At 37.4% G+C, this 57,671-nt stretch carries 51 protein-coding genes and 1 other RNA gene (1 of these 52 running past the window's edge); 32 read left to right on the top strand and 20 right to left on the bottom strand.

Going from position 1 to position 57,671, the window contains the following annotated elements:
• A protein-coding gene (proS, locus tag ACO1O5_RS15385; protein ID WP_486271732.1) for a proline--tRNA ligase crosses the window boundary here: on the top strand, positions 1 to 277 show its 3' portion. 1,199 nt of this gene lie to the left of the window's left edge; only the last 277 of its 1,476 coding nucleotides appear in the window; its start codon lies off the left edge, out of view; the stop codon is at positions 275 to 277.
• 62 nt (positions 278 to 339) lie between these two features.
• Positions 340 to 798 carry a hypothetical protein gene (locus ACO1O5_RS15380; protein ID WP_486271730.1) on the top strand — a complete coding sequence of 153 codons (459 nt, stop codon included), beginning with the start codon at positions 340 to 342 and terminating at the stop codon, positions 796 to 798.
• Positions 799 to 812: 14 nt separating this feature from the next.
• Here the strand turns inward: ACO1O5_RS15380 and ACO1O5_RS15375 are convergent, their stop codons facing one another.
• On the bottom strand, positions 813 to 1,607 hold the full coding sequence (locus ACO1O5_RS15375) for an RDD family protein (protein ID WP_486271728.1): 795 nt from the start codon (positions 1,605 to 1,607) through the stop codon (positions 813 to 815).
• A gap of 111 nt (positions 1,608 to 1,718) precedes the next feature.
• Here ACO1O5_RS15375 and ACO1O5_RS15370 point away from each other — a divergent pair, with 111 nt between their 5' ends.
• From ACO1O5_RS15370 to ACO1O5_RS15330, 9 genes are all read left to right on the top strand, one after another.
• Entirely contained in the window at positions 1,719 to 2,756 is a 1,038-nt protein-coding gene (locus ACO1O5_RS15370) for a stage II sporulation protein M (RefSeq protein WP_486271726.1), read from the top strand.
• Entirely contained in the window at positions 2,746 to 3,570 is an 825-nt protein-coding gene (locus tag ACO1O5_RS15365; protein WP_486271724.1) for a hypothetical protein, read from the top strand. The genes ACO1O5_RS15370 and ACO1O5_RS15365 overlap by 11 nt, the downstream gene beginning before the upstream one ends.
• Before the next feature lie 6 nt (positions 3,571 to 3,576).
• Entirely contained in the window at positions 3,577 to 4,824 is a 1,248-nt protein-coding gene (locus tag ACO1O5_RS15360) for a DUF4350 domain-containing protein (protein ID WP_486271722.1), read from the top strand.
• A complete protein-coding gene (locus tag ACO1O5_RS15355) occupies positions 4,824 to 5,801 on the top strand; it encodes an AAA family ATPase (RefSeq protein ID WP_486271720.1) in 978 nt (325 codons plus the stop codon). Before ACO1O5_RS15360 ends, ACO1O5_RS15355 begins: the two co-directional genes overlap by 1 nt.
• Before the next feature lie 63 nt (positions 5,802 to 5,864).
• Complete coding sequence (locus ACO1O5_RS15350) at positions 5,865 to 7,208, top strand: DUF58 domain-containing protein (RefSeq protein WP_486271718.1); 1,344 nt, start codon at positions 5,865 to 5,867, stop codon at positions 7,206 to 7,208.
• A 9-nt stretch (positions 7,209 to 7,217) separates the two neighbouring features.
• Positions 7,218 to 7,898 carry a tRNA pseudouridine(55) synthase TruB gene (truB, locus tag ACO1O5_RS15345; protein ID WP_486271716.1) on the top strand — a complete coding sequence of 227 codons (681 nt, stop codon included), beginning with the start codon at positions 7,218 to 7,220 and terminating at the stop codon, positions 7,896 to 7,898.
• Between the two features lie 61 nt (positions 7,899 to 7,959).
• Positions 7,960 to 8,331, top strand: coding sequence for a DMT family protein (locus ACO1O5_RS15340; protein WP_486271714.1), 372 nt, complete (start codon positions 7,960 to 7,962; stop codon positions 8,329 to 8,331).
• 106 nt (positions 8,332 to 8,437) lie between these two features.
• Positions 8,438 to 8,854: a DUF1801 domain-containing protein gene (locus ACO1O5_RS15335; RefSeq protein ID WP_486271712.1), complete on the top strand. Its 417-nt coding sequence runs from the start codon at positions 8,438 to 8,440 to the stop codon at positions 8,852 to 8,854.
• Between the two features lie 131 nt (positions 8,855 to 8,985).
• Entirely contained in the window at positions 8,986 to 11,034 is a 2,049-nt protein-coding gene (locus ACO1O5_RS15330; RefSeq protein ID WP_486271710.1) for a T9SS type B sorting domain-containing protein, read from the top strand.
• Between the two features lie 151 nt (positions 11,035 to 11,185).
• Here the strand turns inward: ACO1O5_RS15330 and ACO1O5_RS15325 are convergent, their stop codons facing one another.
• Both ACO1O5_RS15325 and tamL read right to left on the bottom strand, forming a co-directional pair.
• A complete protein-coding gene (locus tag ACO1O5_RS15325) occupies positions 11,186 to 11,413 on the bottom strand; it encodes a hypothetical protein (protein WP_486271708.1) in 228 nt (75 codons plus the stop codon).
• Positions 11,414 to 12,038: 625 nt separating this feature from the next.
• Entirely contained in the window at positions 12,039 to 14,486 is a 2,448-nt protein-coding gene (gene tamL, locus ACO1O5_RS15320) for a translocation and assembly module lipoprotein TamL (RefSeq protein ID WP_486271706.1), read from the bottom strand.
• Between the two features lie 9 nt (positions 14,487 to 14,495).
• Here tamL and ACO1O5_RS15315 point away from each other — a divergent pair, with 9 nt between their 5' ends.
• Entirely contained in the window at positions 14,496 to 15,254 is a 759-nt protein-coding gene (locus tag ACO1O5_RS15315) for a TrmH family RNA methyltransferase (protein ID WP_486271704.1), read from the top strand.
• 28 nt (positions 15,255 to 15,282) lie between these two features.
• Here ACO1O5_RS15315 and ACO1O5_RS15310 read toward each other — a convergent pair whose 3' ends face one another.
• A complete protein-coding gene (locus ACO1O5_RS15310) occupies positions 15,283 to 16,518 on the bottom strand; it encodes an ABC transporter permease (protein WP_486271702.1) in 1,236 nt (411 codons plus the stop codon).
• A gap of 50 nt (positions 16,519 to 16,568) precedes the next feature.
• On the opposite strand from ACO1O5_RS15310, the gene ACO1O5_RS15305 reads away from it, so the two are divergent.
• The 11 genes from ACO1O5_RS15305 to ACO1O5_RS15255 all read left to right on the top strand — a co-directional run bounded on the left by ACO1O5_RS15305 (position 16,569) and on the right by ACO1O5_RS15255 (position 26,782).
• The gene (locus ACO1O5_RS15305) at positions 16,569 to 17,864 is read left to right on the top strand and encodes a type IX secretion system plug protein (protein ID WP_486271700.1); all 1,296 of its coding nucleotides are present in this window, start codon (positions 16,569 to 16,571) and stop codon (positions 17,862 to 17,864) included.
• Positions 17,865 to 17,990: 126 nt separating this feature from the next.
• An RNA gene (ffs, locus tag ACO1O5_RS15300) (signal recognition particle sRNA small type) lies at positions 17,991 to 18,089 on the top strand.
• 136 nt (positions 18,090 to 18,225) lie between these two features.
• Positions 18,226 to 18,879: a fructose-6-phosphate aldolase gene (gene fsa / locus ACO1O5_RS15295; protein ID WP_486271698.1), complete on the top strand. Its 654-nt coding sequence runs from the start codon at positions 18,226 to 18,228 to the stop codon at positions 18,877 to 18,879.
• A gap of 215 nt (positions 18,880 to 19,094) precedes the next feature.
• Complete coding sequence (locus ACO1O5_RS15290; RefSeq protein ID WP_486271696.1) at positions 19,095 to 20,513, top strand: anthranilate synthase component I family protein; 1,419 nt, start codon at positions 19,095 to 19,097, stop codon at positions 20,511 to 20,513.
• Between the two features lie 3 nt (positions 20,514 to 20,516).
• A complete protein-coding gene (locus ACO1O5_RS15285; RefSeq protein WP_486271694.1) occupies positions 20,517 to 21,095 on the top strand; it encodes an anthranilate synthase component II in 579 nt (192 codons plus the stop codon).
• A gap of 89 nt (positions 21,096 to 21,184) precedes the next feature.
• On the top strand, positions 21,185 to 22,177 hold the full coding sequence (trpD, locus tag ACO1O5_RS15280) for an anthranilate phosphoribosyltransferase (protein ID WP_486271692.1): 993 nt from the start codon (positions 21,185 to 21,187) through the stop codon (positions 22,175 to 22,177).
• Complete coding sequence (trpC, locus tag ACO1O5_RS15275) at positions 22,178 to 22,963, top strand: indole-3-glycerol phosphate synthase TrpC (RefSeq protein WP_486271690.1); 786 nt, start codon at positions 22,178 to 22,180, stop codon at positions 22,961 to 22,963.
• Positions 22,963 to 23,610, top strand: a complete 648-nt coding sequence (locus tag ACO1O5_RS15270) for a phosphoribosylanthranilate isomerase (RefSeq protein ID WP_486271688.1) — start codon at positions 22,963 to 22,965, stop codon at positions 23,608 to 23,610. The genes trpC and ACO1O5_RS15270 overlap by 1 nt, the downstream gene beginning before the upstream one ends.
• Position 23,611: 1 nt before the next feature.
• The gene (gene trpB / locus ACO1O5_RS15265; protein WP_486271686.1) at positions 23,612 to 24,811 is read left to right on the top strand and encodes a tryptophan synthase subunit beta; all 1,200 of its coding nucleotides are present in this window, start codon (positions 23,612 to 23,614) and stop codon (positions 24,809 to 24,811) included.
• A 63-nt stretch (positions 24,812 to 24,874) separates the two neighbouring features.
• Complete coding sequence (gene trpA / locus ACO1O5_RS15260) at positions 24,875 to 25,675, top strand: tryptophan synthase subunit alpha (protein WP_486271684.1); 801 nt, start codon at positions 24,875 to 24,877, stop codon at positions 25,673 to 25,675.
• Between the two features lie 48 nt (positions 25,676 to 25,723).
• The gene (locus tag ACO1O5_RS15255; protein WP_486271682.1) at positions 25,724 to 26,782 is read left to right on the top strand and encodes a redoxin domain-containing protein; all 1,059 of its coding nucleotides are present in this window, start codon (positions 25,724 to 25,726) and stop codon (positions 26,780 to 26,782) included.
• Positions 26,783 to 26,814: 32 nt separating this feature from the next.
• On the opposite strand, the gene ACO1O5_RS15250 is transcribed toward ACO1O5_RS15255, so the two are convergent.
• Entirely contained in the window at positions 26,815 to 27,546 is a 732-nt protein-coding gene (locus ACO1O5_RS15250; RefSeq protein ID WP_486271680.1) for a pyridoxine 5'-phosphate synthase, read from the bottom strand.
• Between the two features lie 94 nt (positions 27,547 to 27,640).
• On the opposite strand from ACO1O5_RS15250, the gene ACO1O5_RS15245 reads away from it, so the two are divergent.
• From ACO1O5_RS15245 to ACO1O5_RS15235, 3 genes are all read left to right on the top strand, one after another.
• Entirely contained in the window at positions 27,641 to 28,153 is a 513-nt protein-coding gene (locus ACO1O5_RS15245; protein ID WP_486271678.1) for a YdeI/OmpD-associated family protein, read from the top strand.
• 121 nt (positions 28,154 to 28,274) lie between these two features.
• On the top strand, positions 28,275 to 29,066 hold the full coding sequence (locus tag ACO1O5_RS15240; RefSeq protein ID WP_486271676.1) for a hypothetical protein: 792 nt from the start codon (positions 28,275 to 28,277) through the stop codon (positions 29,064 to 29,066).
• A 124-nt stretch (positions 29,067 to 29,190) separates the two neighbouring features.
• Positions 29,191 to 30,537, top strand: a complete 1,347-nt coding sequence (locus ACO1O5_RS15235; protein WP_486271674.1) for an APC family permease — start codon at positions 29,191 to 29,193, stop codon at positions 30,535 to 30,537.
• 5 nt (positions 30,538 to 30,542) lie between these two features.
• On the opposite strand, the gene ACO1O5_RS15230 is transcribed toward ACO1O5_RS15235, so the two are convergent.
• Both ACO1O5_RS15230 and ACO1O5_RS15225 read right to left on the bottom strand, forming a co-directional pair.
• On the bottom strand, positions 30,543 to 30,821 hold the full coding sequence (locus ACO1O5_RS15230) for a chaperone modulator CbpM (protein ID WP_486271672.1): 279 nt from the start codon (positions 30,819 to 30,821) through the stop codon (positions 30,543 to 30,545).
• A 10-nt stretch (positions 30,822 to 30,831) separates the two neighbouring features.
• The gene (locus ACO1O5_RS15225) at positions 30,832 to 31,749 is read right to left on the bottom strand and encodes a DnaJ C-terminal domain-containing protein (protein WP_486271670.1); all 918 of its coding nucleotides are present in this window, start codon (positions 31,747 to 31,749) and stop codon (positions 30,832 to 30,834) included.
• Positions 31,750 to 31,882: 133 nt separating this feature from the next.
• Here ACO1O5_RS15225 and ACO1O5_RS15220 point away from each other — a divergent pair, with 133 nt between their 5' ends.
• The gene (locus ACO1O5_RS15220; RefSeq protein WP_486271668.1) at positions 31,883 to 32,689 is read left to right on the top strand and encodes a 5'-nucleotidase, lipoprotein e(P4) family; all 807 of its coding nucleotides are present in this window, start codon (positions 31,883 to 31,885) and stop codon (positions 32,687 to 32,689) included.
• Between the two features lie 5 nt (positions 32,690 to 32,694).
• On the opposite strand, the gene ACO1O5_RS15215 is transcribed toward ACO1O5_RS15220, so the two are convergent.
• The gene (locus ACO1O5_RS15215) at positions 32,695 to 33,060 is read right to left on the bottom strand and encodes a SpoIIAA family protein (protein ID WP_486271666.1); all 366 of its coding nucleotides are present in this window, start codon (positions 33,058 to 33,060) and stop codon (positions 32,695 to 32,697) included.
• Between the two features lie 189 nt (positions 33,061 to 33,249).
• Here ACO1O5_RS15215 and ACO1O5_RS15210 point away from each other — a divergent pair, with 189 nt between their 5' ends.
• A complete protein-coding gene (locus ACO1O5_RS15210; protein WP_486271664.1) occupies positions 33,250 to 33,720 on the top strand; it encodes a ferritin-like domain-containing protein in 471 nt (156 codons plus the stop codon).
• A gap of 96 nt (positions 33,721 to 33,816) precedes the next feature.
• Here the strand turns inward: ACO1O5_RS15210 and ACO1O5_RS15205 are convergent, their stop codons facing one another.
• Positions 33,817 to 36,741, bottom strand: a complete 2,925-nt coding sequence (locus tag ACO1O5_RS15205; RefSeq protein ID WP_486271662.1) for an FAD-binding and (Fe-S)-binding domain-containing protein — start codon at positions 36,739 to 36,741, stop codon at positions 33,817 to 33,819.
• A 100-nt stretch (positions 36,742 to 36,841) separates the two neighbouring features.
• Complete coding sequence (locus ACO1O5_RS15200) at positions 36,842 to 41,926, bottom strand: adenylate/guanylate cyclase domain-containing protein (RefSeq protein WP_486271660.1); 5,085 nt, start codon at positions 41,924 to 41,926, stop codon at positions 36,842 to 36,844.
• A 229-nt stretch (positions 41,927 to 42,155) separates the two neighbouring features.
• Here ACO1O5_RS15200 and ACO1O5_RS15195 point away from each other — a divergent pair, with 229 nt between their 5' ends.
• Together ACO1O5_RS15195 and ACO1O5_RS15190 are read left to right on the top strand one after the other, a co-directional pair.
• Positions 42,156 to 43,418, top strand: a complete 1,263-nt coding sequence (locus tag ACO1O5_RS15195) for a hypothetical protein (protein WP_486271658.1) — start codon at positions 42,156 to 42,158, stop codon at positions 43,416 to 43,418.
• Between the two features lie 11 nt (positions 43,419 to 43,429).
• Positions 43,430 to 44,839, top strand: a complete 1,410-nt coding sequence (locus ACO1O5_RS15190) for a Dyp-type peroxidase (protein WP_486271656.1) — start codon at positions 43,430 to 43,432, stop codon at positions 44,837 to 44,839.
• A gap of 23 nt (positions 44,840 to 44,862) precedes the next feature.
• Here ACO1O5_RS15190 and ACO1O5_RS15185 read toward each other — a convergent pair whose 3' ends face one another.
• From ACO1O5_RS15185 to ACO1O5_RS15165, 5 genes are all read right to left on the bottom strand, one after another.
• Positions 44,863 to 45,990 (bottom strand): flavin-containing monooxygenase, encoded by a 1,128-nt coding sequence (locus ACO1O5_RS15185; RefSeq protein ID WP_486271654.1) that lies wholly within the window; start codon positions 45,988 to 45,990, stop codon positions 44,863 to 44,865.
• 138 nt (positions 45,991 to 46,128) lie between these two features.
• Positions 46,129 to 47,802 carry a LuxR C-terminal-related transcriptional regulator gene (locus ACO1O5_RS15180; protein WP_486271652.1) on the bottom strand — a complete coding sequence of 558 codons (1,674 nt, stop codon included), beginning with the start codon at positions 47,800 to 47,802 and terminating at the stop codon, positions 46,129 to 46,131.
• 322 nt (positions 47,803 to 48,124) lie between these two features.
• On the bottom strand, positions 48,125 to 49,315 hold the full coding sequence (locus ACO1O5_RS15175; RefSeq protein WP_486271650.1) for an acetyltransferase domain-containing protein: 1,191 nt from the start codon (positions 49,313 to 49,315) through the stop codon (positions 48,125 to 48,127).
• A gap of 102 nt (positions 49,316 to 49,417) precedes the next feature.
• Positions 49,418 to 49,813, bottom strand: coding sequence for a nuclear transport factor 2 family protein (locus ACO1O5_RS15170; protein WP_486271648.1), 396 nt, complete (start codon positions 49,811 to 49,813; stop codon positions 49,418 to 49,420).
• A gap of 5 nt (positions 49,814 to 49,818) precedes the next feature.
• A complete protein-coding gene (locus ACO1O5_RS15165; protein ID WP_486271646.1) occupies positions 49,819 to 50,886 on the bottom strand; it encodes a catalase family protein in 1,068 nt (355 codons plus the stop codon).
• A gap of 290 nt (positions 50,887 to 51,176) precedes the next feature.
• On the opposite strand from ACO1O5_RS15165, the gene ACO1O5_RS15160 reads away from it, so the two are divergent.
• Positions 51,177 to 52,478, top strand: a complete 1,302-nt coding sequence (locus ACO1O5_RS15160; RefSeq protein WP_486271644.1) for a toll/interleukin-1 receptor domain-containing protein — start codon at positions 51,177 to 51,179, stop codon at positions 52,476 to 52,478.
• A 9-nt stretch (positions 52,479 to 52,487) separates the two neighbouring features.
• Entirely contained in the window at positions 52,488 to 54,767 is a 2,280-nt protein-coding gene (locus ACO1O5_RS15155) for an nSTAND1 domain-containing NTPase (RefSeq protein WP_486271642.1), read from the top strand.
• A gap of 47 nt (positions 54,768 to 54,814) precedes the next feature.
• On the opposite strand, the gene ACO1O5_RS15150 is transcribed toward ACO1O5_RS15155, so the two are convergent.
• From ACO1O5_RS15150 to ACO1O5_RS15130, 5 genes are all read right to left on the bottom strand, one after another.
• On the bottom strand, positions 54,815 to 55,954 hold the full coding sequence (locus tag ACO1O5_RS15150) for a patatin-like phospholipase family protein (protein WP_486271640.1): 1,140 nt from the start codon (positions 55,952 to 55,954) through the stop codon (positions 54,815 to 54,817).
• A gap of 11 nt (positions 55,955 to 55,965) precedes the next feature.
• Positions 55,966 to 56,358: a nucleoside 2-deoxyribosyltransferase domain-containing protein gene (locus ACO1O5_RS15145; protein ID WP_486271638.1), complete on the bottom strand. Its 393-nt coding sequence runs from the start codon at positions 56,356 to 56,358 to the stop codon at positions 55,966 to 55,968.
• A gap of 31 nt (positions 56,359 to 56,389) precedes the next feature.
• Complete coding sequence (locus tag ACO1O5_RS15140) at positions 56,390 to 56,674, bottom strand: type II toxin-antitoxin system RelE/ParE family toxin (protein ID WP_486271636.1); 285 nt, start codon at positions 56,672 to 56,674, stop codon at positions 56,390 to 56,392.
• Complete coding sequence (locus tag ACO1O5_RS15135) at positions 56,664 to 56,921, bottom strand: hypothetical protein (RefSeq protein ID WP_486271635.1); 258 nt, start codon at positions 56,919 to 56,921, stop codon at positions 56,664 to 56,666. Before ACO1O5_RS15135 ends, ACO1O5_RS15140 begins: the two co-directional genes overlap by 11 nt.
• A gap of 177 nt (positions 56,922 to 57,098) precedes the next feature.
• Positions 57,099 to 57,671 (bottom strand): lysoplasmalogenase (locus ACO1O5_RS15130; RefSeq protein ID WP_486271633.1); only part of this gene is annotated, 573 nt, incomplete at its 5' end.

Genomic DNA, 57,671 nt, shown 5'->3' with positions numbered 1-57,671 from the left:
CGATATCCAGGAAAATATTTATAATAAAGCAAAAATATTCCGCGATACTAATATTACCAGGGCCGATACCTGGGAAGATTTTGAAAAACTGCTGGATACCAAAGGTGGTTTTGTTTCGGCCCATTGGGACGGCACAGCAGAGACAGAAGAAAAAATAAAAGAACTAACGAAGGCGACTATACGCTGTATTCCGTTAAATAATACAAAGGAAGAAGGTAAATGCATTCTCACCGGAAACCCAAGCAATGAACGAGTCTTATTTGCAAGAGCGTATTAAAAATTGTAAGTTTAAAATAATTTATTCCAAATAAAATATTTAAATATTCAAAACTAAGTACGATGGAAAATCTTGACTTGCTCAATAATGATCTTCAGGTAACTCCCCAGGCACAGAGCTATTTAACGGAATCAGCAAAATGGGGTAAATTTCTTGCTATAATAGGATTTATATTTTGTGGATTTATGGTTGTGCTGGCTTTTTTGATACCTGCATTACTGTCGCAATTTACTCAGAATAATGTCTCAGAAGCATCATTAAGTTTTTCATCTTCAACAAAAACTATAATGACCGTGATTTATTTGATCCTGGCAGTATTTTTATTTTTTCCTTGCTTATATCTTTATAGATTTTCTGTAAAAATGCAGGTAGCAACAAAAAATATCAGCCAGGAAAATTTTGATGACGCATTGATGAACCTAAAATCAATGTTCAAATTTTATGGAATTTTCACCATAGCAATTCTTTCGTTTTATGCATTGATAATTATAGTAAGTATCATCGGAGCTGCCATGCGTTAAGAAATCCCCAAAAATTATTTCAAGGCCAGGTAATTATAATCAGCCAATAATTTTTCTAAAAAATCAATCGCATACATATCAGTTTGTATATTTAAAACTTCCTGAACTTTAATTGCTACCCTTGCACATGTTTCGGTATTGTGATTCCTGTAAAACATGTTGATTACATTCTTAATGGTATTAATATCACGGTCTGATAATTTTAGAACCGTAGGAAATTTCACAACGTAATCGGTTTGCTGTATTTCCATAAAAACGGTATCCTCCACAGTAAAAACTGATTTAGTATTGACAACAACTGTGTTGGCTGCCAGGTCGCCAAGTCGTTGATTCTTTTTTGAAACTGCAATAATAATAACTACAATAATTCCAAAGAACCCGGTAATGATTATGTAGACGATAAGGCTTACCCTTGTAAGAACGGTGTATCCAAAAAAGAAAGGCCATTCATATGCCTTAAACATCCATCGTACAAGGTATTGGCTTAATTCAGGTTCTCCGCCATCAAGGCTTATTACCCTGATATTCATCAACTTTTTTCCAATCGTTTGTCCATGCATCATTACTTCAGTAACGAGCGAATATAATAGCATTGGCAGAGAAATCGTAAGGATATCAATTCCCATGTGGCTTTTTAATACGTCTTCACTGGCTTCGTCAAATCCGCCATAGTAAAGAAATTTCATACCAATGAAATATAAAATGAGCAAGGTGAAATCTATGAGGTAAGCAAAAAGCCTCTTATGAAACTCCGCAATTTCAAATTCGAGATCAATATTAAATGGTGTAGCAATCTGGATCAGGCTCATAAGGCAAATTATTATATTAAACAGAAATTGCCGGTTATTTATTTTTTAATTGGGTAAATTAGTTCAATTTGTAAACACTATATTTATATGTTTACGTCTTAATTTTATGCAATGCGTGAGGCAAGGTTTATAAAAAAAAATGTTGATAAATGGAATCAATATCAGCATGAAGAATCTAAGGATCCTGATGAAATGGCGGACAGGTTTGTAACCCTGCTCGACGACCTCTCTTATGCAAAAACTTTCTATCCGCATAGCAAAGTAACCCGATGGATCAACGGAATAGCCGCCGGAATATATCAAAGCATTTATAAAAACAGGAAACATAAATATTCGAGAATATTATTGTTCTGGAAATATGAGTTGCCTTTATTGTTTCGAAAATATCATAAAACTTTTCTTTTTACATTAATCCTTTTTGTTTTGTTTGTCACGGTTGGTATCATTTCTTCCACCACTGATCCCAACTATGCAGAAAATTATTTTAATCATAACGTGCAGTCTGGCTATTATGATCAAACCATTTCACGAATTCAAAAAGGTGATCCGTTCGGAGTTTATAAAGACGCTAATCCTTTCTCAATGTTTGTGCATATTGCTTATAATAATATTAAAGTGGCGTTTTATAGTGTTGTATTTGGTGTTCTATTTGGAATAGGAACTATATTTTTCATGTGGACCAATGGCCTTATGTTAGGTTGTTTTCAATACATATTTTTTTCGCAGGGGCTCGGCTGGCAATCGGTGTTGGTTATATGGATACATGGAACTATTGAAATATCATCCATTGTAATTGCTAGCTGTGCGGGACTTATACTTGGTTTTGGCTGGTTGTTCCCGGGCACGTATACACGCAAACAATCATTCTTAAAATCGGCAAAAGATGCGATGAAGATTTGTATAAGCCTTATCCCGTTTTTTATTATAGCCGCCTTTTTTGAAAGCTATGTTACGCACCTGATGAGTAATACTTTTCAAAAAGATTCTCACGATATTGGCCTCCCCGTTCCTGTAAGTGTCTTAATCCTGGCAGGTTCATTCTTTTTAATATTGTGGTATTTTGTGCTTTATCCAATTCGGTTGCATAAAAGCGGTATTGCCTGGGAAAAGGGAAAAATTATAAAGAATGGAATAGCCTATGAACAATAATCGTATAAGATTTTCCGGAATTTTTATTGTGCTGTTTTTTTTTAATAGCTTCTGCTACGCCCAGGATAGCAGTGACGTCAGTTCGGATACTGCCACGGCAGTTATTTCTCCCGATTCAGGGTATAATGACGCTGAGGATATAGGTGATACCGTTGTTACTAAAATTTTAATTGCCAGTTCGGGTGATTCTTTATTAAAATGGAAACGAAGCCCTGAATTTGGCTATATGGCCTATCTCGATAGCTTACTCAAAAAGAAAAAGAACGACTTAAGAATAGATACTATAAGTATCGACGAAAACTCCGGAAGAAGCAAAAGCAAAACAACTTCAAATTCTTCATCTTCTTCTCCCGGAATTTTAAATAGCATTCCTGTAAAGATTTTTTTCTGGCTAATTGCTATCTTCTTTATTGGATTTATTTTGTACAGATTATTTTTTAGAGGAGGTATGTTTACACGGGCAAGCAGGGAAAGCTATGTAGAAGAGTCTGTTGAGGAACCAGAAAAGCTGAATGAATATTCGGCCTATAATAATCTTATTATTGAAGCTGAATCAAAAAATGATTTCAACCTTGCAGTAAGATATTTGTTTTTGCAGTCGCTTAAAAAACTTTCCGACGCGGAATTAATTCGTTTTTCTCCTGATAAAACGAATAAGATGTATGTACAGGAACTGGACGACAAATCTTATCAATTTGATTTTGCGTCGTTAACGTTAAATTATGAATATATATGGTATGGAAAATTCGCGATTAAGCAGGACCGTTATCAAAAATTAAAAGATGACTTTATTTCATTTAATACAAAAATATAATCTTGTTTGAAAAATAAGATGCGATATATTTTGTTTTTTGTTTGTGTTGCAATATCAATGGGTAGCTGCATACAGTCAGGCCGTGTGCTGCCGCCGTTGAACGAGGACTATCGCAAAACAGATAAGCGGCCATTTGGGTCATTTATTGCCTACAAGGAATTTAAAGATCTTTTTAATGATCGTTATGTAGAAACGGTAACCGATCCATTTGACGAGGAATGGAATGTTATAAAAGACTATTCCAGTAGTAAGAAGTATTCATTGTATTTCCTGGTTACTAAAAACCTGGTACTTAATTATACTGAAGTAAATGCTTTTATGGATTATGTAAAAGCAGGGAATGATCTTTTTATTTCTGCAGATTATATTGATACCCGCCTGCTCGAAAATATAAATTGCAACAATGAAAGAATGGCTGAAATTGTTGATGAAACAAAGGGCCTGATGAATCAGACCAACGTTAGCATGTACGAAGGCGATGATATTAAATCACCTTCCTATAGCTATTATTATTATCCCTTTTTAAATTCACTTTCAGGCTACGATACCGCATTTACAAAGGTTTTGGGACTAAACGAAAAAAAAGAACCTGATTATATACTACTGTTTTGGGGCAAAGGGCGAATTTATCTTCACGTGGCACCGCGGGTTTTCAGTAATTACTTTTTGTTGTCTGGCAACAATCATGAATACCTGGAAAATGTACTTTCTTATTTGCGTAGCGATCCTAAAAATATTTACTGGGATGAGTATTATAAAAACACAAACCCTAACCGCAGGAAAGGCAACAATGACAGCAATGAAGATAACTTTTCATCTCTGAGTGTTATAAGACAACATCCGCCTTTGCTCTGGGCATTCTGGCTTGGAATTATTGGTTTACTTCTATTCATATTATTTAATGCAAAAAGGAAGCAGAGAATTATTAACGTGGTAAAACCCAATATAAATACAACCGTTAATTTTACTGAAACAGTAGGACGATTGTACCTGCAGAAAAAAGATAATAACCATATCTCGGAGAAGATGATCACCTATTTTTTTGAACACATTCGCAACAAATACTTCATTAATACTTCAAAGATTGATGATGAATTTATAAATTCTCTTTCAGGCAAAAGCGGCGTGCCAAAAGATACAACGCAACAGTTATTTTCATTAATAGAAAGGGTGCATAGTGGAGAAAGGGTTGATGATAAAATGTTAGTGCAATTAAATATTGAAATTGAAAACTTTTATAAAAACCAAAGCTAATGGAAGAAAATATTTTTGAACAAAGAATTGATCTTAGTGGTTTAAGTGCTGCTGTTGCCGGTATAAGAAATGAAATAGGCAAAGTAATTGTTGGTCAGCATGAGATGGTTGATATGCTAATGATTGGCTTGCTTTGCGATGGACACATCTTAATTGAAGGCGTTCCCGGAGTTGCCAAAACGCTAACCGCAAAGCTGATGGCAAAAATTATTAACGCAGAATTTTCGCGTATTCAGTTTACACCAGATTTAATGCCAAGCGATGTGTTGGGCACTTCAGTTTTTAATCCTAAAGCAGCGGATTTTCAATTTAAAAGAGGCCCGATCTTCAGTAATATTATTTTGATAGATGAAATAAACAGGGCTCCCGCAAAAACACAGGCCGCTTTGTTTGAAGTAATGGAAGAAAGACAAGTTACCATTGATGGAACAACGCACATCATGGATTTTCCGTTTCTCGTTTTAGCAACGCAAAACCCTATTGAGCAGGAAGGAACGTACCGGCTGCCCGAAGCGCAATTAGACAGGTTTTTGTTTAAGATAAATGTCAATTATCCAACGCTTGAGGAAGAAATTAATATTCTGCTTAATCAACAAACGCTTAGTCAAAATGCATTGTTGCAGGATGTAAATAAAATACTGTCAACAGCGCAAATTGCAGAATACAGGCAAATCATTACCGGGATTTTGATTGATCCGAAGCTGGTAGAGTTTATTGCAAAAATTGTAAACCAAACGAGAAACAATCCATCCTTATTTTTAGGTGCATCCCCAAGGGCATCGCTGGCTATATTGAAAGCATCTAAAGCAAATGCAGCCATTAAAGGACGAGATTTTGTAAAGCCTGAGGATGTACTCGAAATGGCTGCGCCGGTTATGCGGCACAGAATAATCTTAACACCAGAAAAAGAGATGGAAGGAATTACACCCGACGAATTAGTGGAAAATATCATCACCAGTATTGAAGTGCCGAGATAAAAATGAAGTCATTGAGTCAGCAGGTCACTGATGAATTGTTATCTATTCGCAATTGAAAAATAAATGAGTTTTACAAAAAGATATTTTGGCGACTTATTCCTTACTACCCGTTTTTACGGAGGGCTTCTGGTATGTATTTTATTATTTATAGCATCATTTTATTTCCGTTGGTTCGAAGTAATTGCTTCTGTTACCTTTTTTGCCTTTATTATTCTTTCCTTAGCCGACTACAGCTTTTTATTCTTTACTAAAAAGTATCCATTCGCAACAAGAATTACAGCCGGCCGGTTGAGTAATGGTGATGAAAACAAAATTGAGTTGATCATCAAAAATGAATTTTCTTTTCCAGTTCATGTAAATATTATTGATGAGCTGCCGGAACAATTCCAGGACATAAAATGGAAGAGGCAATTAAATTTGAAAGAAAAGCAGCAACAAAAAATTCAATATTATTTGCGGCCTCAGCAAAGAGGAGAATATCATTTTGGAAATGTTCACCTGTTTGTTACATCACCGTTAGGATTGGTTAGCCACAGGTTTACTTCTGAGGTTGCAGAAACGGTAAAAGTGTATCCTTCATTTATGCAGTTGTATAAATATGAATTGCTTTCCAATGCAATAATTCAAAATGAAGGCGGAAGCCGGCGAATGCGTAAGATTGGCCAGAGCATGGAGTTTGAGCAAATAAAAGAGTACGTAACCGGCGATGACATCCGTACCCTTAACTGGAAGGCTTCTGCACGCAAAGGCGGTTTAATGGTAAACAATTTTATGGATGAAAGGTCGCAGCAGGTGTATTGCATAATTGATAAGGGCCGCCTGATGAAAATGCCATTTGGAGGGTTAACGCTGTTAGATCATGCTATTAATAGTTGCCTCGTGTTAAGCAATATTTGTCTTAAGAAACAGGATCGCGTTGGCGTAATTACTTTTTCGAATACGATCGGAACCATATTGGCAGCAGATCGTAAGCCGGTTCAAAAAGATAATATTCTGCAATTATTATATAATCAAACAACGGGTTTCCTCGAAAGTGATTTTGAGATGCTGTATATGCAAATAAGGAACCGGATTAAAAACCGGAGCCTGCTTATTTTGTTTACGAATTTTGAATCGTTGTCCGGTTTGAATAGACAGATTGATTATTTACGATCTCTGGCAAGCCATCATTTATTATTGGTTGTTTTCTTTGAAAATACAGAGTTGGAAAAACTTACTACATCGCACGCCACAAAAGTTGAAGATGTGTATATAAAAACTATAGCCGAAAAATTTACATTTGAAAAACGGCTGATCGCAAAAGAATTATTGAAATATGGAATTTTATCCTTGCTTACTTCACCACAAAGATTAACAGTAAATACCATTAATAAATATTTGGAATTAAAAACGCGGCAGGCCATTTAATGCTTTATGATGAATGAAAATACTTTTGAAGAAGGAAGGGTTCTCCTTATTAATAAACCATTGCACTGGACATCTTTCGACGTGGTCAGAAAAATTCGCAACACAGTCAAAATAAAAAAAGTTGGCCATGCCGGCACGCTGGATCCCTTAGCCACAGGGCTTTTAATAGTTTGTACCGGAAAATTTACCAAGAGCATAAACGAATACATGGCGCAGGAAAAGGAATATACCGGCACCATTACTTTAGGTGCTACAACACCAACATTTGACCTGGAAAGTGAACCTGTAAATTTTAAATCAATTGAAGGAGTAAGTGAACAAACAATCATTGAAACATCGAAAAGATTCACAGGTGAACTAATGCAATTTCCGCCGATACATTCTGCAATAAAACAAAAAGGAAAGCCTGTTTATTTATTGGCAAGAAAAGGAGTTGAGGTAATTATGGAGCCAAGAAAAATTACCATTAGGCAATTTGAAATAACCAATGTAAATCTTCCAGTGGTTACGTTTAAGGTGGTATGTACAACAGGAACGTATATACGAAGTTTGGCAAATGATTTTGGTGCTGCGCTTAGCTGCGGCGCTTACCTTAGCAGTTTATGCCGCACACGGATAGGAAATTTCACTTTAGCAGAGTCTGTAACCATGGACGATTTCGTCGCGAATTCAAAAAAAGGCGAAAGCTAAAAATTTAAAACTCTTTTTTGGAATTGTATTTGTAGCCAAAATCAAAACCTCAATCTTTTTTATGAAGAAAGCTGTGATAACAATACTGCTGCTCATTTGCTCCAACACGTTTATGACATTCGCATGGTATGGTCATTTGAAAATGAAACAGATGAATTGGCTCCCTGGTGCAAGTTTGTTTCTTATTATCGTCATCAGTTGGGGAATTGCTTTTTTTGAATATCTTTTCCAGGTTCCTGCCAACCGAATTGGTTTTGTGGATGACGGTGGTCCCTTTACTTTATGGCAACTGAAAGTTGTTCAGGAAGTAATTACGCTTACGGTGTTTACAGCATTCACATTAATTTTTTTTAAAGGCCAGCCTTTCAAAATAAATCACCTAGTAGGTTTTGGATTTTTGATTTTGGCCGTTTACTTTCTCTTCAAGAAATAAGCCGGCGCACTTCTCTTTATATGCAAACAGTATTATTTTCGTTGAACCATTTAAGTAAAATTTTGACAAAAGATTTTTTAGACTCAATTCAAAATAATTATGCATTATGGCCGAAATCAAGACAAAAAAGACCGATGAGAATTTTGCCGGGTTTCTGAATGCGATTCAGGATGAGGGCAAACGAAAAGATTGTTTTGCAATAGCAGAAATGATGAAAGATATTTCAAAGCATGAGGCGAAAATGTGGGGCCCTGCTATTATTGGATTTGGGTCTTATCATTACAAATATGAAAGTGGCCATGAAGGCGATATGTGTATGATTGGGTTTTCACCCAGGAAACAAAATATCACTTTGTATATTTCAGGAGGCATCAATAATCGCCCGGAATTAATGGAAAAACTTGGAAAATATAAAACAGGCAAGGGCTGTCTCCACATTAACAAGTTGAGTGATGTAAATATCGACGTTCTCAATAATCTTATAAAAGCTGCTTATACTCACATGAAGAATAAATATGGGTAATCCTTTCGCGATTTCAACTCACACATTCCGAAGCAGAAGGCAAGATGTTTAAGAATGAAATATTTGTATTGTTGAATTAACAATTCTTTCGAACATTTGTACTATTTCGTAATCAAATAATTCTTTCATATTTGCAGCGAAAGGTTACTATAACTGGTCATTCCAATATGTTTCTAAAATTTATTTCAGTATTATTTATTATTTCGTTTGTTGATTTGCGTGTAAACTCCCAAACCTGTACCACGCTTGGACAAAATCCGTCTACTGCATTCCCTGTTTGTGGGATCGATACATTCAGCCAGAGCACTGTACCATATTGCGGTGGAAAATTAATACCTGGCACCTGCAGCCGCGATGGTGTTGCAGACACGAATCCGTTCTGGTATAAATTTACCTGCTTCAGCCCGGGAACTTTAGGCTTTTTAATAACTCCGAATGATTTAAATGATGACTACGACTGGGAACTGTTTGATATTACCGGCCACAATCCTGACGAAGTATATACCAACACTTCGTTGTTTGTAGCATGTAACTGGTCCGGTAATGTAGGACTTACCGGAGCATCTGCCGCCGGACATTCTTTGCAAAACTGTGCTGGCACAGGCTATCCAACTTTCAGTTCGATGCCTATATTAAAAATCGGGCATAATTATCTCTTGTTGTTAAGCCATTTTACAAGGTATACGCCATCACAAAATGGTTATAAATTATCATTTGGCGGCGGCACTGCAAGTATAACGGACACGCTTATCCCAAATATCGTTAGTACGTCTGCTTCATGCGATGCGACACAAATTACAGTGAGGCTTAATAAAAAATTAAAATGCAGCAGCCTTGCGGCAAATGGAAGCGATTTTGCCATTTCGCCTGCGGTGACAGCAATAGCAGGAGCGGCCAGCTTAGACTGTTCTAATGGCTTTGATATGGATTCGCTCACATTAACTTTAAATAATCCTTTGCCACCGGGAAACTATACAATCACTATTCAAAATGGAAATGATGGGAACTCATTATTGGATATTTGCGATAAAAATATTGCACCCGGTAATAATATTCCACTGGTAATTCCCATATTAAAACCCACTCCAATGGATAGTTTGACGAAAGTTGGTTGCGCTCCTCAATCTTTGGAATTGGTATTTAAGAAAAAAATTCAGTGTACTACTATTGCTCCTGATGGAAGTGATTTTATTGTTACTGGCCCATCATTGGTTTCGGTACTAAGTGCAAAGGGAAACTGTGCCAATGGATTAAGTAATGTGATTGATGTTGTTTTATCAGCACCAATTGTCAGTCAGGGGAATTATCAAATAAAACTCTTGCGGGGAACAGATGGCAATACAATTATAGATGAATGTGGCCAGGAAACTCCGGCGGGATCTGCCTTAAATTTTGCAGCGAAAGATACTGTGTCTGCAGATTTTAGTTACAAAATATTCCAGAGTTGTTTGCTGGATTCTGTTGCCTTTTCGCATGATGGACGAAATGGGATAAACCAGTGGCTATGGAAATTTGATTATTCGGGAACAAGTACACTGCAGAATCCCGTTGCTTACTTTGCGACTTTTGGCAATAAACAAATTGTGCTGGCTGTATCGAATGGTGTGTGTAGTGATACCGTTACTAAAACTATTAATCTTGATAATACCTTAAACGCAGCCTTTGAAACCAGTAATCTTTTGTGCCCTGAAGACACCGCAATATTTGTCAACAATAGTATTGGGACAATTACTAATTATGATTGGGAATTTGGTAATGGCAATACCAGTAATGCCCAAATCCCCCCTCCGCTGCACTATCCAATTTTAAGCGCTGAAAGAATATACACCGTTCGCCTCATTGTGAAAAATATCGCTGGTTGTTATGATACTGCCTACCAAAATATAAGAGTGCTTAAGAGCTGTTACATTGCTGTTCCTAACGCCTTTACACCTAACGGAGACGGCATAAACGATTTTTTGTATCCTGTTAATGCATACAAGGCGGATAATCTTGAATTTAGTGTTTACAATCGCGATGGCCAGCGAGTATTTCATACCACAGACTGGACAAAAAAATGGGATGGAACTATAAACGGAAATCCACAGGATACTGGTGTGTACGTATGGATTTTAAAATATACCAATCGTGATACAGGAAAAAAAGTCTTTCAGAAAGGATCTACTGTATTGATACGGTAGATTATTATTCAGTTAAATCATGACTTTTCAGAACACGGCACACTTTGGAAGTTATTTTTGACATTGCTACCATTCCCCAGATAATAATTTTTCTTTCAAACAAGATCTTTGCCGTACCAACATTTTATGATTTTCCATCCCATTTTAGCATTTATTTTTTAACAATAACTGCCCCGTCTGCCGGATTGGTGAATGATTGGGCTGAGTTGTTGACCTGTTCGGTTTCAGTTCCGGTTGATTTTGTTTGATTGGCGTTTGAAATTCCAATAATAAATAGAACGGGAATTGCTATTCCAACAATAAGTACCTGGAAAGAATAAATTGTACGTTTTACAGTTTCACTAATTGAAGCTATGCTGTTGCTAATTATCGTTTTCATTTTCTTAATTTTTTAATTGTTAATGGTTAATTACATAACAAAGATATAGTTTAAGCTATGTACTATGCAATACATAGTATATGAAATGACATAATACCTTGTTTAATGGTATAATTTCGTTACGAGTGGTTCTATAGAAAATCTGGGGAAATAGAAAACAAAGAGTTTGAAATCAGTTAAGAAAGGAACCTGCAAGACCCAATAAATAAAAAGTGCTGTTAGAAACAGCACTTAGGATGTGGTTTTTCGAAATCAGGACTAAATAGGAGTAGTTTATTTGTTATATTACTACAAATTATAATTTACTTTATGAGATAAAAAACCTTAGAAGGCCAAAATAAAGTGACAATAACGTTACAATCGGAACTTAAGAAGAATTATTGCAATTTATCAACAATGCCTTGAAAAATTTTAGTGCATCACGCGATTAATGTCGATTTCTAACGGGGAATTATGGCGCTTATAATAGCGTACGAATATTAATGTATAAAAGTATTGACTCCTTTTGAATTTAAAAAATATAAAATCGGATTATAATAACAAGTTTTGCACTTACGATACACCGTTAGGTATTGTAAAACAAAAGCCTGGTTTACTCAGACAGAACGATGACAAAATCAATTTCTCAAAATGGATAGTCAATTCCAATGGTAGCGTTAAAATTTTCATATCGCCATTGACGATCTGCCGCAGTGCCGCGAAAAAGATGGTTAAAAGTAATGTCCGGAATTTGCCATCCATCATTTCTTGCAATGTCCGGTCGTTTAAATCGAAATCCCACATCAAATCTTATAAGAAAATAAGTAAAATCAAACCTGAAACCTACTCCAGATGCGACTCCCAATTGTTTATACAAATTTTGAAATTTAAATTGGGTGGTATCAATAGTGCCGTCAGATTTTGTGTTTTTAAAATTCCATATATTGCCAATATCTGTAAATAAGGCCATTTTGAAAAGGACTGCATTAGAAAAAAGTGGCGCTACATTGAATCTGTATTCTATATTTCCTTCCAACTGAATATCTCCTGTACGGTCGTTGAATAGACCACTTGTATCAGGAGCCAGTTTCTGACCGCCGACTCCAATACCTCGTACAGGCCATGCACGCATACTATTCGGTCCTCCGCCAAAATATTGTTTGAAGAAAGGCAACGTGGTGTCACTTTTTGTGAGGGGAATTCCAACTCCTGCAAAAGTCCTGAAAACTATTGCCGATTTAGGATGATTAATAGTATAAGTGTAGTCAACATCGGTTTTTATAAAATCTTTCAGGTAATTATTGAAGAAATTGCCGGTTTGAGAATTTTTATTGCCCTTTTTTAATAATCTCCATATTAAACCAGATTCTTCAAGATTGGCTTTAAAATTACTAACGAGGTTTGGCTTTTTCGTATTTGTATGGGTTGACGAATAACTAAGGCTTTGCCCCATCACCAGGGCGGTATTAAAGGAATATTTTAGAAAAGGGTACAATGTTAAGGTGCTATCGAAGGTGTGTGATCTGTTGTAAATTCTGCGATAATCAAAATTAAATGGCTTGTAGCTCCAGAGATGATTTTCTTTATTAGTCCAATTATAGCCCAGGGCGATATTAAATATCTGCTGATCAAAAAAATCGATCCTGTTAATTAAGGAGAGGTTGGTGTTAATAAAGGTCTGTTTTGTCAGAAGCTTTTTGCGGTTGAGTTTTTTAAAAGGAGTTACAAATGTTGGAAAAAGAATGCTGTTGGTATATCCAATTTCAGTTGAGTAAATAAAAGTGCCATTACTATTTTGATAAGCCGTATTAAATTCTGCCCCCGCTCTTATGGCGTTAGTCATTCTAGCTGCCTGTTTCCAGAGATTTCGGTTGGTTATTGAAAGATTTCCGGCTACACCAAGGAGATTTCCGGAGTTTGATGCGGCAATTGAGGTTGTCGTATTTGCTGAATAGCTTAGTTCAACGCTTCCCTCAAAGGCGTATTTTTTTATAGGATTAAGTTTAATCACCATGTCCAGCAGGTTGGTATCTTTTTCTTCTGTAATTTCGATGGTAGGACTTTCCCAGGCGCCAAGTTTGTACAAGCCATTGATCGTTTTTAAGTAATCTGCCTGGCTGAAAACATCGCCTTTTTTCATATACAGGTAAGTGCCTGGTATATAAAATTTATATAGTTTTCGATGATACCTTGTAATGTAATTGCTTGAAATATGCTCATGCAAAGTGCTGTCAGTGTATTGCTCTCCGGGAGTGTAATCGGGTAAAACAAAAATATTATTGACATAATATTTTTGCAGTTTCGAACTATCGGGTAAATTATTTAACTGAACACCCAGTCGTATCGTTGGCTTATCTCTTTTTTCATTCGCTTCTTCCAACAAGCGTAGTTGTTCAAACGGGTCCTCGGCCACAGAAGTGAGTGCTTCAATTGATGTATCACCGGTTATTCTTACCTCATCACCGGTAAATTTAAAATAGCCATGATTTCTGTAAAGATCAACAAGACGACTTGTTTCAAACTGCACAGCATTTTTAGTAACTGGTTTATTTTTTTGCAAAAGCGATTCTTTCTTTGTGGAAATTGCCAGCGATTCCAACTCAGGATTTGTGAAAAGATAAGCAAGTGTGTCTACCAGCGTGCGGGGGCCTGCTACAACGTTGTAATTGGTAATTATTCTTTCCTGCTTCTTTGAGTGAAAAACAGTGTCGAACGAATAAGAAATGACGGGATGATAATAGCCAAGGTTTCCCATGGCTGTTCTCATATTATTTGCTGATTGAATAACTGCTATGGTATCAAAAACAGGAGGTTTCATTATAGAATGGAAAATAAAAGCCACATCCTTTATTTTCACTTTGGCGCTATCATCCAGTTGCGTATTTAATTTGGATTTAACGGTTGCTTTTTCATCTTTATTTAAATCAGGCGCGGTTAGCGTAATATTGTTTTTGAAAAAAAAAGGTTTATTTTTTTGATATTTACGTACCGTTGTAAATCCGGAATAATTTTTTTTAGAAGTTACGCAGCCAGATAAAAATATAAGGGCAATACATAGAACAAAAAACGCAGGAAATATTTTAATACGGATCATTCCTTTCATATGCATGCACTATTGAGCAAAAAGATTGTCAAATATATTCAAAGTTTAAGCCATAAAAAATTACGCGATGAGGAGAATGCTTTTATTGCCGAAGGGCCGAAACTTGTTGCGGAGTTTTTATCGGTTGAAAATTTTAATTGTAAAATTTTATGTGCACATAAAGATTGGCTGCTGGAGAGTAAGAATTTATTAGAAAGGATATCTCCCGAAAATGTTTATGAAATCGATGATAATTCTCTGCAAAAAATATCACTTTTAAAAACACCCAATAAAGTACTGGCGGTCTTTGAAAAAAGATTGTATCCAAGCGGGCCGCAGATCGAAGGCAAATTATCCATAATGCTCGATGATATTCAAGATCCCGGGAACATGGGAACTATTATTCGTATTGCTGATTGGTTTAATATCGAAAATATTATTTGTAGCTATCACTGCGTCGATTGTTACAATCCTAAAGTGGTGCAGGCTACTATGGGAAGCCTTACGCGTGTAAATACCTGGTATACTTCTTTATTTTCGTTTTTAGATACACATAGTAACGTAGGCGTTTATGCGGCTGCGTTATCCGGAACTCCCTTGCCAGAACTTCCTGCAATAAAAGAAGGCATACTTTTAATTGGAAATGAATCAATAGGAATTGACGAAGACTTATTAAAAAAAGCTACTCAAAAAATTACCATCCCAAAATATGGGAAAGCAGAATCGTTGAATGCTGCCGTGGCGACAGGTATTATTTTATCGCACCTAAAAGCCCGTTAGTCTTCCCGAAGAATTGAATAATGTTGCTTTACCTGAACTCAATTGCCTTAACCGGTTGTATTTTTCTTACCAGCAATGACGGTATAATCAACATCAGAAAGCAAATTACTAATGTAGCGCCGTCAACAGCTGTAACCTGCCACCACACTACATCTGCATGGGCAACTTTCATGTAATAAGCTTCTTCATCAAGCTTGATAAAACCAGTTGCTTCCTGAAGATAACAGATTCCTAAACCAAATAGCGTACCCGCAACAATGCCTGTAATTGCTATAATTGAAGTATTGTATAAAAATATTTTTTGAATGGTGATGTTGGGAGCGCCCAATGCTTTTAATATCCCCGTCATTTTTGTTCGTTCCAAAACAAGTATTATAAGGCATGTAATTAAATTAACAACGGCAACCACCATCATAATGCCCAGCAAAATACTCTTAATTCTTCCCTGCAAATTGAGCCAGTCGAAAATATTGGGATAAATTTCCTGTATGGTTTTGCTATACCATTTGCCCGGTAACAGATCAGCGTCGAATAAATAATTATTTACAGAATCCGTTTGCTTGTAATTTTTCAAAAATATTTCGTATCCACCGATTTCGCTTGAGTCCCAATCGTTGAGCCGTTGAATTAGTTTTAGGTCTCCCAGGCAAAAGTTTTGATCATACTCTTCAATTCCGGTTTTGAATATTCCTGCAATTTTTAATTTCCTGGCCCGCTGGCTGCCATCACTCTGTATAAAAAGAATAATTACGCTATCATTTACATTTGCTTCGAGCTGGTTGGCGGTATATTCGGAAATGTCAATGTCCTTACTATAACCGCTATCGTTAAATGACAACCATTTCCCTTTTTCCAGAAAAGAATTGATTCTGCTGAAATGAAAACTGCTATCAACGCCTTTCATTAGTACACTTTCAATATTATCCTTGTAGCGTATAATAGAAGATTTTGTCGCATAACGCTCTACGCTTTTTACCTGTGGTAAAGTGCGTAATAAATTTTCAAGTGTATCGTTTTTTTCAATCGGGTATTCTTCGGCAATATTTGCCTGGCTCATTACATTCTGCTGCACCCTTATGTGGCCCCAGAAGCTAAATACTTTATTGCTTATTACATTTTGGAAACCGTTAACAAAACTCAATGCAACTATCATAACGGCAACACTTATCGTTGTAGCGGTAATTGCCAGGCCAATAATAAATCGTGAAAAAGTTTTTTGCCTGTTGAAGGCAATGCGCTTTGCTATAAAAGAAGAAACATTCAAACGTGTTAAATTTGCTATCTTGTAAAACTAATTTTTTTTAAAACATTTCAATGAAATCAATCAGGAATGCTGCATTTATTTTAACCAATATTGTAATATTAATTTCTTCAAATTTAACATTTGCACAGGTCCCCGATAGCATTTATGTTAATAATATAAAAACCGTTAGGTTGTATAATTATGGAGACCAGCTAAGCTTGCCTGTAATTAAACTCAACAGCGGCGACCAGGTTGAACTTCATTTTGACGATTTGGATGGTGATGTAAAATATTACTACTATACCTTTCAACTTTGTAATAACGACTGGACGCCTGTTGATATAAACCAGTTTGACTATATAAAAGGTTTTACCCAGCTAAGGATTTCCACTTATCGCCTTTCATCGCTTGCGCTTACCCGTTATACACATTACCAGGCGGTTATCCCTGATAAAAGTGGTTATCCTACACGTTCGGGAAATTATATACTAAAAGTATATTTGAATGGTGATACCTCCCAAATCGCCTTTACCAAAAGGTTGATGGTGGTCGATAACAAAGCAACCATTTTAGCAAGGGTTATTCAACCATATGCGCCTGATATTTCCCGGACTCATCAGCGCATTCAATTTACCGTTGGCATAAAAGGACTTGATGCATTTAATGCGGGGCAGCAGGTTAAAGTTGTAATACTTCAAAATTACCGGTGGGACAACGCCCTGAAAAATTTTCCGCCAACGTTTATCCGCGGTACTACATTGGAATATAATTCCGAAAGCATTGGTATTTTCCCTGGTGGGAAAGAATGGCGCTGGCTTGATATTACTGATTTTCATTTACAGAGTGATAGGGTGCGCACGGCGGATTACAACAAAACTTCTACGGAAATTTATCTAAATCCCGACGGACCGAGAGATGCACAGCCGTATGTTTATTACCGTGACTACAATGGCATGTTCATTTCGTCGGCTATACGGGGATATAATCCATTATGGGAAACCGATTATGCTACGGTTCATTTTTCATTTGTACCTCCTAACGGAGTCTTATATCCGAATAAGGATGTCTACCTGTTTGGCCAGTTAACTAACTACAATTATGCTGATAGCCTCAAAATGGTATTTAATCATGAAAAAAATCTTTACGAGACACACCTTTTATTAAAACAAGGCTATTACGATTATACTTATGTGGGCGTCGACAAAGATAATCCGGCAATACGAAATGAATTGGATGGAAATTATTTTGAAACAGAAAACCTTTATACCATTTTAGTGTACTTCAAATCATTCACTGATCGTTCAGATCAATTAATTGGTGTGGCTACTTTTGATTCAAGAACTGCCCAGCCGGGATTGAGTTTCTAAGTCGCAGCCTGAACTATGATCTTTTCATTTTCGGAGACTTATTTTAGGCTCGTTTGATTAAATTCTCTTTTTGGCCATAATGCGTTTTACAATTTTTCAATACAACATTTTATATATATTTGCAGCCGGCAAGTCTTATACGGCCAGCTCCTGCAGAACTCCCCCAGGATCGGAAGATAGCAAGGGTATGTGGTTGAGCGGTGCGATGTAAGTAACTTGCCGATTTTTTTTTAGCCGTGAATGATCCTTGATTACACGAATTTCCTTTCTAACCTATCTTAACAATTGTCAACTTGCTTAAACTTCTTTAATAAACAAATATCTTTGCACAATACATTTAATTTTTAAACAGATAATTTTTATGAAATTTTTTATTGACACCGCCAATCTTGACGAAATAAAAGAGGCCAACGATCTTGGCATTTTAGATGGCGTTACTACCAATCCTTCTTTAATGGCAAAAGTGGGAATTAAAGGGAGCGATGCCGTAATGAATCATTACAAAACTATTTGCGAAATGGTCGACGGAGATATCAGTGCAGAAGTGGTAACGACAGAATTTAAAACCATTATTGAAGAAGGCAAAAAACTTGCTGCCATTCATAAAAATATAGTAGTAAAAGTTCCCATGATTCCGGATGGCGTAAAAGCGATCAAATGGTTCACCGATAATGGCATTCGTACCAATTGCACGTTGATTTTTAGTGCAGGCCAGGCCATGCTGGCAGCAAAAGCCGGTGCAGCCTATGTTTCGCCGTTTATCGGCCGCATTGATGACAGTGGTTGGGATGGCATTGAACTGATACAGCAGATTGCCCATATCTTCCAGGTACAGGGTTTTGAATCAGAAATCCTTGCCGCATCCATACGCAGTTCACTCCACATAATTAAATGTGCCGAGGCCGGCGCTGACGTTTGTACTTGCCCGTTAGAGTCAATTATTGGGTTAACAAAACATCCTTTAACGGATATTGGGCTTGCAAAATTTGTTGCTGATGCAAAAAAGTTTGCGTAGGGATGAAATAGCTCAGTACAGATTGAGGTATGTTACGATAATAAAATAAAATTTGTTATTTAAAATTTTTCATTACATCTTTGTTTTGCAAATGAAAATTAAAAATACATATAATAGCTGGTGGCAAACAATCTGCTGATTGTGCCGCATAGCTATATTTGTATCTCAAAAAATAAATAGTACACCCCGGCACAAAGCCGGGGTTTTTTTATGTTATGAAGAAAATAGAATTAACAACAACCTTCAAAAAATTATTGGCGGATGTATATACTCCTGTTGGAATATACCTGCGTCTCCGCGACCGTTTTCGCGACACAGTTTTATTGGAAAGTACCGATTTTCACGTTGGTGAAAATAGCTTTTCCATTATTGGGATCAATGCAATTGCCGGTATTGAAATAAGCAATTACCAGGAAATTGAATTCAAATTGCCATCGCAAAATATTCAAAAGATCCAGATTACAAAATCTATGAAAGTCGCTGAACAACTCTGGAAGTTTATGCAACACTTCGATATTGTGGAGCAGGTGACGGTTCCTGTAAGTAAAGCCCAGGGCTTGTTTGGCTACACTACTTTTGACGCTATACAATTTTTTGAAGATATACAATTTAAGTCTTTAAGGGGTAACGAAAAACCTCAAATACCGCTGGTTCGGTATCGTTTATACCAGTACGTTATCGTTATCAATCATTTTAAAGATGAATTATTTCTTTGCGAAAATCATATCCGGGGAATTGAAAGCGAAATAGATATTGTGGAGAGCATTATTAAAAGCAAAGATGTTCCAACTTACCCTTTTGCTGTGGTAGAGACGGAATCGTCGCCGTTAGTTGATGAAGAATATGTAAATATGGTAAAAAGAGGAATTACCAGTTGCGCCAGGGGCGATGTTTTCCAGGTAGTGCTCAGCCGTAGATTCCAACAGAAATTTTCGGGGGATGAATTTAACGTGTACCGGGCACTCAGAAATATTAATCCCAGCCCGTACCTCTTTTACTTTGACTATGGCGATTATCGCCTGTTTGGAAGCAGTCCGGAGAGCCAGTTGATTGTTCAGAATAATACTGCGGTTGTACACCCTATAGCCGGAACTTTTAGGAGGACTGGTAATGATGCCGTAGATGAAAGCCTTGCTGAGCAACTATCAAAGGATAGAAAAGAAAATGCCGAGCATGTAATGTTGGTGGACCTTGCACGGAACGATTTAAGCCGCTTGTGTAATGAAGTAAAAGTTACCCGCTTTTGCGAGGTTCAATATTTTTCACATGTTATACATCTTGTTAGCGAAGTAAAAGGAAAGGTTCCGGAAGATAGCAATCCGTTCGATTTATTAGGAGTTACTTTCCCGGCAGGTACTTTAAGCGGTGCACCAAAGTATAAGGCTATGCAGCTTATTGATGAATTTGAAAAGGAGGCAAGAAGCTACTACGGTGGATGCATCGGGTTCATTGGGTTTAACGGAAGTATAAACCATGCTATTATGATACGGACTTTTTTAAGTAAGGAAAACAGCCTTATTTACCAGGCCGGGGCAGGTATTGTTGCTGCGTCTAACCCAGAGAGTGAGTTACAGGAAGTAACCAATAAACTAAATGCGCTTACCTCAGCCATTAAATCCGCTGAAAAAATATAAAGAATGAAAATTTTAATTTTTGATAATTACGATTCGTTTACTTACAACCTGGTACACGTGGTTGAAAAAATAATCAATGATAAGGTAGATGTTTATCGCAATGATAAAATACCATTGGAAAAGGTAAAGGACTACGATAAAATAATTTTATCGCCCGGCCCGGGAATTCCTGTTGAATCGGGATTGTTGCTGCCACTCATAAAGGAATACGCCTCTTCCAAATCTATACTGGGCGTATGCCTTGGGCAGCAGGCAATTGGCGAGGCATTTGGAGGAAGTTTAATAAATTTAAGCACAGTATATCACGGAGTAGCTACAAAAATTAAGGTTGATCCTGGCAGGACAAAATCAAAAAATGATGTTTTTAATTCATTGGATAACGAGCTGGAAGTCGGTCGCTATCATTCATGGATCGTAAGTAAAGAAGGCTTTCCCAAAGAACTTGAGATTACTGCCGAAGATGAAAATGGGTACATAATGGCGTTACGGCATAAAACTTTCGATGTGCAGGGCGTTCAGTTTCATCCTGAAAGTGTATTAACGCCTATGGGAGAAATGATGATGAGGAATTGGTTAGTTTGATTTTGGGTAATAATGGCCCTTTCCTCTATTCAACCTGGAGTCGTGAGACGGCGACATAACGTATATGTAATATTATTGAAAATTAGATCATGAAAGAAATCCTTAAATATTTATTCGAACATAAAACTTTATCGAGAGACAAAGCGAAGGAAATATTATTGAATATTTCGAAAGGAATATATTCAGATGCAGAAATTGCATCGTTTGTAACGGTATACCTTATGCGCAGTATTACGATACCTGAGTTACTTGGTTTTCGCGACGCATTAATTGAGTTGTGCGTTCCTGTTGACTTAAAACCATTCAGTGTATTGGATATAGTAGGTACAGGCGGCGATGGAAAAAATACGTTTAATATCTCTACACTCAGCTGTTTCATTGTAGCGGGTACCGGCCAAAAAGTTGCAAAACATGGTAACTACGGCGCTTCATCCATTAGCGGCGCCAGTAATGTGATGGAAGCACATGGATATAAATTTTCGTCAGACAACAAAAAATTGTTAGCAGAAGTTGATAAAGCTAATATTTGTTTTATGCATGCGCCTTTGTTCCACCCCGCGTTAAAGGTTGTTGGCCCCATTAGAAAAAATTTAGGAGTACGTACCTTTTTTAATATGCTTGGCCCGATGGTAAATCCTGCATTGCCAGATGTACAGGTTGTGGGCGTATATAACCTTGAAATGGCACGCATTTATTCGTATTTGCTTCAGCAATCAAATGCTAAATTTACCATTGTCCACAGCCTCGATGGATATGATGAAATTTCTTTGACAGGGGAAACAAAAATTATAACCAATAAAGGAGAAAAAATTTGCAGCGCCGAAGCTCTTGGAAAAAGAATGGTAAGCCCCCAGGATATTTACGGCGGTAATTCAACAGCAGAAGCTGCGAAAATATTTTTAAAAATTTTGAAAGGGGAGGGAAGCTGGGCGCAGAATGCAGTAGTAATTGCAAATGCAGCAATAGCCTTATCTTCAACCGGAAATTATCCGGACTATGAACACTGTTATTCACTGGCTGTTGAGAGCCTGGAAAGCGGAAAAGCGTACCAGTCATTTGAAAAATTAATAAGCCTTCAGTAGATGAATATATTGGATACTATAGTTGCCAGCAAGAAAATTGAAGTGGCAGAAAGAAAAAAAAATAAAGATATTTCTGAAATTAAGAAAGGCCCTTTCTTTCAAAATGAAACCTTATCTTTTAGAGAGTTTTTATCGAGAGAAGATAAAACCGGCATCATTGCAGAATTTAAACGAAAATCGCCGTCAAAAGGGGTCATCAACGATCGGTCAACTGTTAAGGAAGTAACAGGGGCTTATGCAAAATATGGAGCCAGTGGCATTTCGGTGCTTACAGATGAAAATTTTTTTGGAGGTTCGTTGGATGATTTATTAGCAGCAACTGTAAATGAAGTTCCATTATTAAGAAAGGATTTTATTATTGATGAATACCAACTGTTAGAATCAAAAGCATACGGCGCTGAAGTGATATTATTAATAGCGGCATGTCTTACAAAAGATGAAGTAAAAACTTTAGCTGGTTTGGCGAAAAATATCGGCCTGAATGTATTACTTGAAATTCATAATGAACAGGAGCTGGCACATATTTGTAAAGATGTAGATGTGGTGGGAGTTAACAACCGCGATCTTAAAACTTTTAAGGTTGATATTAATCGCTCCATAGAATTGAGTAAACAAATTCCTTCTGATAAAATAAAAATTTCGGAAAGTGGTATTGATAGTATTGCTTCAATAAAGCTTTTAAAAGAATTTGGTTTTAAAGGATTTTTGATTGGAGAGAAATTTATGAAAGAAGAAGATCCAGGGCTCGCATTTCAAAATTTTACACATGAATTAAAAATGCAATGATGAAATTAAAAGTTTGTGGTATTAATCAATTGGAACAATTAAAACAACTGGATGAAATAGGAGTAGATTATGCGGGAATGATATTTTATACACATTCATCAAGAAATGTTTACAACAAATTATTTGCATGGGGTGTTAAGCCATTGTCTTTATCTCTGAAAAAGGTTGGGGTCTTTGTAAATGCAGATGAAGAATATATTATGAGCCAGGTGGATGCTTATGGTCTTGACCTGGTTCAGTTACATGGCGACGAAACGCCGGCTTTTTGTAAGGTAATCAGCGAACATATAGCGGTTACAAAAGCTTTCAGAATAACGCAAACTAACGAGCAAAATATTGATTGGATGGTAAAGCCTTATGAAGAATATTGTGATTATTATCTTTTCGACACGAACCGTAAAAATGCTTACGGAGGTACCGGTGAAAAATTTAACTGGAACCTTTTGCAACAGAATAAAATTAATAAACCATTTTTTTTAAGTGGGGGAATCGGGTTAAAAGATGTAAAAAGACTAAAAGCTTTTGACCATCCTTTTTTTTACTGCGTCGATGTAAACAGCCGGGTTGAAATTGCAGATGGAATAAAAGATATGGTGGCCATTAAAACGATGGTTGCTGAATTGCTTGATAAAAATATAGTTGAATAAAATGATGATGAAGAACAAAGAGATTTTTAAAGTTAATAAAAACGGTTACTACGGTGAGTTTGGCGGAGCTTATGTTCCTGAAATGTTGCATAATAATGTGCAACGACTCAGGGAAAATTATTTAAAAATTATTGGGGACAAAAAATTCAAAAAAGAATTTAATGCTTTGTTGAAAGATTATGTAGGTCGACCAACTCCATTATACCTGGCTGAAAGATTAAGTGAAAAATATAAGGCCAACATTTATTTAAAACGTGAAGATCTTTGCCATACAGGCGCTCATAAAATCAACAATACCATCGGGCAAATTTTACTGGCAGAGCGGCTTGGAAAAAAAAGAATTATTGCTGAGACGGGCGCAGGCCAGCATGGCGTGGCAACAGCAACAGTTTGTGCTTTAAAAGGATTGGAGTGCATTGTTTACATGGGCGAAAAAGATATTGCCCGGCAGGCGCCAAATGTTGCAAGAATGAAGATGCTCGGGGCCAAAGTTATCCCTGCATTAAGTGGTAGCAAAACGCTGAAAGATGCTACGAACGAGGCTATTCGCGATTGGATCAATAATCCTGACAATACGCATTATATAATTGGAAGTGTTGTTGGCCCACATCCTTACCCCGATATGGTCGCCCGTTTTCAGAGCGTTATCAGTAAAGAAATTAAGAAACAGTTAAAAGAAAAAACCGGGAATGAATTGCCGGCTTATGTAATTGCGTGTGTGGGTGGTGGTAGTAATGCTGCGGGCGCTTTTTATCATTTTTTAAATCATCACTCTGTAGAACTTATTGCCGTAGAAGCTGCCGGCGAAGGCATCGACAGTGGTATGAGCGCCGCAACAACTCAATTAGGCACCCACGGCATTTTACATGGAAGCAAGAGCCTCGTAATGCAAACGCTGGACGGACAGGTTATAGAACCACACAGTATTTCAGCGGGCCTCGACTATCCCGGCATTGGACCCATGCATGCACATTTATTCACAAGCAAGCGGGCGACATTTATGAGCGCTACTGATGAAGAAGCGCTAGCATCAGCTTTTGAACTTGCGAGACTGGAAGGTATCATACCTGCACTTGAATCTGCTCATGCATTACACGTTTTGAATATAATCAATTTCAAAAAAGGTGACGTTGTGGTGGTTAACCTGAGTGGAAGAGGAGACAAGGATATGGACACTTATATGAAACATATTACATCTTGATAACTTTTGAAAATATTAAACTTTCCAAAAGTTTACATGATTGACAGAAGCCATTTAATTCTCATGAACAGAATAAAAAAATTATTTTCTGATAAGAAAAAAAACCTAGTAAGCATTTATTTTACTGCAGGCTTTCCTCAATTAAATGATACGAACATAATTCTTGATGCCTTACAAAATCATGGCGCTGATCTTATTGAAATTGGCATGCCTTATAGTGATCCCTTGGCCGATGGTCCCGTAATCCAGCAAAGCAGTATGAAGGCTTTACAAAATGGCATGTCTATTAAATTATTGTTTGAACAACTAAACAAGTTGCCCGGTAATTCTCCTTCAGGAGTCAGGCGTGTGCCGTTAATTTTAATGGGCTATCTCAACCCTGTTTTACAATACGGCATAGAAAAATTTTTCAGCGATGCCCACAATGCCGGAATTGATGGAATAATTTTACCCGATCTTCCTTTGCATGAATTCGAATCAGAGTATAAAAGACTTTTTGAAAAATATAAACTGGATTTTATTTTTCTGATTACACCCGAAACAAGCGATAAAAGAATAAGAAAAATTGACGCCTTAAGCAAAGGGTTTATATATGCCGTTTCATCATCTTCAACTACCGGCGCTAATAAAGATATGACCGAACAGCAAGAATATTTTCAAAGAATTGAAAGTATGAAACTTAAAAATCCGGTAATGATCGGCTTTGGAATAAAAGACAATGCAACATTTATGCAAGCCTGTAAATATGCGGCAGGGGCCATAATTGGGACGGCATATATTAAGGCAATTGAAAATTCAGATAATATCGAAATCAGCACCCAGAAATTTCTTAACTCAATTTTAGACCCAACTATTTCGTTATAAAATGGTATTTGTTTTAAAAAAATTAAATTTGTTCCCCAACAATCAACCATGAAAAAAATATTTGTCTTTCTTCTTATCGTTCCTTTTTTTAGTTTTTCGCAAACCAAACAGAAAACGAGTACTCCTGCAGAGAATGGCTTTGTTATTACCGGGGATGTTACCGGGTACGCCAATGGTACTTCAGTATCATTTTTAAATGATCAAACCGGGCAGCCCGAAAAACAAACAACAATTGAGAATAATAAATTTGTTGTTAAAGGACAAATGTCCCAACCTTCTTTCAAAGTGTTGATTTTTGGCGATCAGCCGCCAGCCATACCTTTATTTTTGGATAACAGCAATATAAAAATAACTGGTGATAAAAGTGCACTTGATAAACTTTCCATAACGGGCTCTCCTTCTCATAATCAATACATGGAATATGCAAACGCGATTATGCCATATCAACAAATATTTGCGGAAGGTGCAGTTGAAGATCCGGACGCAGCCAATGCGGTCGAAAAAATAAGCATTGATTTTGTAAAAAAGCACCCTGGGTCTTTTGTTTCACCACTTGCAATTATTCGTTTATACCAGGCCACCCAAGATGGTAACAAGGCCGAGGAACTCTATAAGTTAATGTCTTCACCCGTAAAGGAAAGCGGCCTGGGCCAATATGTTAATCAGCAAATACAGGAGTCAAAAATTAACGCAATCGGGTCTGTTGTGAAAGATTTCTCACAAAACGATACTTCCGGTCACCCGGTAGATTTTTCTTCTTACAGGGGCAAATATGTTTTATTGGATTTTTGGGCAAGTTGGTGCAGGCCATGCCGCATGGAAAATCCGAACGTGGTGGCGGCGTACAATAAATTCCATGATAAAAACTTTACGATTTTAAGTGTATCGCTCGACCAGGCCAAACCGGCATGGTTAAACGCAATTCAAATGGATGGACTTACGTGGAACCATGTAAGTGATTTAAAAGGGTGGAACAATGCAGTGGCCGGGATGTTTCAAATTCGCAGCATACCGCAAAACCTTTTGATTGATCCTAACGGAAAAATAATTGCAAAGAATTTAAGAGGGCCAGTTCTTGAGAACAAATTAAGCCAGATTTTAAAGTGATGTTGATCAGTTAATAGAAAACTTCTACGTTCTTATTTTCCGAATACAATTAAATGTCTTTTATACAACTGCACCGCATTCTCCAAACCAAAATATAAGGCATCTGTAATTAATGCATGGCCAATTGAAACTTCGAGTAAGCCAGGAATATTTTCAGCAAAGTATTTAAGATTATGCAAATCCAAATCATGGCCTGCGTTGATTCCTAAGCCAAGTTCATTTGCTTTTTTGGCTGCTATAGTATAAGACTCGATTGCTTTTTGCCTTTTACCGGTTGAATATTTTTTGGCATAACCTTCAGTGTATAACTCTATCCTGTCTGTGCCGGTTTGCTTTGCGCCAATTACCATATTTATATCAGGATCAACAAAAATTGAAACACGAATACCGGCCTCCTGAAAGACAGAAATTATTTCAATCAAATACTCCTTATTCTTTATGGTATCCCATCCGTGATCAGAAGTTAACTGGCCTTCAGCATCTGGTACAAGCGTAACCTGGTCAGGTTTATTGGCAAGAACCAAATCAACAAATTTTTGTTCTTTAGGATTGCCTTCAATATTAAATTCTGTGGTGATAATCTTTTTCAGTTCATATACATCTGCATAGCGAATATGCCTTTCGTCAGGGCGTGGGTGCACTGTTATTCCGTCGGCGCCAAAATTCTGAATATCAGTAGCAGCTTTAATTACATCGGGATTATTACCCCCGCGTGAATTGCGAAGCGTAGCTATTTTATTGATGTTAACGGAGAGTTTGGTCATGGTCCTATTATATTCTGGAAGTAAATTTTATTAAATTGAATAACAAAGTTATGCATGAATTTTGAAGTGATGTTTTGATTTAATAAATTGAAAGATGATTCAGTTTAATACCGCTATAAAAAAATTTGCCAAACAGGGCGAGAAGACCGGCTGGTCTTATATTGAGATACCGGAAGAAATAGCCACACAAATCAAACCCAATTATAAAAAATCTTATAGAGTAAAAGGTTCCCTGGATAATTATAAAATAGAACGAACGAGTCTGATTCCTATGGGCGGAGGGAGTTTTATTATTCCCATAAACGCCACTATTCGAAAGGCATTAGGTAAGCGGCAAGGAGCAACAATAAAAGTGAGCCTTGCCGAAGATGCACGTGCGGTAGAAATAAATAAAACTTTTTTAATTTGTCTTGCTGATGAGCCAAAAGCCCTGGATTTTTTTAATTCTTTGCCGGGAAGCCATCGAAACTATTTTAGCAAATGGATTGAGAGTGCCAAAACCGAAGAGACACGAGCAAATCGAATAGCCAAGGCCGTTACGGCGCTGTCGCGTAAGTTGGGTTACCCCGAAATGATGCGCATGGCAAAAGAAGAAAAGTTCCTGTAAGCAAAATTATTCTTTGATCATTCTTCTTTCTCAATAATAAAAGCTACTTTAGTCACCGCTATTACTATTTCTTTCGCCTGCTGCTTTTGGCCCACCCTCTATTAATTCTAAAAAAATCAACATGAAAAAAATTTCATTTCTTTTGGTGGCGTGCATCTTTGTCATTTCCTGTAGCGAATCGAAAAAAGAGACGCCTAAGAACAATGATTGGATTGCAGATAATTTATCCGGCAAAGTGGAACAAACTACTGATTCCACATTTAAAGCAGATAGCACCGGTAAAATGGGTGAACTTGATTCCTGCTGTGTTTCATCAACCAAATATGATGAGCAAGGCTATTCTTCGGGCTATACATCTGTTGACAAAGCAGGTACCGATCATGAGGAAGGAACCTTCACTCACGATGATAAAGGCTTATTTACCGGCCAGAAATTTACAAAAAATGGTAAAACGACCGGCTCGCTTACTGTCGAGAACAAAGACGGCACTTACTCTGGTGCCCATAGTTTTGATTCGACTGGTAAAATGGATTTTTATTATACTGATATAACCGCGAATGACTATGGCCGAATTACCGGGTTTAAACAATACAAACCGGATAGTACATTGAAGATGAGTATGACAATGAACTATAATAACCAATTCCTGAAAGATCAAAGTGCAAAAGATAGTGTTGGGAAGGAAACTTCATCCTACGCTCAAACTTATGATGATAAAAACAACGTAATTGAATCAACTTACAAACAAGTAAAAACAGATTCAACAAAAAAGGATACAACAATAACTACTATTACAAAATATCGCTACGACATTTTTGACGATAAAGGTAACTGGACCCAACGAACAGAAATGGACAAAGATGGTAAGCCAGTTAAAATTGTTAAGAGAACCATCACCTATTACAAAGAATAGTTTTAATTCTATTCTTCCGTGTTTTAAAGCATAATAAATGATAAGATTCATTTATTATGCTTTTGTATTTTTATACATTATTTCATAAGCATCGTTATTTCTTTTTATTCAACATTATTTTTAAATGCCGCAACAAGTTTTGGAACGAAGGCTCAGCCTGGGCCAGGCTACTGCCATAAATATGACTGATATGGTAGGCATCGGCCCTTTCATTACAATGCCAATGGTTATTGGCATGATGAATGGCCCCTTTTTTTTGTATGCATGGATTGCAGGAGCATTTCTTTCAATTGTTGATGCAATGGTGTGGAGCGAACTGGGGGCCGCATTTCCGAAAGCAGGCGGTTCCTATAATTTCTTAAAGGAAGCCTATGGAAAAAATGGTGCAGGCAAAATGATGAGCTTTTTATTTGTGTGGCAAACAATGATACAAGCACCACTGGTTATAGCTTCTGCCGCAATTGGCTTTTCAAAATATTTTTCTTATCTCGTTCCGCTCAACGCTACTACAGAAAAAATGGTAAGTGGAAGCGTGGTCGCATTAATAATCTTTTTGTTGTATAGGAAGATTGATACTATTGGCAAAATAAGTGTATTTCTATGGAGTGGTGTTATCATCACAATGTTCTGGATTATAGGTGGCGGCATTGCCCACGGAAATTTTTTATCGCCAATAACAAATATTAATACAGGGATACATTTAGATTACGCTTTTGTAACCGCCATAGGTTTTGCGAGTGTAAAATCTGTATACAGTTATTTGGGTTACTACAATGTTTGTCATTTGGGTAGTGAGATAAAAAATCCCTCTAAAAATATTCCACGCAGCATGTTTATTTCTATTGCCGGTATTGCGGTTTTGTATTTGATGATGAATGTAAGTGTTGTGAGTGTTATACCGTGGCAACATGCAAAGGGTAGCAAATTTGTAGTGAGTGAATTTATACAAATACTCGCCGGTCACGGCGCTGCCAAAGTTGCAACGTGTTTAATTTTGTGGGTAGCATTCGCATCGGTTTTTTCTGCAACGCTTGGGTATAGCCGCATTCCGTATGCGGCTGCGGCTGACGGAGAATTTTTTGCGGTTTTTGCGAAGATTCATCCAACAAAAAATTTTCCTTACGTGTCACTATTGTTCATGGGCGGCGTTGCATTTATTTTCAGTCTTCTTTTTATTGCTGATTTAGGGAAAGTTATCAGCGCTATATTAGCGATGCGTATTATTGTTCAGTTTATTGGACAAGCGATTGGTTTGTTATTATTGCGCAGCAAAAAAAGTGATATTCAATTTCCTTACAAAATGCCTTTGTTTCCTGTGCCGGTAATTCTTGCAATTGGTATGTGGATATTTATTTTAATTTCTACGGGAAGCACTTTAATGGAATGGGGGTCATTAATAATTGCTTTAGGAACTGTTGTGTATTTTATTAAAGCGAAGGTTAAAAGGGAGTGGCCTTTTATAAAAAACTAAGTTGATTACATTTTATTCCGCAAAAACACGATCTCCCGTTGCATCTCTTCAATTCGCTCCAGCAAATAATTGATAGTTTCAATGCCTTCAATATTTATATCAAGATCATAATGGAGCCTGATAAATTTTTCAAGTTTATGTATTTCATCAACAGGTATGTAAGTGGAACTTTGGACGGATGTAACACTTATCAATCCTGAATTCTGTAATGAACTTATAAACGAATATTCGATGTTATGATGAATGCAAAAATCTTCTGCGGGTATTAATTCTTCCTGTTCCATTGCAAAATTTTTAAGTTGATAATTTCGATAATTCCGTAAATAATTCTTTTTGTTTATCGGTTAAATGAGTAGGAACTTTTATGTTCCACGTAACATATAAATCGCCATGCTCACCTTCTTTTTTATAAACCGGAAATCCCTTGCCTTTCAATCTTACTTTGGTTCCATTCTGGGTTCCCGCATTTACTTTAAGTTTTATTTTTCCATCCATGGTATCGATGGTTTTTTCGCCGCCCAGAACTGCCGTGTATAAATCGATATCTTCTGTTTTTTGTAAATCATTACCATCACGCCTAAACGAAGTATTGTTATTTATTACAAATGTTATAAGAAGGTCACCGCTAGGTCCACCATTCGCACCAGGGCTGCCGTAACCTTTCAACCGTATTACCTGCCCGTTTTCAACGCCTGCGGGTATTGTTATCCTGACATTTTTGCCATTGATGGTGAGTGTTTGCTTATGGGTTTTAAACGCATCGGTTAGTGACAAGTGAAGTTCAGCGCTATAATCCTGGCCCCGAAATTTTGTATTGCTCCTTCTTCCGGTTCTTCCTGAGCCACCGAATAGTGATTCAAAAAAATCCGAAAAAGCCGAGTCGTCATCTGAAGAATAGGTATACCCGCCACCAAAATTATCCCCAAATCCGCCACCACCAAAACCTTGTGCACCTTGTTGCTGTTTGGCCTTTTCATATTGATCAGCATGCTTCCAGTTCTCGCCATATTGATCGTACTTTTTTCTTTTTTCCGGATCGCTCAGCACTTCGTTAGCTTCATTAATCTGTTGGAATTTTTTGTGAGCATCCTTATCATTCGGATTCAAATCGGGGTGAAGTTTTCTTGCCAGTTTACGATAGGCTTTCTTTATATCATCTGTCGAGGCATTTTTGGCAACTCCCAGTGTTTTATAATAATCGACGAAATCCATTTTTTTAATTTTGACTTTAATTTAATCCTTCATAAAAGTAAGTGCTATTAAAATAGCAATTGGACGAATACAAAATTAAAAAAAACTAATACGAATATTTTTGATTATTACATTTGCTTTAAAATATCATGTAATGAAAAGAATATCATTTGCGCTGATGTTATTGACGGCATCCTGCACGGTTGCGCCGAGAATAAACGTGTCAACTACAAATGCCAGCGGCGGCAACCTTGTTACCGATGGAAAAATTTATACAACTGCCTACCAGCAGAGGGCCGCTGAATACCGCGCTTTATGTTACCAGGCTTTCAACATTGCCCATCAACGGGTAGATGAAATAATGCCCACTAAGACAGAAAAGCCAAAAGTAATTATTACTGATATTGACGAAACCATTTTGGATAATAGTGCCTACGAGGCTCATCAAACTTTGCAGGGAAAGGGTTATGAATCAGATACATGGTACGAATGGTCCGGTATGAACAAGGCCGATACAGTTCCCGGTAGCCTTAGTTTTTTAAAATATGCTTCATCAAAAGGAATTGAAATTTTTTATGTTACCAACAGGAGTGAAAAAGAAAGAGATTTTACTTTAAAGAATCTTCAAAAATTTAATTTTCCCAATGCCGATAGTACACATTTATTTCCGTTGCATAACACTTCATCAAAAGAACAACGTCGGCAAAACATCGCGGCAAATTATAGCATTGTAATGTTGATGGGAGATAATCTTGGAGATTTCAGTTCCGTATTTGATAAAAAAAGTTCTGATGAACGCAATCGAAATGTAAATGATTTGGCAGCTGAGTTTGGCAACCGCTTTATTATCCTGCCTAACCCTGTTTATGGTGACTGGGAAAACTCGCTTTATAACTACAATTATTCGCTTAGCGATGCGCAGCGAGATTCTGTGATAAAGTCATCTTTACATTCGTATTAAACGATCTATAAATCAGAAATCCAATCTTTTGCCGTAGCATATTCTTCCATTTTAAAAGCCTTGGTTGGGCAGGGAAGAAAAATTCCAAATGTATTGGTGAATTTTTTTACGCTATCTTTTTCAGTAACGACGGCAAACTTCTTCCACTTCGAAAAATATCTGAATCCCAGCAGGCCATCTTCTATCCATGCACCGATACTGTAATTTCTTAGTTCCGTGTTTAATACCAGCAGGTAATTAATTTTTCCAAATGATATTACCACATTTTTTACAACGGGATTAATCACATTATAATAATCCTCTTTCGTAACTTTTCCCGTAGCACGAAACGCTGTAACATGTCCCGGAAATCCTGGTATGACTTCAATCATAAAATTGTTTTAAAATTTTTTCAATCCGCCTTTAACAAAGTTATACATAAGAAAATGAAGATGTGCTAACTGATAAGTAGAAAATTTTCCCCTCTATTGACACTGTAGTTTTTTGTAGATACTTCTTATTAAGTGGCACGGCGGATGGCACAATTTTAGTTTTACTAATGCAAACAAAAAATTATAACCATGAACACTAATGAAAAATTAAACGAAGTACTGAACGATCTTATTCGCGTTAACAACGACAGGGCGGAGGGATATGTAAATGCATCTGAAGAAGTAAAATCAATTGACGTTGATCTTCGTGCAACTTTTAATAAACTGGCAGATCAAAGCCGCAAGTTTGCGACAGAACTTACAACAGCAGTAGTTAAACTGGGCGGTGAGCCAGCAACCGGCACAACTGCAGGTGGCAAAATCCACAGGGCTTGGATGGATGTAAAAGCTACATTCTCCGGGAAGGACAGGCATACTATTCTTTCATCTTGTGAGTCTGGTGAAGACGCAGCGCAAAAGGCATATAAAGCTGCACTGGCGTCTGATGCAGAAATTAATGCAGACACAAGGAAGTTGATAACCGATCAGCAATCGTCTTTAAAAACATCTCACGATCTTATTAAGAAATACAGAGACGTGCAGAAAGCAGTTAGTGCATAGATTAAGGATTAGATGCAAAAATCCCGGACTGTTAAGGCCGGGATTTTGTTTTCATTCTATTCATTTATGATATGCAAATCGATGCAACAACAGCTATTAGTTTAAAGCATTGAATAAAACTTCTACAGGGTGCAAAGCTTTTCGTCCGGCTCCATCTTTTATCTGGTGACGGCAGCTCGTTCCCGGTGCCGCAATAATTGTTTCTTCCGCCTGATTTCGAACAGCAGGCAATAAAACCAATTCACCAATTTTCATTGAAAGATCATAATGCTCTTTTTCATAACCAAACGAACCTGCCATTCCACAGCATCCTGAAGGAATCACTTCAACAGAATAATTTTCAGGTAATGACAAAAGCTTCACTGATGGAGTAACAGATGATAAGGCCTTTTGCTGGCAATGTCCGTGTAATTTTATGAGGCGCTTTTCTTTGGTGAATACATCTCTTTTAATATTGCCATTGTCAATTTCTTTGGCAATAAATTCATCAATAAAAAAAACATTTTTAGCCAGTACTTTCGCCGCATTGTAATTTTCATCATCGGCAAGATCAAGGTATTCGTCCCTGAAAGTAAGGATAGCACTGGGTTCTATTCCTATTAAAGGAGCTTTGTCGTTTACGATTTTGCTCAATAGGGATATATTCTTATTGGCAATAATCTTGGCATGTCTTATTAATCCTTTTGAGAGCCACGCTCTTCCACTTTCTTCATGTTGTGGAATAACTACCTCATACCCGAGTTTTTCCAAAAGCAAAATTGCTTTCATTCCAATTTCAGTGTCATTATAATTGGTAAATTCATCACAAAATAAATATACCTTACCCGTAGCCGTTAGATTGTTGCCGGCGGAAGCCTTCTTTCTTTTCTTAAACCATTTTTGTAATGAAGTGCTATGAAGGGTTGGCATAGAACGCTTGTCAGCAAAGCCTGATATTCTTTTTATCAATTTACCGGTGGCTGCATTACTTACCATAAAATTATACAGGCCAGGAGCGATGGCGCCTAATTTTGCGGACTTATTAAAGTTGGCAATTAGTTTTGACCGAAACGGAACCCCATTAGCATCATAATATTGTTGCAGAAATTCTGCTTTTAATTTAGCAACATCTACATTTGAAGGACATTCTGATTTGCAGCCTTTGCAACTCAAACATAAATCCATTACGTCATAAATTTCTTTATGATCGAAGCGATTTAGTTTTTCGGAATTGGTAAGAAACTCACGTAGAATATTAGCCCTTGCTCTCGTTGTATCCTTTTCATTTTTAGTGGCCATATAAGAAGGGCACATAGTACCACCGGACAAGTGGGTTTTACGGCAATCACCGGAGCCATTACATTGCTCAGCATGTTGCAAAACATCCTGGTTATGATAACGAAATATTGTTTTAAAAGCAGGCGTTTTTTGTCCGGGCTTGTAACGCAACATCGTATTCATTGGTGGTGTATCAACAATCTTGTTGGGATTGAAAATATTGTTCGGGTCCCAGGTATATTTAATGGTTTTAAATAATTCGTAATTCTTTTCACCCACCATTTGTTTAATAAATTCTCCGCGTAACCTTCCGTCACCATGCTCACCGCTTAAAGAACCTTTATATTTTTTTACTAACGTTGCAATTTCCTGGGCAATAATTCTAAAGAGATGATTGCCCTCTACCGTTTTTAAATTAATGATAGGGCGAAGATGTATTTCTCCCGAACCTGCGTGGGCGTAGTGCACAGCATGCAGGTTATATTTTTCTAATATTTTATTGAAATCTGCAATGTAATTGGGGAGATCATTAGCGTCTACCGCCGTATCTTCAATTACAGGAACCGCTTTTTCGTCACCCGGCAAATTTCCTAATAGTCCTAATCCTGCTTTGCGAAGTGTCCATATTTTCTTGGTATCCTCACCAAATAATAATGGAAAGTGATATCCTAATCCGGAGGCACGCATCTCGGTTTCGCATTCAGTGGAAATATGGGTAATACCGTCACGGGTAGACGCAGTAAATTCAATTACAAGTATGGCAGCAGGATCGCCCTTAACAAAAAAACGATTTTTACTTTGTTCAATATTATCTTTAGTGCATTCTAAAATATAATGATCGATCAGTTCACTTGCCCGTGGCTTATATTTTAAAGCGATCAGGTTCGCCCTCAGGGCATCATCAATAGAATTAAAGTGAACACACAACAAGCCCGTTTCATCTTTAAGTAATGGAACGACATTTAATTTTATTTCGGTTATGAAAGCCAATGTACCTTCAGAGCCGGCGATGAGTTTGCAAAAATTAAAATCAGGTTCGCCTGCTGTAAAGGGAGCTGAATCGAGCAGTGCATCAATGGCATAGCCTGTATTTCTTCTTTCAACTGTTTTTTTTGGAAACTCTTTTCTTATTTCAACCTGGTTATCGTAATTGCTTAAAAGATTCCGGGTGGTTTTATAAATGTTTGCTTCCAAACTATTGCCTTCACATTTATTATGAAATTCTTCAAGATGTAAAGCTTTAAATGTTGTTTCGCTTCCGTCGCCAAGTAATACATCAACTTCTAAGAGATGTTCTCTCGTGCTTCTGTAAATAATTGAATTGGAACCGCATGAATTATTCCCGACCATTCCGCCCATCATGGCACGATTGGCTGTTGATGTTTCGGGGCCAAAAAACAAACCGTGTGGCTTTAAATACATATTGAGTTCGTCGCGTATAACGCCGGGCTGTACACGCACCCAATGTTCTTCTTTATTTAATTCAATGATTTGGGTAAAATTCCTGGAAACATCCACAACGATACCGTTTCCTACAACCTGCCCTGCAAGTGAGGTGCCGGCTGTTCTCGGAATAATGGACGTGTGATTGTCGTTTGCAAAAGCGATTAATTTCTTAATATCATTTTTAGTCTTTGGGATGGCAACAGCCAACGGCATTTCCTGGTAAGCAGATGCATCTGTTGCATATAACATCCTCATGGTATTATCCAGGTAAAGTTCGCCCTCTAATTGCGTAGATAATTCTTTCAGCCTTTCATTCATAGCAAATAATTCTTAATAAAGTTTGTAAAGCTATGACGTTTTGAATTTAGACTGTCTTGATTTTATTGCAGGAAATATATTTTTTTCTTTGATTAACTTTTTAATCCGGTTCAACGAAATACATTTCAATCATGCCTTTGTTTTTTGCAGCCTTTTTCCCGCGGAATTTACATGGAAACGTGTCTTTGACAAGATCATAAGTGCTTTGCGAAATATTTATTTTATTGGGCTCGCTGTTTTGTTCCATACGGGAAGCGGTATTGACAGTATCACCCCAAATATCAAATGCAAATTTTTTGTCGCCAACAACCCCTGCCACGAGTGGGCCTGTATGAATACCAATGCGAATATCAAAGTAAGTATTTTCGCTGGCACTTTGGCGAAATGAAATAATGAAGTCAACTATTTCAATTGCAGCATTAACGACGTTAACAGCGCTATGATCTTTTTTATCAGGCACACCACTAACGCATAAATAAGCGTCTCCTATTGTCTTTATTTTTTCAATATTATACCTGGAGGTTATTTCATCAAATTTCTTAAAGCATGTGTCAACAATAGCAACAAGTTCTTCCGGTGAAAGCTTTTCGCTTTTGCTGGTGAAATTTTCAAAATCGGTAAACATAACGGTGGCTACCTCATAGCTTCTTGGTTTTGTATTCCCGGTTTCTTTTAATTCATTAGCAATATCTTCAGGCAAAATATTTAATAAGAGGTCATCAGATTTTTTCTTTTCAATTCTTAATTCGTTGGTTCTTTCTTCCACCTTTTGTTCCAGTTCACTATAGAACAATGCATTTTCAATAGATATAGCCATTTGCCCGGCAAGTAATTTCAGTAACCCTACACGCCTTTCTGTGAAAGCACCTGAGGTTACATCGTTAGCAAGATAAATAACTGCCTGCACTTTGCCCATATTCAACAACGGAATACAAAGAACTGATTTACACCCGTGGGTTTTTATAAAAACATCGTTACCAAATAACTGGCTTTTAGATGCGTCATCGAGGATGACCGTTTCCTGCGTCATGTAAACATAATTAAGCACCGATTCAGCAAGTAATCCACTTTTTGAAACGGGAACAGATTCCAATATTTTTATTTCTTCGTTACCAGCTCTAATATCAGCTTCAATAAACCGATCGCCATTTTTTTCCATAATAAGCAATCCCGTTTGCGCTCCTGCACTTTCTAAAATTATCTGCATCATTTTCTTTAGGAGCTTCGGTAAAATTATTTCACCAGATAAAGCCGATGACGCTTTTAAAACAGTTTCAAGATCAATGTTGCCCGATCTTTCTCTTGCGGGTTCCTGCATTAAATCCATTTGCCATTCGGCACCCGCCCCGCCCCGGAGCTGTGCGTACTGGCGCTCCATCTGCTTCAATTTTGCATCTGCACCCCACCGTTTATAGATCCTGTATGCATTTTGTAAATAAAAATTGGCAAGCAAATCCTGTTTTGTATTCAGGAAAAAACGGCCAGCTCTTTCCCAGCAATAAGCCACGTCGTTAACCAGTCCGTTTTCTATTCCGAACTTAAGGGCTTTATCGTACAATATTTTTGCGGCTTCATTATCGCCATTTAAATAATTGTATTCTGCTTCGAGCAAAAATATTTTGTGACTATAATTTTGCGGGCAATACTTTTCATATTTCTTTAAAAAATTAATGTCTTTTTCAACCTGGATAAGAATATCTTTCTTTTCAGGGGAGTTTAATGTTGTATCTGAAATTAAAAGCGAACGATAATAATAAAACAACGGATATAACGCAGTTCCCTTCACGCTTTCCTGGAAACGCTCTGCTAAATCGAGATATTTTTTCGCGTTATTATTAAGATTAAAAATTAAAGAGAGATACAACTTTTGCAGGTACAAATTTTGAAAATATATTTCATTGCTTTTGGTTACGTCGGTAATATCAATTTGCGCCTCATCAAATATATTTCCAGTAAGGATATCCGGATTTTGAGTTTCATTTATAAGGTTGGCAATGGACTGGCGAAAAACACGCAACCTTTTTAAGGTGAGATCCTGCTTAAATTTTTCAATTTTTAAATCGAGCATTTCTGCTTTTTTTTCAAGTTCATGCAACGGATAACCCATAATGAATAGCTGGTAAACACTGTTGTGTGCAGCATAAGATGCATATTCATTATCGCCCGATTCGAGGGCGCTTTTAAAAGATTTATCCAGGTCATGAATTGTCTCTGTGAAGGGTTTTTTCCAATGCACTAAAAAGATATTGCTGGTCACCATAATGGAACCAATCAATTCTTCGGCATTTAATTTTTTAGCAAGATGCAGGGCGATCTCGCCAAAACTGATGCCCTTTTCAATTTCATTTAAATAGACACTTAAGATGTAACCATAAGCCGCGAAGCTGAAGGGTGATTTGCGTGATAATCCATATTTAATGGTTAGGCTTATCATCTTAAAAACCAATAACGGAACGAGGCTGGGCACAGCAAAAAATGAAGCTGAAGAAATATCAGACAAAATCCGCATGGCGGCGTTTTTTTCTGCATCTTTCATTTCAGGCAGGCTGTTGAAATATTCGGTTGATTTATTTCGCAGTAAAAATTTGGTTTGCATAAGATCCTTTGCAACCTTTAGTTTTCCCGGTTTTAAAGGCAAATTAATTCCGAACTTTTTAAGAATTTTCAGCCCAAGTTCCACAGCCTCTAAAGGCTTATTTTGAGCGATCAATTTCTTGATATTTATTTCGTAACCCTTAGCCGAGTCTGTTAAAGATTTGCTATGTGTTAATATTGTGTCTACCAGGTTGTTAACCTTATCGTACTGGCCCGATAAGTAAGCTGCATCTGCCGCATTGGTGATTAGTTGCAGGAATAGGCTGTAATGGTCGTCCCAATCTTTTTCATCCAGCACATACAACCCTTTTTCAAAATACTGAAATGCCTGCGGATAAGCGGTTGACGAAATTGCTTTTTGTCCGGCCGTAAGATTTAAATTAGCGAGGTATAGTTTTTCTTTTTTGTCAATAATTTTATCTGCACCAAGATTCCACTGATTTGCCAGCTCAAATAATTTTTCCTCAAACTCTGTTTCATTCAAATGAGCCGATAGTCGTTGGCCGTTCAAAAGATGGATCGTCGTTTTTTCGTCATCAGGTATCAGGGAATAGATAGCCTGCTGTATCCTATCGTGTGCAAACTTATACCCCGTAGCTGACGAAGGAATAATCAATCCTTCAGCAACTGAAAACTTTAATAATTTTTCGACGTTTTTTTCACTTATTTGTTTGATAATCGAAAGCGCTCTCTTGCTGAAGCCATTTCCTATGCTGGAAGCTACCTTCAATACATCGAGTGTGCTCTCAGGAAGTTTTAAGATAAATGCAGTCATTAATTCTACTACATTTCCCGACACGTTCATCTGTAATATCAGGTCAGTATTCCACTGCCAACGCATCTGTTCAAAATCAAAACGAAGCAGTCCTTCCTCATATATCGATTTTAAAAACTGCCTGACATAAAAAACATTTCCTTTCGTTTTATTATAAATCATGTCAGCGAGGAAAGAGGTATTTTCCTGGCCTGTTGTTAAAACGTCTGCAATAAGTTTAAATACGTCATCATACAAAAGATCGTGTAGATCTATTTCTTCAAAAGCCACGTGATCCTCTCTTAACTCCTGTAGTTTTTTTGTGAGCATATGATTTTCATCTACCTCATTTTTGCGATATCCACCTGCCAGCAACACATATTCGATGTCCCTGTTTTCTGCAATTATTTTAAACAGGTTTAGCGAAGAAGCATCCGCCCATTGAAGGTCATCAACAAAAATTACTAAGGGAGAATCCTTGTCGGCAATTGCTTTTATAAACCTGGTAAACTCATAATTAAAACGGTTTTGCGCTTCAATTCCTTTTAATTCCGGAACATCGGTTTGCCTGCCAATAAGAATTTCAATACCTGGCATAAACTGGGTTAATAACTTGCCCGAATTGCCCATTGCTTCTGTAATTCTTTTTTTCCATTTTGCCTGGAAAATTGCATCGCCGGCAAGAATCATGTGAGCCAATTCGTTAAATGCCTGGATGAAAGTGGAGTAGGGTGTATCAGAACTTATCTGGTCAAATTTTCCTTTTATGAAGATTCCTTTTTTTTGAGATGCCGCATTCTTAAGCGTTTCAATAAGCGCCGATTTACCGCTGCCCGAATACCCCGAAACCAAAAGCGTTTGTTTGTTGCCGTTAGTGCAGCTTTCAAATAGTTGATTTAGAAAAGTTATTTCTTTTTCCCTTCCATATAATTTATCGGAGAAATATAATTTCCCCGAAAAGTCAGACTGTGCAATCGGGAACTCAATTGTTGAAAGCTCTTCAGTGGCCCCTCGGTTTGAAATTATCTCGGAACATTTTTCAAGGTCATATTTTACCCCAAATGCAGATTGATAACGGTCTTCAGCATTTTTAGCCAACAGTTTCATTATAATGTCGGAAATAACCTTTGGCAAATATTTATTAATCAACCGTGGCTCAACCGGGGTCTTTGCTATATGGGAATAAATTAATTCCAGCCCATCCGAACTTTCGAATGGCAATTCACCTGTAAATAGCCTGTAAAGAATTATTCCCAACGAATAAAGATCAGCCCTTACATCAATAGGGCGGTTTATCCGGCCCGTCTGTTCCGGAGCTATATATTTTAAAATATCGACTTCCTTTTCATGAAAAGAATCCGGTTCTTCATTAATAACATTTCCTTCAGAAGCTAATCCGAAATCTATAAAAAAAACTTTGTTGGTAGCCCGCTCAATTAAAATGTTGGCAGGATGAACACGGCTGTGAAAAATATTTTCTTTGTGTAACGTAGTAAGTGCAGTCGTTATATCGATTGCCAAAACACATTGCTGGTTTAGCGTTAATTTTTGCGAAGCAAGTATTTTATTCAAATCTCTTCCCTCAATATATTCTAAAAAAATAGCAACATGATCGTCCTGGTTTTCTTTCTTAAAGGCTTTTCTTATACAACTGCATTTTGTTTTAGAGCATATTTCAAATTCATTTTCGAGTTGGCTAAGCGTTTCCTTTGAAGGAAATTCTTCTTTTAAAATTTTAACGCAGGAGGGTTTATTGAGTCCGTTAGTACCGGTCTTTATAATTAAAGATTCAAAACCATAATGAATTACATTGGCATGATCTACATTCTTAATCATTGCAAAATGGTTTGAATAGTGGACATATTTAGTTTAAGAATTAACCGAATACAGGCTTAAAAGCATCCCGTTTGCAATTGAGGTACGTCAGCTTGCCTGAAATTAAACTTTCCTGATTAAATATTTATCTCAGGCATGTAAACTTACTAAATAAAGTACATTTTTATTTGTAACTTGGTTGCAAGCTACCCCTGGAAAATTGCCCCCCAGCACTTAATAATTTTTAACAATGATAAGCCAGAACCCATTAACGCTGCTCACTCCGGTTAGGCAGGATTCTATCAATAAGCTTAATGAAATTCTTGAAAAGTTTAAGGTGGGCCTCAATGTGGGACTGAATGAAAGATTTAACCAGCTTGGCACGTTACACTATGCCCGCTGGTTCATACTTCGCGACGATTCTTTCAGGGATAAAACCGCATTTCCATTACCTGAGCGTTTGGTGTTTTCATCAAACTTTGATGGTCCTGTTGATGAACACATTGCCGGGCTCGTAACGGTTTTCCCGGAATACTTTGATGAGTTGTATGACTGCTGTGAAGGTTATCCTGAGCCTGCCAATAGAAACACCGGGACAAGGAAAAGCTACCTGGAAAAATGGAAAGTAAATACAACCGCTTTTTATGTTGGAGCACCCGGCCGCAGCCTGAAGCAAATTAAACAGGAAGATAAATTGCGGGAATACATTCGCAACATTATCAATCAAAATAAATGGGATGGAAAATCTGCAGTGGAAATACAAAAACAGCTTCGCGAAAAAGTTGATGCCGATCCCGAATTTGAATGGGCAAAAACACCTGCAGCAACAAGATCAATAAACTGGCCGGGCATGATATTAATGGTATTGGTTATTGGAATTCTTTTGCCGGTAATTATCATTTGGATATTAGTGCTGCATTTTTTTTATGAACGAAAAGATACTAACTGTTACGATAAACGAAGCCAGTTAAATGATGATCTCGTTCGCCGGCTGGAAGCTTATGAGGATTTGTTCAACCAGAATCAGTTTACACAAGTATTGGTAATGAAACCCGGTAAGGTAAGGCTCATAACGGTGCAGGCGCTTATGTTATTTGCCAGGACATTGATCCGTAACTTTTTTGTAAAGGGAAAGCTAATGGGAATTCCTACCATTCACTTTGCAAGGTGGGTGCTCATCGATGACAACAAACACATGATGTTCTTCAGCAATTTTGATGGAAGCTGGCAGCAATACCTTGGGGATTTTATCGATAAATCAGGCTGGGGATTAACGGGTATCTTCAGTAACACCGTCAACTTTCCGAAAACAAATTTCCTGTTTACGGGCGGGGCTTACGATGAAGAACATTTTCTTGCGTGGAGCCGCGGCACACAAATTCTTACGCAGGTTTGGTATAGTGCTTATCATCATCTTTCCATTAAAAATATCGTCAACAATACTTTAATAAGAAATGAACTGAGAAAAAATTTATCGGAAAAACAAGCTCAATTATTTCTTAAAAGATTTTAAAATAAAATTGAATGCAAGACCTCGAACTTTCAGAAATACAGGGTTTCCTTGTTAGGGATTACAAGGAAATGCCCTTCTCCAAATATTTTCTTTTACAAGTGAAGGATGCTGATAAAGTGAAAATGTTTTTGAAAAACATTTCACAAAAAATTACATCGGTTACAGACAAAAAAGAATCATCATTTTTAAATATAGGTTTCACAAGTGCAGGTCTTGCTGCCTTGGGTTTGCAACAAAGTAATATCCAATCTTTCATAAGAGAATTTCGCGAAGGCATGGTAACGCCGCACCGCCAAAGGCTTTTAGGAGATTATGACAGCAGCGATCCGCAAAACTGGTTATGGGGTGGCCCGAAAAATGAAGCGATACATTTAATGCTCATGATCTTTGAGGCAAGCGAGGAAAGAATCAAGGAACATTCCCAACAACTTATTGAAGAATTTGACGCGAATGGATTGTCCCCGGTTCATATTTTAGATGGAGAAACTTTTCCTGATGACAGGGAACATTTTGGATTTCGGGACAGCATTTCCCAGCCTGCTATCATTGGCAGTGGTGTTACAGGTCTTAAGCTAGACAGTATAGAACCGGGGGAATTTGTTTTGGGGTATAAGAATGAATATAACGTTTACCCAGACACGCCGTTGCTGAATGTGAACCAGGGAAACTTCCCAATGCTTCCCAATGACCCCGACGGAAGCGGTAAAAAAGATATGGGCCGCAATGGAACTTATTTTGTTCTTCGCCAATTGAAAGAAGATGTTGATGGCTTTTGGAACTTCTTAAATGAAAAGAGTAAGAATGATGACGGCAGCGTTAATACCGAAGAAAGTACAAAGCTTGCCGCAAAAATGATGGGCAGGTGGCCCAGCGGAGCGCCGTTAGTAAAGTATCCCGATAAAGATCCCGGGGGGTTAAGCGATGAAAATGATTTCGTTTATACCGAAACTGACAAGTTCGGACTAAGGTGTCCGTTTGGCGCACATACCCGTCGTGCAAATCCCCGCGATAACTTTGAAGAAACCGGCCCTGAAGAATCTTTGCATTTAACAAAAAAGCATCGCATTATGAGAAGGGTTCGTTCGTATGGCGAAAAATATACTGCTTCTGCAACCCAACATACACCCGTAAACGAAGTTGGACTTTTGTTTGGCTGCTTCAACGCAGATATTTCAAGGCAGTTTGAATTTATTCAATATACCTGGGCTAACTATCCAAAATTCAAACAACTGTATGCCGATCCTGATCCTTTTATTGGGGTGAGAGAAAACCCTGAACCCGGCACAGTGCAACAATTTACCATTCCGCAGGAAACCCATAATAAATATCTCGATGGGTTAAAAAGTTTTGTAACGGTAAAGGGTGGGGCCTATTTCTTTTTTCCTTCAGTGACAACGGTGGAATATTTGAGTACGCTGTAGCTGCTGCAAATTCCTCAATTTCTTCAGGCTACTTCTTCCGCCGCTATCTCCTTATTAGATGAACGGAAAGTTTGTTTATTTTTTGCGATTTGGTCTGCGATATATTTTGCATCTCTTTCAACGCCGTGAATCATTCCTGAAGACATTGCATATAAAAAATGTAGCCCCAGAAAATACAAGCCAGGTTCATTATCTACAACTCCGCGTTTTTGAATGGGTTGTCCATTTTTAAATACAGGAAGATCAATCCAGGCAAACCTTGGATAGTAACCGGTGCACCAGATAATATTTTTTACATCCAGTACTTCCTTATTTTGCAACACTGGCAAACCTTCCAATACACCCGTAACTTTTGGAACTCGAATAATACCAGCTTCGGTTATTTCTTTTGGCTTAATTCGAATTAATGGTCCACCCATTGTGAGAGCTTTGGATCTCACTTTCCTTCCGATAAACGTATTCGTCGTAAAGACACGGTGAAACATGAAACGTAAAACGACCGGCATCATCAAATGCCCCACTTTACTTTTGATATGAAAAGGGATATGCCCGGTATCTCTTCCGGCTAACCATGTCTTGTGGGTTTTGGAAACTTCCAAGGCGATCTCACAACCAGAATTTCCGGCGCCTATTACCAAAACATTTCCATCCTGCAATTGCGATGGGTTTTTATATTTACTTGAAAAAATTTGTACAATCCCGGGATCAAGTTCTTTCGCAAAAGCAGGCACACGCTGGTGTTGACAGTCATTCATAGCTACAACAACGTTATCGGCCTGAAACTGTTGGTCACCCGCATCCAAAATAAATCGCTTCCCGTTTCTTGACAAACTTGTTACGTAGGTATTCGTCCTTATTGGAAATTTGAAGTTAGCCGCATATTGTTCCAGGTAATCTGCAAATTCATCTTTTGAAGGAAAGAAATGTTTCTTTGCAGGAAAGGGCATACCAGGTAAACCGTCTAGTTGCGCAGGTGTAAAAAGATGAAGAGTATCCCATCTTTTCCTCCATGTATCGCCAACTTTATTATTGGCTTCGATAATAAGAAAAGAAATTCCTCTTTGAGAGAGATGATATGCCATGCTAAGACCGGCCTGTCCGGCGCCGATAATTATTACTTTATGATATTCAGATGCCATTTTATTTTCCATAATGAAGTATTTTAATTGATCAACCATAATGATGATTGTAAAAGTAGCAGAAGGAGCGACATTATAAATCAGTGGTACCACGTAATTTATAGTTGCCTACACGTAATTTTTGGGGAATGAAGGCGGATAATTAGCAAATCAGGATGCAATAAGGTTATGCCTGATACCATATGAAACAATAAACGCCCGCGCAGACTTGCCGGAGACGCCCATTTTCTGGTAAAGATTTGAGATATGCTTTTCAACTGTTCTTACACTAAGAAATAGTTGTTCGGCCATTTCCTCATTGGTTTTACCGTCGGCAATCAGGCGCAATATTTCGAGCTCGCGTCCTGTAAATTCATAAATAGTATCGGAAGCGCCAGGTTTTATTTTTTCACCATACAGGTTCTTCAAAATATATTTTGCTTTGGCAAGATCTTTTTCGGCGCCCAGTTCCTTAAATGCATTTATAGCAATATTCAATTCTGATTCCGCCTGCGAATATTGGCGCAGATTTATTAAAACTTCTGCAAGCACCAATCTGCAGCGAGAGGCTTCAAAAGGCAATATTACCTTATCATAAAGATCAACTGCATCTTCGAGGCAATGCTTCGCTGCCTCATAATTTTTTATAGCGTAATCATAAATTCCTTCAGCACTTAAAGCCGCTGCTTTTAGCGGCGAGGTATTAATCAAACCGGAAGTTTCTTTTAACTCGTTCAGAAGAGTCAATGCCTCTTCCTTTTTATTTCGCTTAATGTAAATACGCATCAACAATTCAAGGCCGGTAACTCGTTCAATCGGGGCACCCAGGGATATTTTTCGCAAATGCCTTTCTGCAAGGTTTTCCGCCATTTCATATTCGCCTTTATCATAAGCAAGATCGGCGCAACTTAGAGGTTTTAAAGAATGTGAAGGGACTTCATCAAACAGAGCCAGAGCATCTTCCCATCTGCCTTGCCTGCGCCTCAGATCAGCAAGGCGAACGGTTGAACTACTTACAACAATTGGCCGGTATTCTTTTAATTCTTTTGCAGCTGCTATTAATTCTTCTTCAGCTTCTTTCCAATCTCCCCTGCAAATAAGTAAGGAGGCGTAGAGGTTGCGACAGTTTGCGAACATAGCCTTGTGATTTCTTTTTATGGAAATTTCCTTTACCTGTTTACACCATTGGGCCGCCCTTTCATAATCCCGAACCCGTGAACATGCATCAATTAAAAAGCAACAGCTAACGGTAACAAGATTATAGTCAAGCGAAGTAGCCGTGGTCGCAAGCAGAGTGGCTTCGTCGAGTAATTTCATTCCCTCCACGATCTTTCCTTCGGTTACCCATACAAAACCAATAAACGCTCCCGCAATCATAACTCCTTCTAGATTATTGAGCGATTGGCTAAGATGCATACTTTCCTGTGCCAATTGCAATGCCTGCTCATTATTTTTTTCAACGAAAAATGCAAGTCTTGCTTTCAACATCAATACCAATGCATATTCTGCCGAACTTTCAAGTCCTTTTACAAGGCTTTCGGCTCTTTGAAACCACCCGCTGGCAACAGCAAATTCATTGTTAAACTCTAGATGATCAACTCCGAGCCAACAGGCATTGCGGGAGGCACCCAGCCGGTCATCTTTTTCCAAATACAAATGGTAGGCTTTAGTTCTGTTTTCAAATACTGACGGAGGATCATTCAGCCACCAACACGCTTTTGCCATAGCTTCATAAACTTCAGCGGATGGGTCTTCCTCCAGGGCATTCTCGAGAATGTTTTTTGCGACTTGCCAGTTGGCTTCCCGAAGTGCTTTATTTGCTTCATCTAATAAAAGATCTTTCATTGTAGATGCGTTTTCTAATCAGAATATTTATCGTTATGAAGATGCAATAAAGGTATCAAATTCGAGACAGTTTATGCCAGGGACCTCTTGGCATAACAAAATGTAGTGATCGTCTTTTAGTGGCGTTATCTTTTTGAATACACTGTTAACGATTGGATAACGAATATTTCGTAAAGAATAACAAAAGCATTTTGTTCATGGTAACGGCAGCGAGGTGGCTGGTTTGAGACAAAGATTTTACCAGCAGGTTTTAATATGCAAGGTATTCAATGGTCAACTTTCTTTGATAAACTAATACTAACATTACTATAGTTAAGATGCTCTATAAATAACTTAGCCACCATTTTTCCCTGTGATTGGTTTTGTAGGTATTGTACCAATTGCACAAGGGGAACAAGGCAATAATTACCGAAATCCATATTATGTAAACAACTAAAAGGCTGTAGCCATCTTTTGCTGAAAGAAAATAAAAGGGAATGCCGCCACTAATATCAGTGGCCTCCTGCATCGAGTGCCCCCTGGTCAAAAAGAAAATTAATGAAACCAGGTGAATCAAATAAATGTGTATGACATAATAAAAAAAAGCTACCCGGCCATAAATATTGATTCTCCTTGTAAATCCATTCTGTATTTTTTCAAACAATGATAAAAGCAGAAATGCGGGCCCGATGGTCATGCACATATACAATAGAGAAGGTGGGTATTTATGAACATTGATAAAAGATAGCACAGTAAACAACTCATTTTTTTGGGTGCTCCAGTGTTCCGGATTTCCATATCCGTTAATGAAGCGAACGATTATAAATAGTGCGATCAGGCTAACTCCGATACTATTTAATATTTTTCTTCGCTGTAATACAGAATATTTTTCTGAAAAGAATACGCCCGTACAATATCCAAGCATCATAAGTCCTGTCCATGGTACAAAAGGATACAATATTAGAAGCGTGTGATTTTGGCTCAACGGGTAAAAGGAGAAAAATCCATGGTGGAGCAGGTCCCACCAAAAACCGGCTTTAAAGCCTGCAGCAGATTCCGGAATATCCAAAAGATTATGACCAAATACAATAACTAATCCTGTTATTAATATTACTGCAAAAGGAAGCCGAATCATCAAACCCAACACCACCATGCTTAGGCCTATGACCCAAATGACCTGTAATATGATGAAATTATAATTTGGATTGAATGTCCACCCGAAAGTTATGATCACCACTTCTACAAATATTAGCCACAGTCCTCTTTTTATCAAAAAAGATTGCAATACCTTTTTTCTTTTACGCAGGCTTTGCAAATAAATGGAAGTGCCCGAAAGGAATACAAAGATGGGTGCACAAAAATGGGTGATCCACCTGGTGAAAAACAAGAACGGCGTAGTGGTCGCAAAATCCATGGGGCTGGCATTATTGAAATAATCTCTTACATGGTCCAACGCCATGATTACCATTACAATTCCACGAAGTATGTCAATGGATTCAATTCTTCTTTTTTCAAGAGTTAATTCCTTTTGCATTAAAACGCTTATTAAAATGAATGATCAAGTGTTAATATCAGCTATTGTTAATTATCCCGCGTGACAGAGGCTTTAATTTCGTTTCACCTAAACCGTTAGGTATTATTCAGGTAAAAAGGCGTCTGCCAATCTTTTTGTATCCAGGTATACCCTCACATGTATGATTTTTCCGTCTTTCAAGGTAAACGACTGCACCCAGTCCGTTGAATAAGTTTTACGGGTTGCAACCACTTCGGCCTCATCGTGCCCGGTTACCATTACAGTATCATCATTTGTACAAATCTTTCCGGTAGAGAATTTGCTAACCGATATTGTTGTGGCTTGTATTGCAAACATTTTGGTTACTTCGTCTATCCCCTTGAATATTCCGGAGAAAGGTATAAATGGAGAACCGGGCCTTTCCCATATAATATCTTTATCAAAACAGGATAATACAGCTGCCATGTTTCCTGCCAGGTAATTTTTATAAGCTTCTTCAATTACTTCACGATTACTCATATTATCTAATTCTTGTTGAGGTTTGTATCGCTAAAAAAGTCGGGACCGGCTTCTGGCTCAACATCTTTTAAATGGTTATGCTTATGCCGGAATTCATACATTTCTTCATATATTTTTTTTCTTACCCTGTTAAAATTACCCAAGGGCTTATGTTCGGGAAGTGCGTGCCATGAGTTAAAGGAAAGATTGTCTCCAAATTCATTTTGTTCGGGAGTATCAAAAATTTGCGTGGGTATTCGAATAGTAGCCAATTTAATCAATGGCGAATCCCAGACAACTGTCGGATCTTCTATCGGCATTGTCACCGGATCCGTTTGAAACTGAACAAAGAAGTCATAGGTAATTTCATTGCTCAATAAAGTCGCGGCCATATTTGCTCTCAAAAAATCTTTATTGGTAGTATCTGTGTAGATAAGATTATTTTTTTCCGATGGAATTACCGCATATTTTACCGCTCTCGATTTATCACCAAAACGATATGGAACCGTGCTGAAGTAAGATACACTGAAAGGATGGTCGCACTTCACTTTAGCTTTTGCAGCCCTTATCAAAATCGGCGTGCTTCGAATAACCGAAAACAACTTTGGAAAAAAAGTTCCGGGCTTGTAAGGCACCGTAACTACATGTAAAATGCGATAAAAATGTTTCACTTTTTTTGAAACAAAATTTTTGGTATTCATTAATATAAAATCATGATTGCCACAGCCCTGGTTTGATCTCACAATTTTGTCGCCCGGCACATTCATTATTTTTATGGCGAAACCTCTTATATCTTTTTTCCAATCCGGTAAAGGTTTGGTATCACCGTTTGAAAACCTGATCCATGCAGGATATAACTTAGCTTCCTTAAATAGTCCAACTTTATAATCCTCTGGTAAATTTTTTTCAACAATAAATTCTGCTTTAACGCAGCCATTCATTTTGGGATGAATTTGCCTCAGTTGTTTCTCATTATTTTTTGAATATAAACGAAGCATCTGGTTTTGTAAAAGCGTTACAATTTTTTCGGCGATTTTCTCTTCATTTTTTTCAGGATGTTCCTGCCCCGTAAGAAGAATATTATTTCTTGCCAATGTTGCTACAATTTTAATTGTTTAATTACAGGCGTCACATAGGCATAATTTTTTCAAAATTATTTTAAAAGGTAAGTACATTATTGATTATAAAAAAATTCGTTCAATTCGATTTTAATAAATGTGTTATTACAGCCATCACTTTGTCATTCTTATATGTATTTTACATAATTAACTGCACGGTTTTAGTTCCTGTGAATTATTAAATTTTGCTATCTTCATACAATCTCATCCATCCTTTGTTATAAACCCTTTTTGCAGCCTGTTACAAACAATACCTGTTATAGTCTATGAATAAAAATTTATCGGAGCCTGCGGATTGGGATGAGCTACTCGATTTTCTTACGGACCGGCAGTTGACCCCCATATTAGGGAAGGAAATGTATAAGTTTAAAGATGATGATGTACTGGTGCCGGTAGACGAATATTTGTCTAAGCAAATTCTTCAACTAAATAATGTAGCTGATCAGCCAGAGTTCACACTCACCCAGGCGGTTAATTACCTCGTCATTGAAAAGAAAGTGAAAACGATGGATATCATCAGGAAATTAAAATCGATGATAAGAGAAATTAATTTCGAATTTCCATTGCTGAAGCAATTCGTGAGCATTACCGATCTTAACTATTATGTAAACACGGCGGTTTATAACAATGTACTCGAAAACAATATTGCTGCCATACGAAAACAAACGCCCACTTCCATAAATTTTTCCATAAACGAACCATTTTCCGACGCTGATGATCTTGACAGATTGCAGGCGCCATTTGTTTTTAATGTTTTTGGCTCCATACTTAATACAGTTGATCCGGCATTAAGCGAAGAAGATATGCTGGAATATACCGGGCATTTCAAAGAGAGAATAAAAAATGCTACCAATATTGTGAATGCACTTAAAAATAAAAATTTATTATTCCTGGGGTGCGCTTTTCCAGATTGGATGGTGCGTTTTATTCTCCGGCTTCTTTCTAATGAGCCAATGCATGATTGGGGCAGCAAGAGAACCGTAATTGTTGTTAACGATATGTCTGACGTTAGGAAGAAGCAATACGAATTCCTGAAGAATTATGATGTAGTAACCTATCCCGGGAATGTTGATGATTTTGTGCAAAAACTTTCTTTACGTTGGAAACAGAAAAATCCAACCTCCGTAAAAAATAAAATGATTTTTTTAAGTTATACGGGACGAGACAAGGAAGCCGTTGAAAATTTAAAAAAAGCTATTGAAGAAATTAAGAATGTTACCTGCTGGTATGACAACCGAGAGATTGCTCCCGGAGATGATTTTAAAACAGAAATTGCAAAAAATATAAAATCGGCCGATCTTTTTATTCCGTTAATTTCAGCAAACAGCCTGTTACATAAAGACGGGTATGTGCAACTGGAATGGTTTACAGCCGATAATGTAAATACTTTCAGAAAAATAGATGGCAACACGGGCAAGTACCTCATGCCGGTTGTTATTGACGATACCAATCCTTATGATATTAATGTTCCCAAATATTTTTCTGAATTAAGTATTGGAAAAGTTCCCGCAGGAAATCCGGGACAAGAATTTATTAACCAGATTAGAGAAACGCTCAACTTATCATAATTAAGTACTATGCCATCACTCAGTATTGAGCCTGTGCAACCTAAGGATAGTTCTTTGTTTATAGGACTGCAGTCTTATTCCGAAGCCCAGGCTGATATATTTTATGGCCGCGATGAAGAGATTGATCGTTTAACCAATCTTGTAAAAGCGAACACGCTTACAATAGTTTTTGGGAAGTCAGGAACCGGCAAAACATCGTTGTTAAATGCAGGAGTTTTTCCCCGTTTGCGAAAAGACTATTGTCTTCCTTTTCGTATACGCCTGGAGTTTAATGATGACAGTCCGGATTTGGTAACCCAAGTAAAAAATATTTTAAAAACCGAAATTGATAAATATGGTTTTAAAGTTGAATCCTATCCATCGGGTGAAACTTTATGGGAATACTTTCACAAAGAACAACTATGGAAAAGCGTTACACCCATTTTAATCTTCGACCAGTTTGAGGAGATATTTACATTGGCAAAAAAGAGTAATCGTTTTGGCAATGAACAGTTAGTTAATTTCTGGGAAGAACTGGCTGACCTGATTGAAAATTCAATTCCGGAAAAATTAAAAGATAAATTTCTTAACGATAAAGAACAAATAGATTATAGTTATAACTATCAAAAAATAAAAATTCTATTTTCTTTCAGGGAAGAATTTTTACCGGAATTTGAAAACATAACTTCAAAAATTCCATCTATAAAATATTCGCGGTTCAGGTTAATGCCTATGAATGGCAACCAGGCATATGATGTAATAACTAAAACGTGGAAGAATAATATTGATGCCGCAGAGGCCCATAAGGTTGTTGGCTTTTTTACCAGCGAAAGTGCTAAGAATAAAAGCTATGATGTGATGGAAATTGAGCCCTCACTCTTAAGCCAGGTGTGCTCTTATATTGACAAAGAAAGAATCATTGAAGGTGGCAATAAAATCTCTTCCGAATTTCTGAATAAATATCCCAAAGAAATAATCCTGCGGTCGATATACAACGAAGTTTTAGCTGAAGGGAATAATGCCATAACCAATAATAATTCCAAACGGCTTAGTGAATTTGTGGAAGATAAATTAATTACTGACGAGGGTTATCGCACAAAATACGGATTGAACGAATTGGACAAAAGCCTGCTACCCGGGATTGAAGTACTTAAAAGAAAATATTTTTTGCGGGATGATGGTAATTCTGTTGAACTGTCACACGATGTATTAACCCCTTTAATAAAAGCTGACCGCGAACAAAGAAGACAAGAAATTGCTTTGACAATTGCAAAGGCAAAGGCAAAAAAGAGAGCGGTTAAAATCATTTCCGGTTCACTCATCTTCTCAATTATCGCCGCAGTTGCCATCTGGTTTTTCACAACCAAAACTGCGTTTAAAGCTAAAGATGAAGCAGAGAAAGAAACAGTAGTGATCAAGCAAAATATTGTAAGGGATTCAATGAAATTAGATAGTGTTACGAAGCGAATTAATTTATTAAGCGTAGATAAAAATGATACCAGCAAAGTAGGTGCATTATTAAAAGAAAATATACTGCTTGATTCAACAATCAATAATCTGAAGCAAAAAGTGAATGAATTAACTAATGAAATAACGGCTCAATCGGCAACAAATCAAACCGCATTGGACTCCATGAATAATGCATTACACCAGCACGAAGAAGCTTTGGCAAAATTGCAACATGATAAGAGCGATGATAGTTTGGCCGCTGAAAACAAATATGCGGATCTGAATACTAAATACACTCAGTTAAGTGCAACTAACACCCAGTTAGTTACTGCTAATGGACAAATAACCTCTAATTATAATTCTTTAAAAAGCGATTTGGAAAAAGCGAAGAACGACAATATTGCTTTGCAAAGTAAATACGACAAATTAAGCGGAGATTATGATGCTTTAAACAAAAATTATAGCGCATTGAAGGAAAGTAGAGCCGCAGCTCCTGTTCAGCAAGTACAATCTTCTACGCCTTCAGACGATAACAGCTTGCAGCTAAATTTATATTCGTCCAAAAATGAAAATATACCTAATAACTTAATCATCTATCTGATTCCGGACATAGCTGCAAACAAAAAAATAATAAGAGACTCAAAAGTTTACGACAATCACTTTGATTTTACAAATCTCAATAAAGCCGAAGGTGTAAAAAAAGCGATCTACGGCAGCAACGGTTATTCTTTTCCTGATGTAGCCCCGGGCGATTATTTTATAAAAATCTGCGCAAATTTCGGGCCTTACAAAAGTGTAACCAAAAAGGGTGTGGGAGATGAAACGACGCCGAAGATGGATTATTCGGAAATTGTAAGATAAACTAACGATAACACTTACACGCAATATTTTATAATAATACCCGGCAATTAAAACTTATCGAAGTGCCACGGTTTTATCGTTTCAGAAGCCTTCCATCCTATTTGGTAAAGTAGTTGGCGGTTACTGGCGTTACTCATGTCCGTTATACTCTTTACATCGCCGGCGTTAAATGTTCGCGGAAAACCCAACGCATTCAGGTCGTCTTCTGTAATCTTGAAATTATAGCGCAGGTAGGAGATCATTGGTTTGCCCGCAAGATAATCACCATCCATTTTTTCAATTTCCATATCCATGTAATCGGCAGTGGGCGAATTGGAAAGCCATTGCATGATAACCCTGTTTTGCCAGCTTGCATCCTGCATCAGCATGTCCGGTATATTGGATGCCCAGCTAAGCATCGTGGAGTCATCAATTTCTTTTGCATATTTTTTAAAAACGCTGTAACCGGTGCCCACGGAGACAAACAGCAACTTATCTTCACTCATTTCCCAATGAAAAGGAAACCCCTTGAGCGTTGCAATCATCAATAGGGTTAAAGACGGATTGTTGGCCATGCTTAATCCTCCATCAATAAATGCTGCCTGCTGATCCTTCATCACTTCAATCATTTGCGGAGCAAAATAAGTAGGCGCCGCAGAACTGGCACGCACAGCCATCCAAAGAGGAATGTCTTTATTCTTGCCAAGATCCGAATCAAAAAATTTTCCGTTTGGGTGATTGATGAGAGGCCAGATGCTGTTCGTATCTGCCCGCTTGGCTACAATGCATAAACCGGTTCTCAATTCTTTACTTCCTAATGTCAAATCTCCATATGCATATTTCAATCCATCTTCCATTGCCTTATAACTGTAATTAGCCTTCAACCATTTCATCGTCTCCATTGGGTTCCACCAGTTTCTCTTTTCTCCAAAAATTTTGCCACCCAAATCCATATAGAGTTTAGTTATTTCATCAACTGTTTTTCCAATGGCCAGCGAAGCGGCAATTATTGATCCGGTGGAAGTGCCACCGATTAAATCGAAATAATCGCATAAACGAAAATCGGGCTTGTCAGAAAATTTCGCTTTTAAAATATCTTCTAATTTCTTTAAATAACCTAAGGTAAGAGCGCCGCGTATTCCACCGCCGTCTAATGATAATATTTTCTTTTGGCCTGGCTTATTAAACCGATCAAGCAAATCCTGCATAAAATTCAATTTTAGTGATTGTTCAAGTAATCAGCTGTTTCTGCGAGTGTTTTGAGATAGGTAGCGCCGTTCTCTTTTATCATCCTTCCTGTTTGTTCCAGTGACTTTAACTGGGCTGCGGAAAAAGTTAGATCTTCATCGTTAGTAAGGTAACAAAAAATTGTTTTGTTGGGACGCTTATTACTGTCGTCCACGACTTCGGCAATAGAATACACTCCGGTCATTTTTGGAGTAATTACGTAAAGGCAAAAATCGCATTCCGCTCTTTGTTTAATTTCCTCTTTCATCATTTCGGGAGTCCAGTCGTCAGCACAAGGATGAAAATAATCAATCTTTAAATCTTTTATCAATGCATCTCTCCAGTTCGATCCATTACAGGTTCCACCAAGGAATACTTTTTTCATGTAGAAAGAATTTAGTATTTTTTTCGCGGGTTTAGTGAAGTATGAAATATTGAAACAATGCGATTAGTTCTCTTTTTCTTATTTGTTCTGTAAATAATAAGAAGGGAAATACAGGTACAGAAGTTTCTTTATAGTATCTGTAACGGGTTGGGTATCGCTCAGGTGATTGTTCTATTTTATGTATGCGGGCAATTACTTCTTTCACAAAACGGTCGCCTAATCCCTGTTGTCTTTCCTCGTACCAACTCCAGGCCTCTGTGATTTCTTTCTGTGCTCTTGAAGATAATATGCTGGTGAAAGACGAGCTACTTGCCATACTTTTTTTTGCGAAGTTTATCTATACTTTGCTGCAGTTGCGGAACTGTAAAGCCTTCATCAGCGCCATTTTCCAAAGCCTGGAATTGAACATCAAGTTTTCTGATGAATTCTTTATCCTTCCACCATTGGCTGGTTCGCTCTATTTCATCTTCGAGTAAATCATAAGTAGCATTCAACTTTTTATCATCTGCAACCCGGATGTAATCAAATAATTTATGACGAATATTTAAAGCTGTATTACTCATAGTTCAAATTTAGGAAAGAAAAATAAATCAATCTTTAAATCTTTTATCAATGCATCTCACCAGATCGATCCATTACAGGTTCCCCCAAGAAATACTTTTTCATTTGCAGGAAATTTTTTGTAAGATAAATTATTAAAGTTACGCATCGTGAGAGAGCTGTTTTCAAAATCTTTGCCTTCACTTTATGCAACTCTTCACCAACGCCCATTGTGCATATAAATAGGTAGCCATTATTAAAAGGCCAGACATTGGTACAGGCTGATAAAATTTATTAAATGCCAAAATACTGTCGGAAAGAATAAAGGAAATAGCTCCTGTTATTAAATAAACAGAATCAGGTTTAGCCCAACAAAAACTAAGCAGGTAAGCCATGTAAAGCATCGTGCTTATTACAACCGCATAAATAATTACGGGTATAACGAGGCCGCCTAAATGCGGAATTAGGAGCAGTAAAATGGTGCTCAAATAAACAACAATTACCACAAGACCCTTTGTAATTTGAATTTTACCGTTTGCTTTTTTTATTTCTTTTATAAACAAAATAATATAGAAAATATGGGCTGTTAAAAATGCTACTAACCCAAGGATAAAATAAATAGCATCTTTAAAAACAAATAACAGTAGTATATCCCCAAGCCACGAAAAAATCAAGGCCGCAAATAAAATGAACTTATTTGCAAAGTTTGTTGAAATAAAAACTGCAATTATTAAAGGAATCAACAGCGTCGGCTTTAGATAGAACTCACATAT

The sequence above is a fragment of the Ginsengibacter sp. genome (assembly GCF_057362405.1).
Note: the sequence above shows the minus strand (reverse complement) of the source record. Positions and strands in the feature narration are given on the sequence as shown.

Excerpts from the sequence above, each read along its gene's own strand:
- ACO1O5_RS15380 (WP_486271730.1), top strand. The coding sequence starts at position 340 with ATGGAAAATCTTGACTTGCTCAATAATGATCTTCAGGTAACTCCCCAG.
- ACO1O5_RS15375 (WP_486271728.1), bottom strand. The coding sequence starts at position 1,607 with ATGAGCCTGATCCAGATTGCTACACCATTTAATATTGATCTCGAATTT.
- ACO1O5_RS15370 (WP_486271726.1), top strand. The coding sequence starts at position 1,719 with ATGCGTGAGGCAAGGTTTATAAAAAAAAATGTTGATAAATGGAATCAA.
- ACO1O5_RS15365 (WP_486271724.1), top strand. The coding sequence starts at position 2,746 with ATGAACAATAATCGTATAAGATTTTCCGGAATTTTTATTGTGCTGTTT.
- ACO1O5_RS15355 (WP_486271720.1), top strand. The coding sequence starts at position 4,824 with ATGGAAGAAAATATTTTTGAACAAAGAATTGATCTTAGTGGTTTAAGT.
- ACO1O5_RS15350 (WP_486271718.1), top strand. The coding sequence starts at position 5,865 with ATGAGTTTTACAAAAAGATATTTTGGCGACTTATTCCTTACTACCCGT.
- truB (WP_486271716.1), top strand. The coding sequence starts at position 7,218 with ATGAATGAAAATACTTTTGAAGAAGGAAGGGTTCTCCTTATTAATAAA.
- ACO1O5_RS15340 (WP_486271714.1), top strand. The coding sequence starts at position 7,960 with ATGAAGAAAGCTGTGATAACAATACTGCTGCTCATTTGCTCCAACACG.
- ACO1O5_RS15335 (WP_486271712.1), top strand. The coding sequence starts at position 8,438 with ATGGCCGAAATCAAGACAAAAAAGACCGATGAGAATTTTGCCGGGTTT.
- ACO1O5_RS15325 (WP_486271708.1), bottom strand. The coding sequence starts at position 11,413 with ATGAAAACGATAATTAGCAACAGCATAGCTTCAATTAGTGAAACTGTA.
- tamL (WP_486271706.1), bottom strand. The coding sequence starts at position 14,486 with ATGATCCGTATTAAAATATTTCCTGCGTTTTTTGTTCTATGTATTGCC.
- ACO1O5_RS15315 (WP_486271704.1), top strand. The coding sequence starts at position 14,496 with ATGCATGCACTATTGAGCAAAAAGATTGTCAAATATATTCAAAGTTTA.
- ACO1O5_RS15305 (WP_486271700.1), top strand. The coding sequence starts at position 16,569 with ATGAAATCAATCAGGAATGCTGCATTTATTTTAACCAATATTGTAATA.
- fsa (WP_486271698.1), top strand. The coding sequence starts at position 18,226 with ATGAAATTTTTTATTGACACCGCCAATCTTGACGAAATAAAAGAGGCC.
- ACO1O5_RS15290 (WP_486271696.1), top strand. The coding sequence starts at position 19,095 with ATGAAGAAAATAGAATTAACAACAACCTTCAAAAAATTATTGGCGGAT.
- ACO1O5_RS15285 (WP_486271694.1), top strand. The coding sequence starts at position 20,517 with ATGAAAATTTTAATTTTTGATAATTACGATTCGTTTACTTACAACCTG.
- trpD (WP_486271692.1), top strand. The coding sequence starts at position 21,185 with ATGAAAGAAATCCTTAAATATTTATTCGAACATAAAACTTTATCGAGA.
- trpC (WP_486271690.1), top strand. The coding sequence starts at position 22,178 with ATGAATATATTGGATACTATAGTTGCCAGCAAGAAAATTGAAGTGGCA.
- ACO1O5_RS15270 (WP_486271688.1), top strand. The coding sequence starts at position 22,963 with ATGAAATTAAAAGTTTGTGGTATTAATCAATTGGAACAATTAAAACAA.
- trpB (WP_486271686.1), top strand. The coding sequence starts at position 23,612 with ATGATGATGAAGAACAAAGAGATTTTTAAAGTTAATAAAAACGGTTAC.
- trpA (WP_486271684.1), top strand. The coding sequence starts at position 24,875 with ATGAACAGAATAAAAAAATTATTTTCTGATAAGAAAAAAAACCTAGTA.
- ACO1O5_RS15255 (WP_486271682.1), top strand. The coding sequence starts at position 25,724 with ATGAAAAAAATATTTGTCTTTCTTCTTATCGTTCCTTTTTTTAGTTTT.
- ACO1O5_RS15250 (WP_486271680.1), bottom strand. The coding sequence starts at position 27,546 with ATGACCAAACTCTCCGTTAACATCAATAAAATAGCTACGCTTCGCAAT.
- ACO1O5_RS15245 (WP_486271678.1), top strand. The coding sequence starts at position 27,641 with ATGATTCAGTTTAATACCGCTATAAAAAAATTTGCCAAACAGGGCGAG.
- ACO1O5_RS15240 (WP_486271676.1), top strand. The coding sequence starts at position 28,275 with ATGAAAAAAATTTCATTTCTTTTGGTGGCGTGCATCTTTGTCATTTCC.
- ACO1O5_RS15235 (WP_486271674.1), top strand. The coding sequence starts at position 29,191 with ATGCCGCAACAAGTTTTGGAACGAAGGCTCAGCCTGGGCCAGGCTACT.
- ACO1O5_RS15230 (WP_486271672.1), bottom strand. The coding sequence starts at position 30,821 with ATGGAACAGGAAGAATTAATACCCGCAGAAGATTTTTGCATTCATCAT.
- ACO1O5_RS15225 (WP_486271670.1), bottom strand. The coding sequence starts at position 31,749 with ATGGATTTCGTCGATTATTATAAAACACTGGGAGTTGCCAAAAATGCC.
- ACO1O5_RS15220 (WP_486271668.1), top strand. The coding sequence starts at position 31,883 with ATGAAAAGAATATCATTTGCGCTGATGTTATTGACGGCATCCTGCACG.
- ACO1O5_RS15215 (WP_486271666.1), bottom strand. The coding sequence starts at position 33,060 with ATGATTGAAGTCATACCAGGATTTCCGGGACATGTTACAGCGTTTCGT.
- ACO1O5_RS15210 (WP_486271664.1), top strand. The coding sequence starts at position 33,250 with ATGAACACTAATGAAAAATTAAACGAAGTACTGAACGATCTTATTCGC.
- ACO1O5_RS15205 (WP_486271662.1), bottom strand. The coding sequence starts at position 36,741 with ATGAATGAAAGGCTGAAAGAATTATCTACGCAATTAGAGGGCGAACTT.
- ACO1O5_RS15200 (WP_486271660.1), bottom strand. The coding sequence starts at position 41,926 with ATGATTAAGAATGTAGATCATGCCAATGTAATTCATTATGGTTTTGAA.
- ACO1O5_RS15195 (WP_486271658.1), top strand. The coding sequence starts at position 42,156 with ATGATAAGCCAGAACCCATTAACGCTGCTCACTCCGGTTAGGCAGGAT.
- ACO1O5_RS15190 (WP_486271656.1), top strand. The coding sequence starts at position 43,430 with ATGCAAGACCTCGAACTTTCAGAAATACAGGGTTTCCTTGTTAGGGAT.
- ACO1O5_RS15185 (WP_486271654.1), bottom strand. The coding sequence starts at position 45,990 with ATGGAAAATAAAATGGCATCTGAATATCATAAAGTAATAATTATCGGC.
- ACO1O5_RS15180 (WP_486271652.1), bottom strand. The coding sequence starts at position 47,802 with ATGAAAGATCTTTTATTAGATGAAGCAAATAAAGCACTTCGGGAAGCC.
- ACO1O5_RS15175 (WP_486271650.1), bottom strand. The coding sequence starts at position 49,315 with ATGCAAAAGGAATTAACTCTTGAAAAAAGAAGAATTGAATCCATTGAC.
- ACO1O5_RS15170 (WP_486271648.1), bottom strand. The coding sequence starts at position 49,813 with ATGAGTAATCGTGAAGTAATTGAAGAAGCTTATAAAAATTACCTGGCA.
- ACO1O5_RS15160 (WP_486271644.1), top strand. The coding sequence starts at position 51,177 with ATGAATAAAAATTTATCGGAGCCTGCGGATTGGGATGAGCTACTCGAT.
- ACO1O5_RS15155 (WP_486271642.1), top strand. The coding sequence starts at position 52,488 with ATGCCATCACTCAGTATTGAGCCTGTGCAACCTAAGGATAGTTCTTTG.
- ACO1O5_RS15150 (WP_486271640.1), bottom strand. The coding sequence starts at position 55,954 with ATGCAGGATTTGCTTGATCGGTTTAATAAGCCAGGCCAAAAGAAAATA.
- ACO1O5_RS15145 (WP_486271638.1), bottom strand. The coding sequence starts at position 56,358 with ATGAAAAAAGTATTCCTTGGTGGAACCTGTAATGGATCGAACTGGAGA.
- ACO1O5_RS15140 (WP_486271636.1), bottom strand. The coding sequence starts at position 56,674 with ATGGCAAGTAGCTCGTCTTTCACCAGCATATTATCTTCAAGAGCACAG.
- ACO1O5_RS15135 (WP_486271635.1), bottom strand. The coding sequence starts at position 56,921 with ATGAGTAATACAGCTTTAAATATTCGTCATAAATTATTTGATTACATC.